This window comes from Agrobacterium sp. V1 (assembly GCF_030518355.1).
GTDB lineage: Bacteria > Pseudomonadota > Alphaproteobacteria > Rhizobiales > Rhizobiaceae > Agrobacterium > Agrobacterium cucumeris.
Genome location: NZ_JAULSF010000001.1, coordinates 1,369,650 through 1,426,993, shown reverse-complemented (window position 1 = coordinate 1,426,993; position 57,344 = coordinate 1,369,650). Strand labels below are relative to the sequence as shown.

Annotated in this window: 52 protein-coding genes and 1 tRNA gene (2 of these 53 cut by a window edge); 31 read left to right on the top strand and 22 right to left on the bottom strand. The window is 59.3% G+C overall.

Translation table 11 applies throughout. The features are described from left to right. The 4 genes from QSV77_RS06900 to QSV77_RS06885 form a co-directional block, all read right to left on the bottom strand. Positions 1–1,691, bottom strand: the 5' portion of a protein-coding gene (locus QSV77_RS06900) for a vitamin B12-dependent ribonucleotide reductase (protein WP_302732925.1). 2,128 nt of this gene lie to the left of the window's left edge; 1,691 of the gene's 3,819 nt are visible here — the first part of the coding sequence; it begins with the start codon at positions 1,689–1,691; the stop codon falls past the left edge of the window. A gap of 840 nt (positions 1,692–2,531) precedes the next feature. Continuing rightward, on the bottom strand, positions 2,532–3,029 hold the full coding sequence (gene gpt, locus QSV77_RS06895; RefSeq protein ID WP_046798460.1) for a xanthine phosphoribosyltransferase: 498 nt from the start codon (positions 3,027–3,029) through the stop codon (positions 2,532–2,534). 305 nt (positions 3,030–3,334) lie between these two features. Further along, positions 3,335–4,180, bottom strand: coding sequence for a universal stress protein (locus QSV77_RS06890; RefSeq protein ID WP_302732924.1), 846 nt, complete (start codon positions 4,178–4,180; stop codon positions 3,335–3,337). Between the two features lie 205 nt (positions 4,181–4,385). After that, a complete protein-coding gene (locus QSV77_RS06885; RefSeq protein ID WP_302733897.1) occupies positions 4,386–5,177 on the bottom strand; it encodes a competence/damage-inducible protein A in 792 nt (263 codons plus the stop codon). A 277-nt stretch (positions 5,178–5,454) separates the two neighbouring features. Between QSV77_RS06885 and wrbA the strand changes: the two genes are divergently transcribed. Beyond that, positions 5,455–6,054: an NAD(P)H:quinone oxidoreductase type IV gene (gene wrbA, locus QSV77_RS06880; RefSeq protein WP_142840026.1), complete on the top strand. Its 600-nt coding sequence runs from the start codon at positions 5,455–5,457 to the stop codon at positions 6,052–6,054. Between the two features lie 515 nt (positions 6,055–6,569). Here the strand turns inward: wrbA and QSV77_RS06875 are convergent. After that, positions 6,570–6,815: a DUF982 domain-containing protein gene (locus tag QSV77_RS06875; protein WP_271361355.1), complete on the bottom strand. Its 246-nt coding sequence runs from the start codon at positions 6,813–6,815 to the stop codon at positions 6,570–6,572. An 83-nt stretch (positions 6,816–6,898) separates the two neighbouring features. After that, positions 6,899–7,204, bottom strand: a complete 306-nt coding sequence (locus QSV77_RS06870) for a hypothetical protein (RefSeq protein ID WP_271361353.1) — start codon at positions 7,202–7,204, stop codon at positions 6,899–6,901. 719 nt (positions 7,205–7,923) lie between these two features. Here QSV77_RS06870 and QSV77_RS06865 point away from each other — a divergent pair. After that, a complete protein-coding gene (locus QSV77_RS06865) occupies positions 7,924–8,076 on the top strand; it encodes a DUF3309 family protein (protein ID WP_003495626.1) in 153 nt (50 codons plus the stop codon). Positions 8,077–8,315: 239 nt separating this feature from the next. Further along, positions 8,316–8,389: transfer RNA gene (locus QSV77_RS06860), tRNA-Cys, on the top strand. A 246-nt stretch (positions 8,390–8,635) separates the two neighbouring features. Here QSV77_RS06860 and QSV77_RS06855 read toward each other — a convergent pair. After that, positions 8,636–9,991, bottom strand: a complete 1,356-nt coding sequence (locus tag QSV77_RS06855) for a hypothetical protein (RefSeq protein ID WP_302732922.1) — start codon at positions 9,989–9,991, stop codon at positions 8,636–8,638. Between the two features lie 694 nt (positions 9,992–10,685). On the opposite strand from QSV77_RS06855, the gene QSV77_RS06850 reads away from it, so the two are divergent. From QSV77_RS06850 to exoR, 6 genes are all read left to right on the top strand, one after another. Then, positions 10,686–11,357, top strand: coding sequence for a protein-L-isoaspartate O-methyltransferase (locus tag QSV77_RS06850; RefSeq protein ID WP_302732921.1), 672 nt, complete (start codon positions 10,686–10,688; stop codon positions 11,355–11,357). A 410-nt stretch (positions 11,358–11,767) separates the two neighbouring features. Further along, positions 11,768–12,727: a cell division protein PopZ gene (gene popZ, locus QSV77_RS06845; protein WP_302732920.1), complete on the top strand. Its 960-nt coding sequence runs from the start codon at positions 11,768–11,770 to the stop codon at positions 12,725–12,727. A 221-nt stretch (positions 12,728–12,948) separates the two neighbouring features. Continuing rightward, complete coding sequence (locus tag QSV77_RS06840; protein ID WP_302732919.1) at positions 12,949–15,792, top strand: valine--tRNA ligase; 2,844 nt, start codon at positions 12,949–12,951, stop codon at positions 15,790–15,792. 454 nt (positions 15,793–16,246) lie between these two features. Beyond that, a complete protein-coding gene (locus QSV77_RS06835) occupies positions 16,247–17,536 on the top strand; it encodes an OmpP1/FadL family transporter (protein ID WP_269699708.1) in 1,290 nt (429 codons plus the stop codon). A 259-nt stretch (positions 17,537–17,795) separates the two neighbouring features. Continuing rightward, entirely contained in the window at positions 17,796–18,107 is a 312-nt protein-coding gene (locus QSV77_RS06830) for a hypothetical protein (protein WP_271361347.1), read from the top strand. Then, the gene (exoR, locus tag QSV77_RS06825; protein WP_046798325.1) at positions 18,101–18,895 is read left to right on the top strand and encodes an exopolysaccharide production regulator ExoR; all 795 of its coding nucleotides are present in this window, start codon (positions 18,101–18,103) and stop codon (positions 18,893–18,895) included. Before QSV77_RS06830 ends, exoR begins: the two co-directional genes overlap by 7 nt. A 44-nt stretch (positions 18,896–18,939) precedes the next feature. Here the strand turns inward: exoR and xth are convergent, their stop codons facing one another. Further along, positions 18,940–19,737: an exodeoxyribonuclease III gene (gene xth / locus QSV77_RS06820; protein WP_142840020.1), complete on the bottom strand. Its 798-nt coding sequence runs from the start codon at positions 19,735–19,737 to the stop codon at positions 18,940–18,942. A 97-nt stretch (positions 19,738–19,834) separates the two neighbouring features. Further along, entirely contained in the window at positions 19,835–20,167 is a 333-nt protein-coding gene (gene erpA, locus QSV77_RS06815; protein WP_046798327.1) for an iron-sulfur cluster insertion protein ErpA, read from the bottom strand. Between the two features lie 226 nt (positions 20,168–20,393). Between erpA and QSV77_RS06810 the strand changes: the two genes are divergently transcribed. From QSV77_RS06810 to QSV77_RS06750, 13 genes are all read left to right on the top strand, one after another. Beyond that, a complete protein-coding gene (locus QSV77_RS06810) occupies positions 20,394–21,611 on the top strand; it encodes a deoxyguanosinetriphosphate triphosphohydrolase (protein WP_302732918.1) in 1,218 nt (405 codons plus the stop codon). A 75-nt stretch (positions 21,612–21,686) separates the two neighbouring features. Further along, on the top strand, positions 21,687–23,444 hold the full coding sequence (gene argS / locus QSV77_RS06805; RefSeq protein ID WP_142840018.1) for an arginine--tRNA ligase: 1,758 nt from the start codon (positions 21,687–21,689) through the stop codon (positions 23,442–23,444). Positions 23,445–23,510: 66 nt separating this feature from the next. Further along, positions 23,511–26,537, top strand: a complete 3,027-nt coding sequence (locus QSV77_RS06800; protein ID WP_302732917.1) for an SPOR domain-containing protein — start codon at positions 23,511–23,513, stop codon at positions 26,535–26,537. Positions 26,538–26,779: 242 nt separating this feature from the next. Further along, entirely contained in the window at positions 26,780–27,796 is a 1,017-nt protein-coding gene (gene nagZ / locus QSV77_RS06795; protein ID WP_302732916.1) for a beta-N-acetylhexosaminidase, read from the top strand. Between the two features lie 58 nt (positions 27,797–27,854). Beyond that, a complete protein-coding gene (locus QSV77_RS06790) occupies positions 27,855–28,703 on the top strand; it encodes a ScpA family protein (RefSeq protein WP_142840015.1) in 849 nt (282 codons plus the stop codon). Then, positions 28,693–29,427: an SMC-Scp complex subunit ScpB gene (gene scpB / locus QSV77_RS06785; RefSeq protein ID WP_302732915.1), complete on the top strand. Its 735-nt coding sequence runs from the start codon at positions 28,693–28,695 to the stop codon at positions 29,425–29,427. Before QSV77_RS06790 ends, scpB begins: the two co-directional genes overlap by 11 nt. 130 nt (positions 29,428–29,557) lie before the next feature. Beyond that, on the top strand, positions 29,558–29,764 hold the full coding sequence (locus QSV77_RS06780) for a twin-arginine translocase TatA/TatE family subunit (protein ID WP_046798332.1): 207 nt from the start codon (positions 29,558–29,560) through the stop codon (positions 29,762–29,764). A gap of 53 nt (positions 29,765–29,817) precedes the next feature. Next, entirely contained in the window at positions 29,818–30,549 is a 732-nt protein-coding gene (gene tatB / locus QSV77_RS06775) for a Sec-independent protein translocase protein TatB (RefSeq protein WP_302732914.1), read from the top strand. Then, positions 30,546–31,349: a twin-arginine translocase subunit TatC gene (gene tatC, locus QSV77_RS06770; protein WP_142840012.1), complete on the top strand. Its 804-nt coding sequence runs from the start codon at positions 30,546–30,548 to the stop codon at positions 31,347–31,349. The genes tatB and tatC overlap by 4 nt, the downstream gene beginning before the upstream one ends. Positions 31,350–31,445: 96 nt before the next feature. Next, the gene (gene serS, locus QSV77_RS06765) at positions 31,446–32,729 is read left to right on the top strand and encodes a serine--tRNA ligase (protein WP_302732913.1); all 1,284 of its coding nucleotides are present in this window, start codon (positions 31,446–31,448) and stop codon (positions 32,727–32,729) included. Between the two features lie 173 nt (positions 32,730–32,902). Continuing rightward, positions 32,903–33,673 carry a 5'/3'-nucleotidase SurE gene (gene surE / locus QSV77_RS06760; protein WP_302732912.1) on the top strand — a complete coding sequence of 257 codons (771 nt, stop codon included), beginning with the start codon at positions 32,903–32,905 and terminating at the stop codon, positions 33,671–33,673. Further along, positions 33,670–34,323, top strand: coding sequence for a protein-L-isoaspartate(D-aspartate) O-methyltransferase (locus QSV77_RS06755; protein WP_162936635.1), 654 nt, complete (start codon positions 33,670–33,672; stop codon positions 34,321–34,323). Before surE ends, QSV77_RS06755 begins: the two co-directional genes overlap by 4 nt. A gap of 345 nt (positions 34,324–34,668) precedes the next feature. Next, entirely contained in the window at positions 34,669–36,237 is a 1,569-nt protein-coding gene (locus QSV77_RS06750) for a peptidoglycan DD-metalloendopeptidase family protein (protein ID WP_161991221.1), read from the top strand. Positions 36,238–36,454: 217 nt separating this feature from the next. On the opposite strand, the gene mobB is transcribed toward QSV77_RS06750, so the two are convergent. The 5 genes from mobB to moaA all read right to left on the bottom strand — a co-directional run bounded on the left by mobB (position 36,455) and on the right by moaA (position 41,034). Continuing rightward, positions 36,455–36,970 carry a molybdopterin-guanine dinucleotide biosynthesis protein B gene (gene mobB / locus QSV77_RS06745; RefSeq protein ID WP_302732911.1) on the bottom strand — a complete coding sequence of 172 codons (516 nt, stop codon included), beginning with the start codon at positions 36,968–36,970 and terminating at the stop codon, positions 36,455–36,457. 36 nt (positions 36,971–37,006) lie between these two features. Further along, positions 37,007–37,645 carry a molybdenum cofactor guanylyltransferase MobA gene (mobA, locus tag QSV77_RS06740; protein ID WP_302732910.1) on the bottom strand — a complete coding sequence of 213 codons (639 nt, stop codon included), beginning with the start codon at positions 37,643–37,645 and terminating at the stop codon, positions 37,007–37,009. Beyond that, the gene (locus QSV77_RS06735; RefSeq protein ID WP_142840007.1) at positions 37,642–38,841 is read right to left on the bottom strand and encodes a multidrug effflux MFS transporter; all 1,200 of its coding nucleotides are present in this window, start codon (positions 38,839–38,841) and stop codon (positions 37,642–37,644) included. The genes mobA and QSV77_RS06735 overlap by 4 nt, the downstream gene beginning before the upstream one ends. A gap of 1 nt (position 38,842) precedes the next feature. After that, the gene (locus QSV77_RS06730; protein ID WP_065115833.1) at positions 38,843–39,811 is read right to left on the bottom strand and encodes a DMT family transporter; all 969 of its coding nucleotides are present in this window, start codon (positions 39,809–39,811) and stop codon (positions 38,843–38,845) included. 173 nt (positions 39,812–39,984) lie between these two features. Next, a complete protein-coding gene (moaA, locus tag QSV77_RS06725) occupies positions 39,985–41,034 on the bottom strand; it encodes a GTP 3',8-cyclase MoaA (RefSeq protein ID WP_142840006.1) in 1,050 nt (349 codons plus the stop codon). A gap of 107 nt (positions 41,035–41,141) precedes the next feature. Here moaA and QSV77_RS06720 point away from each other — a divergent pair, with 107 nt between their 5' ends. From QSV77_RS06720 to QSV77_RS06710, 3 genes are all read left to right on the top strand, one after another. Then, positions 41,142–41,510: a DUF971 domain-containing protein gene (locus tag QSV77_RS06720; protein ID WP_269699695.1), complete on the top strand. Its 369-nt coding sequence runs from the start codon at positions 41,142–41,144 to the stop codon at positions 41,508–41,510. A gap of 279 nt (positions 41,511–41,789) precedes the next feature. After that, positions 41,790–43,601 carry a monovalent cation:proton antiporter-2 (CPA2) family protein gene (locus QSV77_RS06715; protein ID WP_302732909.1) on the top strand — a complete coding sequence of 604 codons (1,812 nt, stop codon included), beginning with the start codon at positions 41,790–41,792 and terminating at the stop codon, positions 43,599–43,601. A gap of 44 nt (positions 43,602–43,645) precedes the next feature. Next, positions 43,646–44,254 carry a pyridoxamine 5'-phosphate oxidase family protein gene (locus tag QSV77_RS06710; protein ID WP_269699693.1) on the top strand — a complete coding sequence of 203 codons (609 nt, stop codon included), beginning with the start codon at positions 43,646–43,648 and terminating at the stop codon, positions 44,252–44,254. Positions 44,255–44,479: 225 nt separating this feature from the next. On the opposite strand, the gene QSV77_RS06705 is transcribed toward QSV77_RS06710, so the two are convergent. The 8 genes from QSV77_RS06705 to QSV77_RS06670 form a co-directional block, all read right to left on the bottom strand. Continuing rightward, positions 44,480–45,550 (bottom strand): GGDEF domain-containing protein, encoded by a 1,071-nt coding sequence (locus QSV77_RS06705; protein ID WP_142840002.1) that lies wholly within the window; start codon positions 45,548–45,550, stop codon positions 44,480–44,482. 491 nt (positions 45,551–46,041) lie between these two features. Then, complete coding sequence (gene glp / locus QSV77_RS06700) at positions 46,042–47,259, bottom strand: gephyrin-like molybdotransferase Glp (protein WP_302732908.1); 1,218 nt, start codon at positions 47,257–47,259, stop codon at positions 46,042–46,044. Beyond that, positions 47,260–47,751: a cyclic pyranopterin monophosphate synthase MoaC gene (gene moaC / locus QSV77_RS06695; protein WP_302732907.1), complete on the bottom strand. Its 492-nt coding sequence runs from the start codon at positions 47,749–47,751 to the stop codon at positions 47,260–47,262. A gap of 7 nt (positions 47,752–47,758) precedes the next feature. Then, a complete protein-coding gene (gene trpC, locus QSV77_RS06690; protein ID WP_302732906.1) occupies positions 47,759–48,574 on the bottom strand; it encodes an indole-3-glycerol phosphate synthase TrpC in 816 nt (271 codons plus the stop codon). Positions 48,575–48,584: 10 nt separating this feature from the next. After that, entirely contained in the window at positions 48,585–49,628 is a 1,044-nt protein-coding gene (gene trpD / locus QSV77_RS06685) for an anthranilate phosphoribosyltransferase (protein ID WP_269699689.1), read from the bottom strand. Positions 49,629–49,644: 16 nt separating this feature from the next. Continuing rightward, on the bottom strand, positions 49,645–51,537 hold the full coding sequence (locus QSV77_RS06680; RefSeq protein ID WP_302732905.1) for a peptidyl-prolyl cis-trans isomerase: 1,893 nt from the start codon (positions 51,535–51,537) through the stop codon (positions 49,645–49,647). 270 nt (positions 51,538–51,807) lie between these two features. Further along, positions 51,808–51,942: a hypothetical protein gene (locus QSV77_RS06675; protein WP_256367998.1), complete on the bottom strand. Its 135-nt coding sequence runs from the start codon at positions 51,940–51,942 to the stop codon at positions 51,808–51,810. A 40-nt stretch (positions 51,943–51,982) separates the two neighbouring features. Beyond that, positions 51,983–52,162: a hypothetical protein gene (locus tag QSV77_RS06670; RefSeq protein WP_046798466.1), complete on the bottom strand. Its 180-nt coding sequence runs from the start codon at positions 52,160–52,162 to the stop codon at positions 51,983–51,985. A gap of 437 nt (positions 52,163–52,599) precedes the next feature. Between QSV77_RS06670 and coaD the strand changes: the two genes are divergently transcribed. The 6 genes from coaD to QSV77_RS06640 form a co-directional block, all read left to right on the top strand. Next, positions 52,600–53,094, top strand: coding sequence for a pantetheine-phosphate adenylyltransferase (coaD, locus tag QSV77_RS06665; RefSeq protein ID WP_302732904.1), 495 nt, complete (start codon positions 52,600–52,602; stop codon positions 53,092–53,094). A gap of 29 nt (positions 53,095–53,123) precedes the next feature. Further along, positions 53,124–53,693: a peptidylprolyl isomerase gene (locus QSV77_RS06660; RefSeq protein ID WP_142839994.1), complete on the top strand. Its 570-nt coding sequence runs from the start codon at positions 53,124–53,126 to the stop codon at positions 53,691–53,693. Positions 53,694–53,729: 36 nt separating this feature from the next. Next, on the top strand, positions 53,730–54,239 hold the full coding sequence (locus QSV77_RS06655) for a peptidylprolyl isomerase (protein ID WP_065115822.1): 510 nt from the start codon (positions 53,730–53,732) through the stop codon (positions 54,237–54,239). Positions 54,240–54,475: 236 nt separating this feature from the next. After that, entirely contained in the window at positions 54,476–55,558 is a 1,083-nt protein-coding gene (queA, locus tag QSV77_RS06650; protein WP_142839993.1) for a tRNA preQ1(34) S-adenosylmethionine ribosyltransferase-isomerase QueA, read from the top strand. Continuing rightward, complete coding sequence (gene tgt, locus QSV77_RS06645) at positions 55,558–56,688, top strand: tRNA guanosine(34) transglycosylase Tgt (RefSeq protein WP_045024749.1); 1,131 nt, start codon at positions 55,558–55,560, stop codon at positions 56,686–56,688. The genes queA and tgt overlap by 1 nt, the downstream gene beginning before the upstream one ends. 37 nt (positions 56,689–56,725) lie before the next feature. Then, positions 56,726–57,344: the 5' portion of an aminodeoxychorismate synthase component I gene (locus tag QSV77_RS06640; RefSeq protein ID WP_302732903.1), read on the top strand. The gene runs 539 nt beyond the window's last position; only the first 619 of its 1,158 coding nucleotides appear in the window; its start codon is at positions 56,726–56,728; the stop codon falls past the right edge of the window.

Sequence of the window (57,344 nt, the reverse complement as noted above, 5' to 3'; positions counted from 1 at the left end):
TCATAGGGAATGCCAGACGACATCAGGAGGCCGCCGATATTGGCGTAACCGAGGCCGAGCGTGCGGTATTCATAGGAGCGCTCGGCGATCTGGCGCGACGGGAACTGCGCCATCATCACGGAGACTTCGAGCACGACGGTCCACAGGCGCACGGCATGTTCGTAATCGGCGATATCGATGCGCTTCGTCTTGGCATCCTTGAACTGAAGCAGGTTCAGCGAGGCAAGGTTGCAGGCCGTGTCGTCAAGGAACATATATTCCGAGCACGGGTTGGAGGCGCGGATCGGGCCTTCGGCCGGCGAGGTGTGCCAGTCGTTCATGGTGGTGTTGAAGTGCAGGCCCGGATCGGCGGACGCCCAGGCGGCATGGGAAATCTTTTCCCAGAGATCGCGGGCCTTCAGCGTCTTCATGACCTTGCCGTCCTTGCGGGCGGTGAGGTTCCAGTCGCCGTCATTTTCGACAGCACGCAGGAAGTCATCCTTCAGCGAGACGGAGTTGTTGGAGTTCTGGCCCGAAACCGTGAGGTAGGCTTCCGAATCCCAATCCGTGTCGTAGGTCTTGAACTGGATGTCCTTGTAACCCTGTTCGGCGAACTGGATGACGCGCTTTACGTAGTTTTCCGGCACCATGTCCTTCTTGGCAGCGCGGATTTCGCGCTTCAGGGCAGGGTTCTTGGCCGGGTCGAAGCAGTCACCATTGTCAGCTTCGCAGTTGACGCAGGCCTTCATGATGGCCTTCAGATGCTTGGCAACGATCTTGGAGCCGGTCACGAGGGCGGCAACCTTCTGCTCCTCGTTCACCTTCCAGTCGATATAGGCTTCGATGTCGGGGTGATCGGCATCAACGACGACCATCTTCGCTGCGCGACGGGTCGTACCGCCGGACTTGATGGCGCCGGCTGCGCGGTCGCCGATCTTGAGGAAACTCATCAGGCCGGAGGACTTGCCGCCGCCGGAAAGCTTTTCGCCTTCGCCACGCAGATAGGAGAAGTTGGAACCGGTGCCGGAGCCATATTTGAACAGGCGCGCTTCACGCACCCACAGGTCCATGATGCCGCCTTCATTGACCAGATCGTCTTCAACGGACTGGATGAAGCAGGCATGCGGCTGCGGATGTTCGTAAGCGGATTTGGACTTGGTCAGCTTGCCGGTGAAGGGGTCGACATAGAAGTGGCCCTGGCCCGGACCATCAATGCCATAGGCCCAGTGCAGGCCGGTGTTGAACCATTGCGGGGAGTTAGGGGCAACGCGCTGGGTGGCGAGCATGTAGGCAAGCTCGTCGCGGAAGGCGAGCGCATCTTCTTCGGACGAGAAATATTTGCCCTTCCAGCCCCAATAGGCCCAGGTGCCGGCCAGACGGTCGAAGACCTGGCGCGCGTCGGTTTCGGAGCCGTAACGTTCGGCTTCGGGCACGTCCTTCAGGGCTTTCTCATCGGCAACCGAGCGCCACAGGAAGGAAGGAACGTCGTTTTCCTCGACCTTTTTCAGCACCTTCGGCACACCGGCCTTGCGGAAATATTTCTGCGCCAGAACGTCGGTCGCCACCTGGCTGAACTGCGCGGGAACGTCGATATCCGCCAGACGGAACACGATGGAACCGTCGGGGTTCTTGATTTCACTGACGGCCTTGCGGAAGTCGATCTCCGCATAAGGCGATTGGCCGGGCTTCGTGAAGCGACGTTCAATGCGCATGGTTTCCTGTCCTCGTCCATTGGGCGCCCGGCAAAGGGCGCAAAAATCCGGTCCAGCCGTGCGATGTCTTCGCGCAGCCGGTTGTTGCCGATCTGAAAGGGATGTTCATCCTTGGATGTGATCCCTGTATCTCGTGGCTTATTCGGCTGCAAGCATAGTGTGGAATACTAAATATAGTATCAACAGCTTCCTGCCGCCAGTCCCCGCGTCATGTTTTTGGCGGTTCCCGAAGGCGCGCAGAAACCCACCGGCAAACCGCCCCCTGATGGCCGGGACGCCGCGTCTGGATTAGCGAGCTGAGATTGAAAGGAACCGGCCTCGTTACTTTCCGGTCCGTTGCCGCCGCAACATAACTGTCACTTTCCTCTTGCGGCATAGATTCGTCAAGCCATAGATTGAAACGCATTTTTAACCACAAGATATTGTGTGAAGTGCCTGTGGAAAACGGGGAAAGCAAAAGCTTTCAAAAGAATCAGTTACTTGGCAGGGAAATCTCAAGCCTGTGCGGGGCTGGTTTCCGCAGCGGAAAGCCAAAAACCAGCATTTCCGGGGTGAGGCATAAAGGCGACACTGCGGTTTTTCCGTGTTTTTCCGCTGTCGGCAAAAAGGCCTTTTCACACAAAAAAGCCGCCCCGGGTGGGACGGCGAAAGAGTGGATATTGCTGGGGGAAGTCTTGCGCGGTTGGTGCATCCGCACTCCGTCACCCCGGACCAGATCCGGGGTCCAGCGCGATCAAGTCCTTGATCGCGAGAGAGTCTTCTCACGGCGCAGACGCGCCGTGGCTGGATTCCGGCTCAAGGCCGGAATGACGGATGAGAAATGGGTTCCCCTGTGGGCAATCAGCCGCGCGATCCCTTGGCGATCGGCTCCTGATAGGTGAAGCCCATGTCCCAGGGAAAATAGATCCAGGTGTCCTGGCTGACTTCGGTGACGAAGGTGTCAATGGTCGGCACGCCCTTCGGCTTGGCGTAAACGCAGGCAAAATGGGCTCTCGGCAGCATTTCGCGCACTTCCAGCGCCGTCTTGCCGGTATCGGTCAGATCGTCAAGCACGAGCACGCCTTCGCCGCCATCCGCCGCCAGTTTCGGGTCGACGCCCTTCAGCAGCACCGTATCGCCCTGATTGACATAGTCATGACGGGTGGCGATGCAGACCGTGTCGATCAGGCGGATGTTCAGTTCGCGCGAAATGATCGCCGCCGGTACAAGGCCGCCGCGGGTGATACAGACGATTGCCCGGAACTCTTTATCGAGGCCGGCAAGACGCCAGGCAAGCGCACGGGCATCGCGGTGGAACTGGTCCCAGGAGACGGGAAAGGCTTTATCGGGAAGGGACATGTCGTCTACCATCTGGTCAAAATTGTCGATGGCTTTGGCTAATAGCCGCAAGACCGGCAAAAAGGCAAGCTTTCCGCGTGAGGCGTGTTGTTTGAGCCGGGAGATTGCCACCTGTTTCTTCTCCCCGCCGGGGAGAAGGTGGCCTGAAGGGTCGGATGAGGGGGCAACGTAGCCGAATATCTCTACCCTTGCCCCTCATCCCGCTGCCGCGGACTTCTCCCCGGCGGGGAGAAGAAATATGCGGCACTCGCTCGATCCATGCGGAATGCTGAGGGGGCGGCGGCGTGTTTGCGCCGCTTCCATATTTAGCGCGAGAGCAGCGTCATCGCCGTCATGGAATCGAGCAGGGTGCGCGTGACGCCGCCAAACAGCAGTTCCCACCAGCGGGAATGGCCATAGGCGCCCATGACCAGAAGGTCGATGCTGTTATCCGACAGACGGTTTTCGATGGCCGCCTGCGGCGAAACGCCGGCGATCTTTTCCTGCGAGGTCACGGTGACGTTGACACCATGGCGAGCAAGCGTTGCGGCCAGTTCCGTGCCGGCAAGACCGGGGGACTGTGTTTCACTCTCTGCCTGGTCGACGGAGAAGATCTCGACGCTTTCGGCGGCTTTCAGAAAGGGCAGGGCGTCGAAGGTGGCGCGTGTGGCCTCTCGCGAGCCATTCCAGGCGATGAGGACGCGCTTGATCGGCTTGGCGACGGTCAGCACATGCGGCACCAGGAGAACGGGACGGCCGCTTTCATAAAGGAAACCGTCAATATCCGAGCGGCTGTCTGACAGTGCCGAGGAGCTGCTCTGGCGGGCGACGATCAAATCGGCGCAACGGGCGCTGTCGATGGCGGATGCGGAGGCGTAACCGACCGACGTGACGAAGCTGCGCCATTCATGCGAGACGCCGTTGGCAGACAGCGTGCGTTTGAAAAGGGTTCCGACATCGGTGGTTTCCTTGTGCGCCACATCCTGCAAAGCCTGCACGGTGGCGGGATCGGGAATTTCCATCGGTGCGACGAGCGGAACGGCGGCCAGCGTTTCCATGTGCAGGCCGATCACATGTGAGGAAAACTGGTCGGCAAGGCTTACCACGAATTCGCCGAGCTTCTGCGTGTTCGAAACATTGTCGACCACTGCCAGTATCGTTTTGTAACCCATTTTTCTCTCCTCGGTGACATGTCGTTTTCAGATCGTTCTGGCTTTTCTTCGAATCGCCAGAGCGATCTCAGTCTCTGTTTTACGTATTGTCCGGACGGAAAAGCTGTTCCGCTTTTCCTGGAAATGCTCAGGGGGGAGAGTGGCCGCCTTTACAGACCGCCACCTTGATTTTGGTCAAACCTTTTCGTTTCAGGCCTTTTCCTTCTCAGGCGGTTGCATCGCCCTTGCTGGCGGCCAGTTGCTTCTCCTGGCCGATGGTTTCGATCATGGCTGCGACCGCCTCGGTTGCCGCCTTCAGCACGCCGGCGTCGCGGGCGCGCACAACGATCTCCGTCGAAAAACGCTGTCCGTCATATTTCGGATAGGAGCCGATGCTGGTTTCGGGATGAGCCTTCTGGATGGCCGTCAGCGGCGTGCCGATATCACCTTCGCCATAGGGGGAGCGCACCGCCTGCGACATGACCTTCGCACCGGTGCACAAGGTCGGCATGACATTGTCGAGCATGGCCTGGAACACCTGCGGTACGCCGGCCATGACATAAACATTGCCGATGACGAAGCCGGGGGCAACGGAAACGGGATTGGCGATGTGTGCGGCACCTTTTGGCATGCGCGCCATGCGCTTGCGCGCCTCGGTGAACTCCATCTCGCGGACGCGGTACATGTCGCCCAGCAGGCGCAGCGCCTCGGCATCGTGCTCACAGGGCAGGCCGAATGCCACTGACACTGCATCCGCGGTGATATCGTCATGGGTCGGGCCGATGCCGCCTGACGTAAAGACATAATCATAACGGCCGCGCAGCGCATTCAGCGCCTCAACGATCTGCTCCTCCTCGTCGGCGACGATGCGCACTTCCTTGAGGTCAATGCCGGACATGGTGAGAACATCTGCAAGATGGCCGATATTCTTGTCCTTGGTGCGGCCCGACAGCAATTCGTCGCCGATGGCGAGCATGGCGGCGGTGACAACGGAGGAGGTGGAGGAGGGATTGGACATGGTTGCACTCGTCATCTGTTTCCCCTGACGTTAGCCCTGCTCCCGATGAATGCAAAGCAGTTTTGAAAAAATGTCCTTTTGTAAATGGTTGACATTCCGGTTTTCCGTTCACTCATGGTGAACAGTGCGTATGCCAATCCCCGGCTGGCGGGAGGAGGGGCCGTGGGCTAGGTTTTCGTCACATACATTTGACGGGTCAACGCCGATGATCATCCAGTTTTTGAAAAAGCTTCTGGCCGGTACGCCGGAAAAAATTCCAGCAAAGGAAACAAAGAGAATGACGAAGGTTTTGGTACTTTATTACTCCGCTTACGGCCATATCGAGACGATGGCCTATGCGGTCGCCGAAGGCGTCAAGTCCACCGGCGCGGAAGCTGTGGTGAAGCGCGTTCCCGAACTGGTTCCGGAAGAGGTCGCCAAGGCCTCCCATTTCAAGATGGATCAGTCGGCCCCGGTGGCGACGGTGGAAGAGCTGGCAGAATACGACGCCATCATCGTCGGCGCCGGCACGCGCTTCGGCACGGTTGCCTCGCAGATGCGCAATTTCTGGGATCAGACCGGCGGTCTGTGGTTCAACGGCAAGCTGGTCGGCAAGGTTGGCTCGGCCTTCACCTCTTCCGCCACCCAGCATGGCGGTCAGGAATCGACCATTCTCGGTTTCATTCCCACCTTCCTGCATCACGGCATGGCCGTTGTCGGGCTGCCCTATGCTTTCCAGGGCCAGATGGGCGTCGATGAAATCAAGGGCGGTTCGCCCTATGGTGCTTCCACCATCACCGATGGCGACGGCTCGCGCCAGCCTTCCGAAATCGAACTCGAAGGCGCACGCTTCCAGGGCGCGCATGTGGCAAAAATCGCTGCCAAGCTCTCTGCCTGATTTTCACGGTTCTTTGAAAAAGAATGCGGCCCAAAAGGCCGCATTTTCTGTTCCGGCATTTTTAATCGCCGGCATCCTCAGGAAAGGATTTTTTAAGGCGGGTCAGATCGGCAGGTTGACCATGAAAAAGCAGCTTGCGACCACGAAGCCGAGCATCGATATTTCTAGAAAACCGTTCAATCCGTCACGCATTTCAATCCTCCTTGTGTCGGGCGAAAAGAGAACGGACAGAGCCTATTGCGGTTCCATAACAGAAGAATGAAATTTAGAGATTTTTAATGCCTTGCCATTCCGCGTGTGGCGAAGGCGATCTGGACGCTTCAGCCCGTGACGACGAAGGCGACGACGAGATGGCCGATGAGGCCGATTGCGAGGCAGGAGAGAAGAAAGATGAACAGGGCTTTTTTCATGTTTCCGGAAGCTTCCATCGGTTTTTATCCATCCAACCTGTTGTCTTGAAAATTCAGCGCCGCAGGGCACATCGCATCGTCCTGCGGCAGGCGAGCCAGTTCCCGTCAGGCCTTGAAATCGAGGCCCGCTTCGATGGCCGCGGCAAGGAAAGCCTTGCGCGCATCTTCCGGCTTTTTCCGCCCGGCATCGACGGCGGCGCAGACGAGCAGCGCCTTGTCCAGCGCATCGCCATCTTCGATCGGCCAATCTTCGATCAGCGCCCAGGAGGCTGCCTGCGTGGTTTCGATGCTCGTATATTCGCCCGGCGTTTCAAACGCGATCAGGACGGGTTTTTGCCAGCGCGTGTTCATCGCCTATCCGTATTGTTTGTCGTGCCCGGCTCTAACCGAAGCGGCCTGAATGCGCAATCCGTTTCGGCCCGGCTGTGGTGCGGTCAGTCGTCGCGTCCGAACAGCCAGTCGCGAATGATGCGCCGGTCGATGAGTTCCAGCGAGCGGTCGGGCGCGATGCGGTAGGTTTCCACCGCCCTTGTGCTGCCATCGATACGGAATTCGTGGCTGAAGGTGCTGCCGATCGGCGATTTCGTCAGCTTGGTGCGCGGCTGGCCTCTATAGGTAATGCTGCCGGGGATCGGTGCGACATAGGGCGCCGGTCCAGTATAGGGTGGCGGTCCGACCGTGGTGCATCCCGCCAGCGCCAATGGGAGCGCGATAATGGCCGATGATAGGAGCGTTTTCATCCTGTCCTCCGAAGTGCGTCTGCGAAAACGATATGGAGGCGCAGCGGTTCCCGGCGGGCAAGAAGATCAAGGATTATTCGTCCTGTCTATTTGCTTTTCGGATTCTGAATGTCGCGCGCGACCCAGCGGAAGAAAGCGTAGACGAGGAGGCCAAAGATGAAAAGCGGGATGAGGTTCGCAAAACCGGACATATGATTCTCGTTTCTCCCTCCCGGCCCGGGGTCTAGCCGGAGTGAAACCGGCAAGGCAAGAGAATCGCCTGTCACCGCCAGTAAAATATCCGTGTGCCTCAAGGGGGAGATTTGTGGCTTGCCGGGGAGGGCGGGAGAGATCTGGCGCACTGCCAGTGATGCCAGATCTCTCTGTCTCCCGCCAGTTTCAGGGTACGGGGGACTTGTTATAGTATAACGAATAACCACCAATGGACATAGGCCGAAAAATTACCACGAATAAATCGCTGCCATCGCCGGTCATCGAAGCCCCTGACGTTTGGCCTTGATACCTGCGCCATTTCAATGCCTGCGGGCGAAGACGTTTATCCGGCAAATTATTTCACCCAACGGAAGCAGACACGGGCTCATCGCAGATAGCGCTTTAACCCGTTGAAACGGCTACGATGCTTTTTGGGAAGCAGGCCGCAGCGCGGGAACTGAAGGGAACCTTTTTCATGCTGCGTCATTGAATCAGGCACAACACATGCCAATAGCGGAGGGTTAAACATGCTCGGCACCATCCTCGTCATCCTGCTTATTCTGTTCCTGATCGGCGCGCTGCCCAGCTGGGGTTACCATAATTACGGTTATGGCCCGTCGGGCGGCCTCGGACTGGTTCTGGTTATTGTCCTGATACTGGTTCTGCTTGGGCGGATTTGATCGACTACCCTTGAGACTGAGCCACCGCCCGCACTGCCGCAATTGCGGCGGATGCGGGCGTTGTTTCTTCTGGAATATGAGGAAGATACGAAAAACCACGCAATCTTAATCCCTTAGACCGTGGGCGACTGCATGGTGCCTATCCAGCCTGAAAAAACACCACATTCGGAACGAACCCTCTTGCGCCCAAAATGGATTCGTTCTAAATGCCCGCCATCGCTCGAATGAAGAGCGTGTGAGGCCTCGTGGCGGAGTGGTGACGCAGAGGACTGCAAATCCTTGTACCCCGGTTCAATTCCGGGCGAGGCCTCCAAATCGCTTTTCACCAAAAGCAAATAATTGATTTTACACGCGAGACAGGTGAGTTCTGCATTTCGTGCATAGATTCGACGTTATGCTGTCTTTGCATCTAAACACCGCCTCAAGGGTGTCTGTCGCCTCGCTATTACCTACTGCGCTGGCGAAGACTGTGTCGACATCGCAGATTCCGTTTTTGCAATGAATTGTGCACGTCATTGATGAACTACAGTTACCCGGGCGATCAGGCGTTGTGCAGGCCTCATGGCCGAGAAGTCATTGTCGGCAAAATCGCGCTCGCGTTTTGCCCGATGTAACTGTTCCTGTCTTGGAACGAAGCACCGATGAACGGATTGCCGTTGACGGTGAGGGCGACAAGCAGCGATATGCCGCATAGCACGGCCAATCCCACATTACTCTCGGACCTATGTCGAGAAAATCTCTCCGCGACGACCGGCAAGATGAATGTATATGGCATTATGTAAAATTCGGTTTGGTTGCCGTGACGTACGACCAAATTTAATGCGATGCCAATCAGGAAAGCTGCAGACAATATCCCCAGTCTCGCCCCACTCGTTCCGAGAAATTCAAAAAGGCCAGGATCCAAGTGTTTTTTATATGGTAAGATTGCGGTGATTGCGCAATAGAAGCAGTACATGACGACGACGCAAGACAGGATCGCCGCCCAAACCGAAATCTCAGCAAAATTATCGGTTCTATAGTATGGCAACCATTGAAATAGATGGCCAAAAAGCCAAGTTATGTTCGCTATAACCAGCCCCTCATCAATCTTTGAAAATTCATCTTGAGAGCCGGGATCAGCATACATGACGAAAAACTTCATCGAGCCGATCATTACGCTTAATATTGAGGCTCCTGTCATAAAATAGAGCAGGCTGTCTATGGACAGCGCCAGCCCTAATATGGCCAAAACAGCTCCAATACGGTCGCGTGAAGCTGTGTGTTTTTCCAGTTCAAGGGAAAGTATAAACAGCATTAAGAATGGGAAAAACATCACCGGTGGTGAGTAGCATATGACCCCAAATATGTTGAGCGCTATTGCTAAACCATACGCCATGTAACGCGTGCCCAAGTCCTTCGATGCTAATGATGCAATCAGAAACGAAACAATCAGGAACGTTTGCGAAAGCACCTGTCTTTCCACAATTGACGAGAGCACGACGTGCTGGGCAGTGATTGCATAAGTCGCAGAAACAATAATACTCGCTGTCCTGTCTGCTCCTAGAGAGACGGAAAAGCAAAAAATCAGCGCAATATTCAGTGCGCCAAGGATCTTGGGCAACAAGCTTGCAACTGAGAGCAGTTGCATGAGCGATGTTGCTGTTACCGGACTTGCGAGCTCTTTGACTGGTAAAAAGGCCCCCAACCACCATTGGTAGAGGTTATCTTGATACCAGTATCTCATGGAGACACCGCCAGCTTGGACACCATGTAAATCTGAGTAAATCACGGCTCTAAGTATGTTGTTGGCGTCGAGATTCCATTCCGCGTAAGGAATAGAAAACCGAACTGCCAGTGCGAAGATAAACAAGATGCCAGCTATACCGGTCACACTGATCCAGCGGTGATTTTTTGCCAACCAACTCTCGTTGACCATAAGCTTGCGTTCCCCAGTCATCAGTGAAAAGCCTTATTAGATTGCTATTTCTCATGGACGCACTCGTCAATCGCAGAATGGTTCAGCCATTAGAGCGCAGCCGGTAGCGTAACTCGGCAGCCAAACCCGCAATCGGGAGAAGCCTCATGCTGAAGGCTGATGCCGGATGCTCGATCGAGCGAGTTGCGAACGTGCACGGTATTGGCTCGGCTGGTTATGGCTTCTAGGGAAGGAGGCTCGGAGCCGCATGGAAGGCTAAGTCAAGTTGGTGGTTCGCTTCATCAAGAAGAACAATTTTCTCTGTGCTCTCAACCGTATGGATTGAGCGGGGTTCGCCCCGCGCGCCGCCGAATTTGAGAAGCCTCGATAATTATTCGACCCAAGGTGCGGCAGGCGATAGCGCGAGCTATTGAAAGCCCTTTTTTGAGGCGCCGCCGGGCGAGGTCTCCAAAATTTCCACAAATAGCAAATGTTGTCTTGAGCATATCTCTCGCTTTGCGGTGATTGATCGCCTTTGCTGTTTTAAAAAATCCCCGTCATTTCGCTTTTTCCCGCACATCCTACTCACCACGCTTGAAAGCGCGCGCCTTGGCAATTATGAGATTATCCAAAGGTGAGGGGAAACCCGCGCCGTTTTGAGCTTTTGGAGCCGAGGCTTCCCGACCGGCATCCGTGAAATTGAGGCGATAAGGACATGATGGATTTCGAAACCGCGCGCGCCAATATGGTCGACAGCCAGCTGCGCACGACTGACGTGACTTCGCATTCGGTGCTGAAGGCGTTTTTGAGCGTGCCGCGCGAGGCTTTCGTGCCGGCGGGCGTGCGGCAGATTGCCTATGCGGATGAGGATATGCAGATCTGTCCGGCCCGCGACGGCCGCCCGGCGCGCTACGTCATGAAGGCTTCGCCGCTGGCGAAACTGCTGCAGCTTGCCGCCGTCTCCAAGGAAGATGTGGTGCTGGAAGTCGGCGGTGGTTCCGGTTACGCGGCCGCCATCCTTTCCCAGCTGGCAGGTTCGGTGGTGTCACTTGAATGTGACGAAGCGCTGGCGGTGCAGGCAACCGAGACGCTGGCGTCGCTCGGATATGACAATGTCGCTGTCGTGACCGGCGATCTTGAAAAGGGTTATGCAAGCGAAGCGCCCTATGATCTGGTTTTCGTCAACGGTTCCGTCGAGGAAGTGCCGGCGGCGCTGACCGACCAGCTGCGCGATGGCGGACGTCTGGTCGTTGTTGTCGGATATGGCAACGCCGCAAAGGCCACCGTCTATCGCCGTGATGGCAACAGCACATCGGCTGCAAGCTCTTTCAACGCCTCCATCAAGCCTCTGCCCGGTTTTGCCAAGGCGGCAGAATTCGTTTTCTGATCCATCGATATATTCGTTGCCGGTTACGCCGGGGTGGACCTTCCGCCCCGGCGTTTGCTTTTGCGGGGCCTGTATGCTGCGCCCCGGTTGTCCGCGGCGGTGCCTTGACAGCCTGTCCTCACAAAGCTGTGCATCACCGTGAAACTTGTCGAATCAGTGATTTAGTTCCTGACCATGCTGCCCTAGACTAAGGGTGATTCGGGGTGTGCGTATTTCTGCCCCGCATGACCCTGCGACAGGGACGGCAAAAACGCCCGGCGGTTTTGTCCGAACATGTTTCAGAACATCGGCGCGGCAGCCAGCTTCGGCTGTCACGGACGCGATGTAAGAATTGAACAGGTGCGAAGCGCCATGTCCGGTATCCAGAGGGATACGGCCTGCGCGCTCAAGAGTGGAAACCGGGGATTGATATGGCTCAGCCAAGCGTAGCGCGTGAACCGTCCATGGAAGAGATTCTGGCGTCGATACGCCGGATCATCGAGAGCAACGAGCCGGGACCTGCCGGTGCGTTTTCCGGACAGTTGCCGCCGGTCTATGACGATGAAGACGATGCCGCCGGTGAAGCGGCCTTCGTGACGGAGCCCGTCAGCCCGCCGGCCCGCGTTCCTCCCGCCGCAAACCAGGCCTACGGTGCGCGGCCTGCGCAGGATTATTCGCCGGCTTCCGAAAGGCCGATGCCGGAACAGCCGGAAATCTCTGCCGAGAAGACCATGTCGCTGGCCGACGTTGCAGCCCGTGTTCGCGCCGCCGCCGACCGTAACGCCGCGATGGGGCCACAGGCATTTGCAGCGCAGGCGCAGCGTGGCGCTACAGAGCCCGCACCGGCTGCGCCCGCCGCATCTTCCCCGAGCGTAATACCGGCTGAACGTCCGGCGCCGCAGCGTCCGACGGATGTGCGGCCGCTGATGGCGGCAACCGCTGCTGCTGCCAGCGAACAGCCCGTGCCTTTCGCTACCGAGGATCGCGCCGCCGCCGCTGCCATCGAAAATGCGCCTTTTGCCGAGAACCCTTTTGAGCAACTTGCGTTGCGTGGCGCGATCGAGACGCCGCTCCCCAAGGAGCATTTTGAAATCGAAGTGCACCAGCCGGCCGTCGAGATGCCGAAATTCGATCTGGCCGAGCCCGAGGTGGAAGCTGAGAGCGCTTTGTCGCTCAATCTCATTTCCGCTGCCGCCGGTGCCCAGATCGCCCGTTCCTTCAGCGAACTTGCTGATGTGTTCGATGGCGTCGAGCGCCGCTCGATCGAGGATCTGGCTGCCGAGATGCTGCGCCCGATGTTGCAGGACTGGCTGGAAGACAATCTGCCGACTTTGGTGGAGCGTCTCGTGCGCGAGGAAATCGAGCGCGTCGCACGCGGTTCGCGCCGTTAAGTTCTCTGCGGTCGCCTGTCGCAAATGCGCCGGGCCATGACGAAACAGGGGCCGCTCCGGCATCGGGGCGGCTTTTTTGTTGAAGATGAAGGCGTTATCGGGGCATAGTCATATGCAGGGTCGCCCAATCGGCGGCTTAAGCGGGTCGGTTTCTGTTGACTCTCGACCATCCATCCTTATTTAAAAAATCCACACAAGAACTCTAAAATTCAGGTCAGGAAATGCTCGAGAAGACCTACGATTCCGCAGCCGTCGAACCGAAGATCGCCAAAGCATGGGACGAGGCGAATGCTTTCCGTGCCGGCGCCAACGCCAAGCCGGGCGCGGAAACCTTCACCATCGTCATCCCGCCGCCGAATGTGACGGGCTCCCTGCATATGGGCCATGCGCTCAACAACACGCTGCAGGACATATTGGTCCGCTTCGAGCGCATGCGCGGCAAGGATGTGCTGTGGCAGCCGGGCATGGACCATGCCGGCATTGCCACCCAGATGGTTGTGGAGCGCAAGCTGATGGAACAGCAGCTTCCGGGCCGCCGCGACATGGGCCGTGAGGCCTTCGTGGAGAAGGTCTGGGAATGGAAGGCCGAATCCGGTGGCTTGATCTTCAACCAGCTGAAACGCCTCGGCGCATCCTGTGACTGGTCGCGCGAGCGCTTCACCATGGACGAGGGTCTCTCCGAGGCTGTCCTCGAAGTCTTCGTCACGCTCTACAAGCAGAACCTGATCTACAAGGACAAGCGTCTCGTCAACTGGGACCCCAAGCTGCAGACCGCGATTTCCGACATGGAAGTCGAGCAGATCGAGATGAAGGGCAATCTCTGGCACTTCCGGTATCCGCTGGAAAAGGGCGTGACCTATCAATATCCGGTCGCTTTCGACGAGGAGGGCAAGCCCACCGAGTTCGAAACCCGCGACTACATCGTCGTCGCCACGACCCGTCCGGAAACGATGCTCGGTGATACCGGTGTTGCGGTTAACCCGGAGGACGAGCGTTACAAGGGCATTGTCGGCAAGCATGTCATCCTGCCGATCGTCGGCCGCAAGATCCCGATCGTTGCCGATGACTATGCCGATCCGACGGCCGGTACCGGCGCAGTCAAGATCACGCCCGCGCATGATTTCAACGACTTCGAAGTCGGCAAGCGCTGCGGCCTGCGCGCCATCAACGTCATGAATATCGATGGCACCATCTCCATCAAGGAGAATGAGGATTTCCTCGAGGGCCTTAGCCATCCGGCCGCCCTGCATGGCGCATGGGATCGTCTGGAAGGACAGGACCGCTTCTTTGCGCGCAAGGTCATCGTCGAAATCTTCGAGGAAGCCGGTCTGCTCGACAAGATCGAGCCGCACAAGCACGTCGTGCCGCATGGCGACCGTGGCGGCGTACCGATTGAGCCGCGTCTGACCGATCAATGGTGGGTGGACAACAAGACGCTGGCCCAGCCGGCGATTGCCTCGGTTCGCGAAGGCCGCACCAATTTCGTGCCGAAGAACTGGGAAAACACCTATTTCCAGTGGATGGAGAACATCCAGCCCTGGTGTATCTCGCGGCAATTGTGGTGGGGACACCAGATTCCCGCATGGTACGGCCCGGATGGGCAGGTCTTCGTCGAAAAGACCGAGGAAGAGGCGCTGCAGGCGGCCATCCAGCATTACATCGCCCATGAAGGCCCATGGAAGGCCTGGGTCGAGGAGAAGCTTGAGAACTTCAAGCCGGGCGAAATCCTGACGCGCGACGAAGATGTGCTCGACACATGGTTCTCGTCGGCGCTCTGGCCGTTTTCGACGCTGGGCTGGCCGGAAGAGACGCCGGAACTGGCGCGTTATTACCCGACCAACGTGCTCGTCACCGGCTTTGACATCATCCCGTTCTGGGTGGTGCGCATGATGCAGATGGGCCTGCATTTCATGAAGGACGATGCCGGCAACCCGGTCGAGCCGTTCAGCACGGTCTATATTCACGCGCTGGTTCGCGACAAGAACGGCCAGAAGATGTCGAAGTCCAAGGGCAACGTCATCGATCCCCTGGAACTGATCGACGAATATGGTGCGGATGCGCTGCGCTTCACGCTCGCCATCATGGCGGCGCAGGGCCGCGACGTTAAGCTCGATCCCGCGCGTATCGCCGGTTATCGCAACTTCGGCACCAAGCTATGGAACGCCACGCGTTTTGCCGAGATGAACGGCGTGAAGCGCGATCCGCACTTCCTGCCAGAAACCGCCTCGCTGACGATCAACCGCTGGATCCTGACCGAGCTTGCCAATACGGCGCGCGACGTGACGGCCTCGCTTGAGAATTTCCGTTTCAACGATGCTTCCGGCATTCTCTACCGTTTCGTCTGGAACCAGTTCTGCGACTGGTATCTGGAACTGCTGAAGCCGGTCTTCGGTGGTGAAGACGAAAATGCGAAGACGGAATCGCAGGCCTGTGCGGCCTATGTTCTGGATGAGATCTACAAGCTGCTGCATCCCTTCATGCCGTTCATGACGGAAGAGCTGTGGGCGCATACGGCCGGCGAGGGCGAGGAGCGCGATGATCTGCTCTGCCTCACCGACTGGCCGGTGCCGGAATTCCGCGACGACGCTTCGGCTGCGGAAATCAACTGGCTGATCGATCTCGTATCGGGCATCCGCTCGACACGCGCCGAGATGAATGTGCCGCCGGGTGCGACTGCCTCGCTGGTGGTCGTCGGCGCCAACACCTCCACCGAAGCGCGGCTTGATCGCCACGCCGCCGCCATCCGGCGCTTAGCGCGGGCCGATGAAATCCGCGGTGGTGATGTTGCGCCGAAGGGCTCGGCCCAGATCATCATCGGTGAAGCCACGGTCTGCCTGCCGCTCGGCAACCTTGTCGATCTCTCAGCTGAGAAGGCCCGTCTTGAAAAGGCGATCGGCAAGGTAGATGCGGAAATGGAACGTATCGACAAGAAGCTCTCGAACGAAAAATTCGTGGCCAATGCCGATCCGGAGGTTGTGGCCACTGAACGCGAACGCAAGGCGGAACTCGAGGTGCAGCTGACAAGCCTGAAGACCGCCATGCAGCGGGTGAACGAGGCGGGATAACCCGCCCTTGCCGTTCCAACAGCAAAACGCCCCGTTAATGCGGGGCGTTTTTTTGCCTTTTGTCAGGTTTCATTTCTTTTCATTGCTGCGTTGCAGCGGCGAATCATTTCCGGGAAACAGTGCGATTATTTCATCGCGAAATTCGTCCGGTTCATCCGGAAAAGCGGAAAAAAACCAATAAAAACGGTCTGATAAGCGGGTTTCTTCGGGAAAATGCGACTGTGGTTATTTGGCGACATTTCCTGTTGGATTTGGCAATTTGTTTCGTTTTTCGTCAGTTTTTCCGAACGGATTAGAAAAATAGCCTAAAATGATTATATAAGAGGGCAGACATAAAATTCTTACGTAAAAAAATCGCCGCATTTGTGCGACAGCCGGAAACTGCGGCAGATTGTCATTTACCCTTTGGCGTTTCACTCTATCCTCGATCACATTGCCTTGATTGGGGAGAGAGATGGCAAAAACTGCAATTTTTCGCGGCGCGGTATGTTTCGTAGCCAGCATCGCGGCGGTCACGCCTTCACTGGCCGGCGGCCTGGAGCGCGGCGGTTACAATATCGACCTGCTGTTCGATCCGTCCGATTACGTTCTCGATAGTTCGGCCACATTCGTTGCGCCGCAGCGCAAGGTCGAGAATGCACGGGACAATCCGCTGAAGAGCGGTCCCTTGCCTGCCTCGTGGTCTACTAGCGCGGACGACTCGGAGAACTTCTGGTCTACCCGTATCGGCGCCAAAGCGGCGATCGGCGATTTCGGCGACTGCATGTTCGATTATTCGCAGCCCTGGGGCGCGCATCTCAATCCCGGCATCTGGCAGGGATCGAGCTACAATATCGAAACCAAGGTCAAGTCGCACAATTATGCCACCACCTGCCGCGTGAAGTTCGATCTTGGCAAGGGTGACTTCTCGATCATCGGCGGTGGATTCTATCAGGAAATCAGCGGTTATAAATACCGTCAAGTGCTTGGACCGGCCGTTCTCGGCTTGAATCCCGCATGGTCCAGCTTCAGCGGTGTCGGCAAACTGGAGATGGAAGGTGATGGCTGGGGCTGGCGTGCTGGCGTGGCCTATGAAATTCCTGAAATCGCTTTCCGCACAAGCCTTGTTTACAACAGCTCTGTTGATCACGACCTGACTGGCTTTGCCGATGTGAGATCGATCCCGCAGACACCGCCGTCCATATCCCCAACGTTGGCGAAGTATGGCGGCAAGCTCGTGCCGGTCTATGGGTCTATTTCTATGCCCGACAGTATCGAGCTCAAATTCCAATCAGGCATTGCACCTGACTGGCTTGCCTTTGGTTCGGTAAAATGGACTGATTGGAGTCAGATTCAGGTCATTCCTTTCTGCGCTGCTGGCACATCGCCGTGTGTTCCGAGCGGGACAGATACGTTGAACACGCTTGACCTGTATTATCGCGATGGCTGGACTATCTCTGGCGGCGTTGGCCATAAGTTTAACGAGCAATGGAGCGGCGCTGTCAGCGTGACTTGGGATCGCGGGACGTCCACGATTATCGGCACGCAGACCGACACCTGGACTCTCGGCACGCAGATCGTTTATTCGCCTAACAAGAATATCGAATTCAAGATTGCCGGTGCTCTTGGCCTTTTGACCTCGGGAAGCTCCTCGATCAACGGCGGACCCTGCGGGGCAGGCTTCACGTGCGGCAACGAGGCTGGCTATGACTTCGGCAACGATCTCGTGGCTGCCATTTCGACGGGCGTGAAGGTCAAGTTCTGACGCCACACTTCCATTGATGCTAAAATAAAGGTCCGGTTTACCAACCGGGCCTTTTTTCATGCCCGACTATGATTCCTTCTCGATAAAATCTTCCAGGCCGAAAGTTTTGTGACGATTTGGCAACACTTTTCTGCAAGCGTGGATCCGCGTTGGAATGTGAGCATATCTGTCCATTTCCCGCCACAAACAGAGTGCTTGGCTTATGTTTATGGACGCGGGAATGAAAGAACATGCGGGCGTTTGATGTGGATCTCTGGAATTGCAGAAAGTGAAAACGGGTTTGGATTCAGGGTTTAAGCAAGTAATACGGGAATTTGGTCCGGCTTTCTTGTTTGGCGCTGACCGGCAGATGGTGAAACGCCGTTATATTGCCGGAAATTATGCCTATATCTGTTTCACTGAAAATTTGGAGCAATTACCGCAAGAGACCACCGGCGGTGCGCTGGGAAGTGCTGCCGGAAAGACGCAGTGTGTTCGAAAAATCGCGACCCGGCGGGGTTCGGCTTTGCAGTATTCCGCAAGTATTGGCTATATGCCGGGAAGAGTTATGAGAAGTTCGCCGAAATGCTGAAATGTGAAGCCAACGTTTTAAAGCCGCTTCTTATGGGCATGTTGCTTGCGTCGCTCGCAATGCCTGCCGCGGCTTTTGACATCAATGCGGGCGTGACCAAGGAATCCGGCCCCTTCGACCTGTTCAAGTTCGGCTTCAAGGCCTACAAGAACGGCAACAAGGGCGAAGCCGTTGAGGCCTATCGCTACGCGGCTGAAAAGGGCCACACCGGTTCGCGCTGGGCGCTTGCCAATATGTATGCCTTTGGCGATGGCGTCGCCAAGAACGACTTCGAAGCTTTCAAGATTTACAGCGAAATCGCCAGCCAGGGCGTTGAGCCGGGTTCCGAAGATACCGGCTTTTTTGTCAACGCGCTTCTTTCCCTTGCTGATTATTACCGGCACGGTATTCCCGGCAGCCCGGTGAAAATGGACCTTTCACAGGCCCGCCAGCTTTATTTCCAGGTGGCTTCCACCTTCGGTGTGGCTGAAGCGCAGTTCCGGCTGGCGGAAATGATCCTGGCCGGCGAGGGCGGCCGGGCGGATGTGCAGCAGGCCAAGAAGTGGCTCAATCAGGCGCGCAAGCACGGCCATGCCGGCGCCATGTCGATCTTCGGCAACCTGATCTTCCAGGAAGGCCAGACGGCGCAGGGGCTGGCTTTCATGACGGCGGCGCTGGATAAATGCACTGCGATAGACTGTACGTGGATCCAGAACCTGCAGGAGCAGGCTTTTTCGCTGGCTGGCGAAAATGATCGACGCGCGGCCATTGCGATGGCGCAGAACATGCAGATCGACGATTCCAATTGAGATGATACCAGTCGAGGCGATTTCGCCCGTCTGACGCGAGCCGGTCAGCCGACCGGCTGGAAATCGAAATAACCGCAGACCGGAACGTGGTCGGACGGTTTTTCCCAAGCCCGCACATGTTTTTCGATGTTGACGGATTGCAGTCTGTCGGCCGCCTCCGCCGAGAGCATCAGGTGATCGATGCGGATGCCGTTATTTTTCGGCCATGCACCGGCCTGATAATCCCAGAAGGAATATAGTCCTGCCTCATCGGTGGTTGCGCGGGCGGCATCGGTAAAGCCCAGATGTTCCAGCTTGCGGAATGCAACGCGTGTTTGCGGCAGGAACAAAGCATCGCCTTCCCACACGCGTGGGTCGTGGCAATCAAAGGGCTCGGGAATGACGTTGTAATCGCCGGCCAGAATGAGCGGTTCCTCAAGCGCAAGGCGATCTTCGGCAAAGCGCCGCAGCCGTTCCATCCAGGCGAGCTTGTAGGGATATTTGACCGGATCGTCAGGCGGATTGCCGTTTGGCAGGTAAAGCGAGCAGACGCGGATCGCACCGCCATCGACAGAAAACACGCCTTCGATGAAACGTGCCTGTTCATCGGCGTCATCGCCCGGCAGGCCGCGATTGATCTCGTCCGGTTTCATCTTCGACAGCAGGGCGACGCCGTTGAAACCCTTCTGGCCGTGGGTCTCGACGTGATAACCGAGCGCTTCCAGCTCAAGACGGGGAAAGCCCTCGTCAACCGACTTTATTTCCTGAAGGCAGACGATATCAGGCGATGAATCCTTCAGCCACTGGCAGAGGTTTTCTATACGCGCCTTGACGCCATTGATGTTCCAGGTGGCAATCTTCATCGGAGTTTCCCTTTTGTGGGGGTACTTTTACCCGATGCAAAAGCGATTGCCACCGTTTTTGGAACGCGGTGGTGAGGATGTGGTGGATAGAATGGTGTCAGATCGAGAAGCTCGTCCCACAGCCGCAGCTTGCGACCGCATTGGGGTTCTTGATCTGGAAGGACTGGCCAAGCAGATTATCGACGAAGTCGATTTCGGAGCCGGCCATGTAGATGACCGACATGCTGTCGATCAGCACCTTGGCGTCGCCGCGGGCAATCACGATGTCGTCATCGGCGGGGTCTTCCGCGAGATCGAACTTGTAGGAGAAGCCCGAGCAGCCGCCGCCTTCCACCGAAACGCGCAATGCGTGCTTGCCCGCATCGGCTGCGACGATCTGGGCGATTCGCTTTGCTGCGGCTTCCGAAAGGGTAATGTCGCTGTTTTCCATGTCGTTCCTCCTGCCGGGGTCAAGAACCGGAGAGCAATAATCTCGTTGTCACTATTATAAACCGGTCAAATTAACGGTCTATAGCCTGTGTGAAGGCGGTCTGCGCGGCGATGATGCTTTGCGCCGACCTCTGCGATAGGTATGAAGGGTGAATGAAAAGGTCAATGGCCGAGGCGAAAAGGACGTCATTGCCTAGGTCATGGCGGCGAAGATAACAGGTGGATGCATGATCATAGACCAGCGCGCATTGGGTTTCGGAAGCGGCGAGAGGGCGGTTTTCGCCTCGGATCCATGGACCACGCGCGGGCGTCTTTTTCCCGAAGAGGGTAGCCTGACGCGTTCCGAATTCCAGCGTGACCGGGACCGCATCGTCCATACCACAGCCTTTCGCCGCCTGAAGCACAAGACGCAGGTGTTCATCAGCCCGGACGGAGACCATTACCGCACCCGCCTTACCCATACGATCGAGGTGGCACAGATCGCCCGGGCGCTCGCCCGCGCGCTGAAACTCGACGAGGATCTGGCGGAAGGCGTGGCGCTGGTGCATGATTTCGGCCACACGCCCTTCGGCCATACCGGCGAGGATGCGCTGGACGCGGTGCTGTTGCCCTATGGTGGTTTCGACCACAATGCCCAGTCGCTGCGCATCGTCACCAAGCTGGAGCGCCGTTACGCCGAATATGACGGCATCAACCTGACATGGGAAACGCTCGAAGGGCTGGTGAAGCACAATGGCCCGCTGGTGAATGCAAGCGGCGAGGGGGTCAAGGGGCCGGTTCCGCTGCCCATCCTCGAATATTGCGAACTGCAGGATCTGGAGATTGGCAGCTATGCCAGCCTTGAGGCGCAGATGGCGGCGATTGCCGACGACATCGCCTATAATACCCATGATATAGATGACGGCCTGCGCGCCGGCTATCTCACTTTCGAGATGCTGGAGGAGGTGCCGTTCCTGAGCGAGCTGATGGCCGAGGTACGTGGCAAATATCCCGTGCTGGACAAGGAGCGTTTTGCCAACGAGATCATGCGCCGGCAGATCACCCACATGGTGGAAGATGTGATCGGCGTGGCGCAGCAGAATCTTGCCCGCCTGAAACCGCAGAGTGCGGCGGATATCCGCGCCGCCGATTTCACTGTCGCGACATTTTCGCCCGAGATGGCCGAGACCGACCGGCAGATCAAGAAGCTGCTGTTCGGTCATATCTACCGTCATCCGGAGATCATGCGCATCCGGGCTGGCGCTACGCAGATCGTCACCGACCTTTTCCACCGTTATATGGAAACGCCGGCGGAGATGCAGAGCCACTACTGGGTGGACAGCATTTCCGGCATGAGCGAGGCGGCGAAAGCCCGGCATGTGGGCGATTATCTGGCCGGCATGACCGACAGTTATGCACTGCGCGCTCACCAGCGGCTGTTTGACCACACCCCCGATTTGCGATAGGGCAGCGGGCGATCGCGAAGCCGACCCGGTTATGACGGCCGGACTAAACAGAAGCCCTTCGCGCAGGTTGGAACGATGAACATTTTTGCCGATTTCGATACCAGGATCAAAAACGCGCTCGAAACTCTCGATCTCGTGAAAGAGAACCGCGAAAAGGTCGATTTCAGTCGAATTACCGTCGAATCCCCGCGTGATCTGAGCCATGGCGACGTTGCAACCAATGCGGCGATGGTGCTGGCGAAGCCGCTCGGCACCAATCCGCGCGCGCTCGCCGAACTCATCGTGCCCGCCCTTCAAGCGGATGGCGATGTCGACAGCGTCAATGTTGCCGGTCCCGGCTTCATCAATCTCAAGGTCTCCGTCGGTTACTGGCAGCGTCTGCTTGCCGACATGATCGGCCAGGGTATCGATTTCGGCCGTTCGACGATGGGTGCCGGCCAGAAGATCAATGTCGAATATGTCTCCGCCAATCCTACCGGCCCGATGCATGTCGGCCATTGCCGTGGTGCTGTTGTCGGCGACACGCTGGCGAACCTGCTCGCATTTGCAGGTTATGGCGTCACCAAGGAATATTACATCAACGATGCCGGCTCGCAGATCGACGTGCTGGCGCGTTCAGTCTTCCTGCGTTACCGCGAAGCGCTGGGTGAGGATATCGGCGCCATTCCGTCGGGCTTCTATCCCGGCGATTACCTAGTTCCCGTTGGCCAGGCGCTGGCGGACGAATATGGCATCAAGCTGCGGGCCATGCCCGAGGAAAAGTGGATGCCGATCGTGAAGGACAAGGCAATCGCTGCGATGATGGCGATGATCCGCGAAGATCTGGAGACGCTGAACGTCAAGCACGACGTGTTCTTCTCGGAGCGCACGCTGCATGAGGGCAATGGCGGACCGATCCTCTCGGCCATCAACGACCTGACGTTCAAGGGCCACGTCTACAAGGGCACGCTGCCGCCGCCGAAGGGCGAATTGCCTGACGACTGGGAAGATCGCGAGCAGACGCTGTTCCGTTCCACCGAAGTGGGCGATGACATGGACCGTGCGCTGATGAAATCGGACGGTTCCTACACCTATTTCGCCGCCGACGTTGCCTATTTCAAGAACAAGTTCGATCGCGGTTTCTCCGAGATGATCTATGTGCTCGGTGCTGACCATGGCGGTTACGTGAAGCGGCTGGAAGCGGTTGCGCGCGCCGTCTCCGAGGGCAAGTCGAAGCTGACGGTGCTTCTGTGCCAGCTCGTCAAACTGTTCCGTGATGGTGAGCCGGTGAAGATGTCGAAACGCTCCGGCGACTTCGTCACGCTGCGCGATGTTGTCGACGAAGTGGGTCGCGATCCCGTGCGATTCATGATGCTCTATCGGAAGAATTCCGAGCCGCTGGACTTCGATTTTGCGAAAGTGACCGAACAATCGAAGGATAATCCGGTCTTTTACGTGCAATATGCGCATGCCCGCTCACAGTCGATCTTCCGGCAGGCGCAGGAAGCGTTTCCGGGGCTTGCTCCCTCTGCGGAAGAGATGGCGGCATCTGTTGCTTTGATCAGCGATATCAATGAGTTGCAGCTGGTTGCAAAGCTTGCCGAATATCCGCGGCTGATTGAATCCGCGGCCCTTTCGCATGAGCCGCACCGGCTTGCTTTTTACCTCTATGATCTCGCCAGTTCCTTCCATGGACACTGGAACAAGGGCAAAGACCAACCGGAATTACGTTTTATTAACGATAAAAACCGAGAATTGAGCATTGCCAGACTTGGGCTGGTGAATGCTGTCGCGAATGTTTTGAAGTCTGGCCTTACGCTTTTGGGAGCGGACGCACCTGACGAAATGCGATAACATATCACCATTATTTGCTCACAATACGCTGGCAAGAGCTGCAATGCGTAGATGGTGGAACACGTAATGGTCGAAAAAAATGTCGCGTATAACCGGGACGCCCGGTCCGAAGGGTTCGCTGACAACGATCCTCTGGCAGAACTGGCGCGTATCGTCGGCTTCGAAGATCGTCCTTCGCATGCGGGTTCCGAGGCTCAGCCATCGGTGACCCGTCGCGAACCCGAATTTAACCTCGAAGATGAGCTTCTGAGGGAATTCGAGGTTTACGATGCGCCGCACGCCGATCCGGTCGTTCTTGATCCGGCGAACGATGTTCGTGCGGGCATCCACCCCAACGACTTTATGCAGCGTGTCGAATCGGTTTTCGCCCGCCGCGAGCCAGAGCTTGCACCCGCACCTGCACCCGAGGTGAGGGAAGAGCCGCTTCCCGAGGTCGATCAGGCCTATATCCATAATTACGTGGAAACATCCGCTCGGCAGGATATCCGCGCGGATTTCCGTGACGATGCCGGCGCTGTCGCTGAAGTTTTCGATGTGCATTCCCGCCAGCCACGCGCCGCCGAGCCGGTGGTTTACCAGCCGCCCGCCCAGCAGGTCGCATGGGAAGAGCCGCAGGTCGTTGAAACGGCAGAGCCCGAATGGCACGCCATGCCGGAGCTTCCGGCCGATGTTTCGAGCAATGTTGCTTTTGCCGGTCAGGCCTATGCGCCGGAACCGCAGGCTTTCGATCTTGCCGATGAGGTAGAGATCGCGGTTGCCGAGGAAGCGCCTGCGCCGGTTTCCGTGCGTCCGCCCTCGCATGGCGGTCGTTCTTCACTCGAATTCTCCAGCCTGCGCCTGCCGCTTGCCAATTTTGGTGCGCGCCGCGATGTTTCCGCTGTCGATCCGAGAAGGGTCGAGCCGCGCTCCGAGCAGCCGCCTGTCGTGGCCCGGATGGAGCCACAGATCGAGCCTACGCCGGCACCTGCCGTCATTCAGGCGGAAGAGACAGCACCTGCCTTTGCGCCTTCGGTTGCGGAAAGCTTCACGCCTGCTGAACAGCCTGTGACGCCTCCGGTTGCTCAGAGGCCGGTCGCGACCAATCTGTCGCCGATGGACGAGCTGATCTACGACGTTGCGAAATATTCCATTCCCGGTCGTGGCGAAGAGCCCGTCGTACAGTCCGCGCCTGTCGTTCAGGCTGCAAAAATCGAGCCGCCGGTGGTTGCCGCAACGCCAGTTGCCGCGGCGCCTGAGCGGGTGACGCCGGTCGCCCCTGCCGTATCGCAGGCTCCGCTTCAGGAGCCGGATTTCACGGATTTTGCCGGTTTCAACGATGATGATTTCGAGCTGGCGCTCGATGATCTCGATCTTGATCTCGACCTGTCGGAAATTGCCGAAGCGGAGGTCGCTCCTGCGCCCGCGCCGCAACCCGTTCGCCAGCAGCCGGTCGCTCCGGTGGTGGCTGCCGCGCCGCAGTCGGTGAGGGAACAGCCTGTTCCGCAACCACGCACCGCAACCATTGCCGCCCCCATCGTGGCAGCAGCTGCACCCGTCCAGCCGCGTCCGGCCGTCGCTGCGCCGCAGCCGACAGCACCGCAGACGCTGGAAAGCCTGCCTTTCGATCCTTCGCAGATCGGTGAAACGGAAGAACACCCGGAAACCATCATCGAGATGGATGTTCCGGAACTGCCGGTCGGGGTTTTCGAACCCAAGCCCGCGCCGCGCCGTCACGAAGAAGATCTCGATATCGACACCGAGCTTGCGACGCTGTTTGCGCCTGCCGTTGCCGGCGGTCTCGACCGCCATAAACATGCGGAAAACCGCGCTGCTGCCCCTCAGGCGCGTGCCGCGCAGGCTCCGGATGACGCCGATGAATTCGAGCGGGCCCTGGAAGAGGACTTCCGCCGCTCCATGCAGGAGGCTGCGGCTTCCCGTGGCAATGCGTCGCGCGATGCCGAGAATACCTATGTCGATCATCAAGCGGCCTATCGCGATGAAGATGAACGCGGCGGTCGCCGCTGGATCATGCCGGTGGCGGCTGCCATCGGTCTGGTGCTTGTCGGTGGCGGCGTCTACGCGCTGATATCTGGCGGTTCCTCCAGCACCGGCTCCAATGGCGCGCCGGTCATCATCTCCGCCGATAACGACCCGATGAAGGTCGTGCCGGAAAATCCGGGTGGCCGTGTCGTGCCCAATCAGGACAAGGCGGTTTATGATCGCGTTGCCGGTGGCAGCGCTGCCGATCCGAAGCAGCCGGCGCTGATTTCCAGCAACGAACAGCCGGTGGATGTGGTTCAGCGTACGCTGATCCCGGAACAATTGCCGCTGGAAGGCGAAAACGACGGGGATATGGAAGCGACCGGCACGCCGGTTGGCGAGACCGAAGATCCGCGCCTGCTTTCGCCGGAAGAAAAGGCCGCTCAGAACGAAGGTTCTGGCGCGACCGGTGTTTCGCCGCGCAAGGTTCGCACCATGATCGTCAAGCCTGACGGTACGCTGGTCGCCCAGGAAGTGGACGCACCGGCAGCCCAGCCGCCGAAGGCGGACAAGGTTGCCGAGCTTGCCGCACCGCAGACCGCCAAGCCGGGTGAGGGTGCTCCTGCCGTCATCGCCGCTTCGCGGGTTCCGGTGGCGCCTGAGCAGGCTGCAAAGCCGCAGGCCAACACGCCTGCTGCCGCTTCCACGCCGGCTGCGCAGTCTGCAGCACCGCTTCCTTCGGCGCGCCCGTCTGCCCAGCCCGCCAATGTGGTGGCAACCGTGACCAATCAGGGTAATGTTCGCCCGACAACGGCCGCTCCGGCTCAGCCGCAGGCCACGCAGCAGCAGACGGCTGCCGCAACACCTGCTGCAACCAGCACGCCTTCTGCCGGTGGTTATTACATCCAGATCGCTTCGCTGCCGAGCCAGGCGGAGGCCCAGAAGTCCTACCAGAACATGTCGGCCAAGTTCGGCTCGGTCATCGGTGGACGCGGCGTCGACATCAAGGCGGCTGAAATTGCCGGCAAGGGCACCTTCTACCGCGTCCGCATCCCGGCTGGTGACAAGAACGAAGCCGTGGCGCTGTGCGAGAAGTTCCGCTCGGCCGGTGGCAGCTGCCTGGTGGCACGGTGATAGCGGCCGATCTGGCTTCGTAACGATTGGGGCTGCCGAGTGGGGCAGCCCTTGGCATATTCGGACCTTCCGACAAACTCTACGTCATCCTCGGGCTTGACCCGAGGATCCACGGCCGCCGAAATGGATCCTCGGGTCAAACCCGAGGATGACGCGGAGAAATTGACCGGACCTCTCCGCAGTCTCGATGGCTAAAGGCCATTCTTCCCTTACCCCTTTTGTTCTCAGACAGGCGTGACACCATGACCGATTGCAAAGCTATGATCCTCGGATGCAGCGGGCTTGCGCTGACCGCCGACGAGATCGCCCTTTACCGCGACCAGCAGCCCTGGGGTTTCATCCTGTTCGGCCGCAATATCGGTGAGCCACAGCAGATCACCGGTCTCGTCGCATCCATGCGTGATGCCGTCGGGAGGCCAGACGCGCCGGTGCTGATCGATCAGGAAGGTGGGCGGGTTCAGCGCATCAAGCCGCCGATCCTGCAAGCCTATCCAAATGCCCGCATTCTTGGCGAAATCTACGAGCGTGACCGCGAGGAAGGCCTGCGCGCCGCCTGGCTGATGTCGCGCCTGCATGCCTTTGACCTGATGAAATTCGGTATCAATGTCGATTGCCTGCCGGTGCTCGATGTGCCGGTGGAAGGAGCCAGCAATGTCATCGGCAACCGCGCCTATGGCTATTCGCCGACCATGGTGGCGCAGATGGGCCAGGCGGCTGCCGATGGCCTGAAGGCGGGCGGCATGTTGCCCGTCATGAAACATATGCCGGGTCACGGTCGCGGCATGGTCGATTCGCACCATGAGCTGCCTGTTGTCGATGTGCCGCTTGATGAGCTGGACGCCCATGATTTCGTGCCGTTCCGCGCGCTTAACCGCGAATTGATGGCGATGAGCGCACATCTGGTGTTCAACGCCGTTGACCGCGAACGACCGGCGACCACCTCGGCAAAGGTGATCGAGGAGATCATTCGCGGCCGCATCGGTTTTGACGGGCTGTTGATGTCAGACGACAGTTCCATGAATGCGCTGAAGGGCACACTTGGCGAGCGGGCTGCGAATATTGTTGCGGGTGGTTGCGATATAGTCTTGCATTGCAACGGCGTGATGGGTGAAATGCTTGAGGTTGTGAAGGAAGTTCCCGTTCTTTCCGGCCGTTCGCTGGAGCGGGTGCGGGCCGTGGAGGCGGGTTTCCCCGCTGCTGACGCCTCCGACGAAGCCGAACTGAGAACTGAATTCAACGCCATGTGGGCCGTTTCCTGACGATCGGGCGGCGGTCGCCCACTCGGGATCACAGGCCGGATGCCCGGCGGATGGAACAATGGCCGCAGACAAGTCTCGCAATTCAACGCCGATGGACAAGCTCTGGCAGGATGTGACGCCGGAGCGGTTGACGGGCGAGGCCGGGCTGGTCATCGATGTCGCGGGTTTCGAAGGCCCGCTCGATCTTCTCCTGCATCTTGCCCGCACGCAGAAGGTCGATCTGTCGCGCATTTCGGTGCTGGCGCTTGCCGAGCAATATCTGCAATTCGTGGAAAGCGCGCGCCGCGTGCGTATTGAGCTGGCCGCCGATTATCTTGTCATGGCGGCTTGGCTTGCCTTCCTGAAATCCAAACTGCTTATCCCGCAGCAATCGAAGGATGACGGCCCTTCGGGTGAGGAAATGGCCGCGACGCTGGCCTTCCGGCTGAAACGCCTGGAAGCGATGCGCGAGGCGGCCGAAAGGCTCGTCAACCGCGCCCAGCTTGGCCGCGATGTTTTTGCCCGGGGTGCACCGGAGCATATTCCGCATATCAACCGTTCGGCTTACGAGGCGAACCTCTACGATCTCCTGAGCGCCTACGCCAATCTGCGGCAGAGGCAGGCCATAACCCAGGTCACCATCGAAAAGCGGCAGGTGTGGTCGCTGGTGGAAGCGCGGGAGCTTCTCAACAGTCTCCTCGGTGATGTCGGTGAATGGACGGTGCTCGATCAATATCTGCTGCAATATGTGCCGGATCCCGCCATGCGGGTGACGGCCATCGCCAGCGCCTTTGCCGCCTCGCTGGAGCTGGTGCGCGAGGGATCGCTGCAAATCCGGCAGGAGGGGGCTTTTCAGCCCATCTATATGCGCCGTGGCACAAGGGACGAGCGTGCAGCCCAAGCCGGGGAGACCGATAATGACAAATGATGATGAGACCGGCGAGGCGATGATCGTGACAGACGGGATGGCCCCCGAATCCACTGTTTTTTCCGAACGTCAGCTGAAGGAGGCCGAGCGGATCACCGAAGCGCTGGTTTTCGCCTCGGCCGAGCCGGTTTCCATCGGTTTCATCGCCGAGCGTCTGCCGCGCGGCATGGATGTCGTCGCCATCCTGCACCAGCTGAAGGCCGCCTATGGCGACCGTGGTGTCAATCTCGTGCAGGTGGGCGGGCAATGGGCGTTCCGCACGGCCGGCGACCTTTCCTTCGTCATCCGCACGGAGGAGAAGGAGCCAAAGAAGCTGTCGCGCGCAGCGCTGGAGGTTTTGGCGATTATCGCGTATCATCAGCCGGTGACACGCGCCGAAATCGAGGAAATCCGCGGCGTGCAGACCTCACGCGGTACGCTCGACGTGCTGATGGAGGCGGGCTGGGTGCGTTTCCGCGGCCGCAGGCGCACGCCGGGCAGGCCTGTGACGATCGGCACGACGGTGGAGTTTCTCGATCATTTCGGCCTTGAGGAATTACGGGATCTGCCGGGTCTTGAGGAACTGAAGGGGGCGGGGCTGCTTTCGGGCCGCATTCCCTCCAATTTCGGCGTGCCTCTGCCGATGATGAGCGACGAGTTGCGCGAGGATGAAGACCCGATCACGCAGCTCGATCTGGAGGAACTGGGCCTGCTTGCGCCGGGTGGGGGCGATGGTGACGATTGATATCGTCATGAGCCTGCGTGATACACGCGAAAAGTTTATGGGCACGGCCCGTCCCAGCGACGATTTGTCGTTTGAAAAAGCCTTTCAAACGTCTTACATCGTCTGAAAGCGAAATTCAGGAGTTGCAGTTATGGGTTCTTTTAGTGTGTGGCATTGGCTCATCGTGCTGGTGATCGTTCTCGTCCTTTTCGGACGTGGCAAGATCCCGGAATTGATGGGTGATGTCGCGAAGGGCATCAAGAGCTTCAAGAAGGGCATGGCTGACGAAGACCAGACGCCGCCGCCGGCAGATGCCAATGCGAAGACTGTCGACCACAAGGCTGACGAGATCAAGTAAGCGGCTCGTGTCGTTTGGTTTGAGACCGGCGCTAGGGTCTCGGGAGCGTATTGATGTTTGATATCGGCTGGAGCGAGCTTCTGGTGATTGCGGTCGTGCTGATCGTGGTCGTCGGACCGAAAGACTTGCCGCCCATGATCCGCGCCTTCGGCAAGACGATGGCCGGCCTTCGCAAGATGGCCGGGGATTTCCGCACGCAGTTCGATGAGGCCCTGAAAGAGGCCGATATGGACGATGTGCGCCAGACGATTTCCGATGTCCGCAATCTCAACCCGACAAATTCGCTGCGTGATGCGATGAACCCGCTGCGCCAGCTCGGCAATGAGATCAAATCCGACCTGCAGAAGGCAACGGCAGCACCCGATGGGCTGTCCTCCACTGCCGCACCCGCGACGAGCGAGCCGGTTGCCCCGCTCGTGAGCACGCCGGAGCCGGAAATGAAGCTGCCGGATACGCCGCCCGTCGTCGCCGCAGCAGCACCGGTTGCTGCCACTGCGGCAGAAAAGCCGAAGCGCGCCCGTGCGAAATCCGTTGCGACCGTCGAAGCCGAAGCGGTTGCCGCCAAGCCGAAGCGCGCCGCCCGCACCAAGGTGGCCGCAACGCCGGACGCTGTCGCTTCCGCGACAACGGGCGAGCCCGCCGTTTCGAAGACACCCGTGAAGGCAGTTGTCAAAAAGGCGGCCGTCAAGAAGACCGCGGCTGACACGACGACGGCCGTGGCTGAGGCCAAACCGGCCAGAGCGGCAAAAACAAAGGCTGTGAAGCCGAAAAAGGATGAAGCATGAGCGGGGATACCGAAGATAAGCCACAGCCGCTTATCGAGCACCTCATGGAGTTGCGCACCCGGCTGATCTGGTCGCTCGGTGCATTCTTCATCGCCTTCATTGCCTGTTTTGCGGTTGCCAAGCACCTCTTCAACCTGCTTGTCATTCCCTATAAATGGGCAGTGCTCTGGGCGGGTCTCGATGTGACGAAATCGTCGCTGATCTATACCGCGCCGCAGGAATTCTTCTTCACACAGATCAAGGTCGCGATGTTCGGCGCGATGGTCATCTCCTTTCCGGTGATCGCCTCGCAGCTCTACAAGTTCGTCGCGCCCGGTCTCTACAAGAACGAGCGCGCCGCCTTCCTGCCGTTCCTTATTGCATCGCCGATCCTTTTCCTCATCGGTGCAGCGCTCGTCTATTTCTTCTTCACGCCCATGGTCATGTGGTTCTTCCTCGCCATGCAGCAATTGCCAGAGGATGGCGAGGTGGCGATTTCGCTGATGCCGAAGGTGTCGGAATATCTCAGCCTCATCATGACGCTGGTGCTGTCCTTCGGTCTGGTGTTCCAGCTGCCGGTCGTCACCACGCTTTTGGCGCGCGTCGGCATTCTGACCAGCGACTGGCTGCGCGAGAAGCGCAAGTTCGCCATCGTCATGGCCTTCGTGGTCGCCGCCGTCCTGACGCCGCCCGATCCCATGTCCCAGATCGGTCTTGCGCTGCCTGCGATCATTCTCTACGAGATTTCCATCTACATGGCTCGACTCGTGGAGAGGAAACGTGCGGCGGAATCCAAAAGCACGGAGCTGGAAGAGACCTGAGCCTTTGCCAAGGTTTCCCCCGCTCACAAATCTCTTCGCGCCGGGCCTTTGCCCGGCGTTTTGCTGAGGGCAATGCAACAACGGTCTGGAACGACGATGTACGACATTAAATGGATACGCGAAAACCCCGAAGCCTTCGATGCGGCTCTTGCCCGCCGAGGTACTGAGCCTGCTGCCAGCGGCCTGATCGCCCTTGATGAAAAGCGCCGTTCCGTCATCCAGTCCCTGCAGGACATGCAGTCCCGCCGCAATGCCGCCTCCAAGGAAATCGGCGCCGCCATGGCGCAGAAGAACATGGAGCTTGCGGAAAAACTTAAAACCGAAGTCGCCGACATCAAGGAAAACATGCCGCGCGCCGAGGAGGAGGACCGTCAGGTCACTGCCGAGCTGAACGACGCTTTGTCGCGCCTGCCGAACATTCCCTTCGACGATGTGCCCGACGGCAAGGACGAGCACGACAATGTGGTCACCCGCGTTGTCGGCCAGAAGCCCGGCTGGAACCATGCAGCCAAGGAACACTTCGAGATCGGCGAAGCGCTCGGCTACATGGATTTCGAGCGTGCCGCCAAGCTGTCGGGTTCGCGTTTTACCGTCCTGACCAGCCAGCTGGCGCGGCTGGAGCGGGCGCTCGGCCAGTTCATGATCGACCTGCACACGACGGAACACGGTTACACGGAAGTTTCCTCGCCGCTGATGGTGCGTGACGAGGCGATGTTCGGCACCGGGCAATTGCCGAAATTTGCCGAGGACCTGTTTAAGACCACCGATGGCCGCTGGCTGATCCCGACGGCGGAAGTGACGCTGACCAACCTCGTGTCCGGCGAAATTCTCGAGCAGGAAAAACTGCCGCTGCGTTTCACCGCGCTCACACCGTCCTTCCGCTCGGAAGCGGGTTCGGCTGGCCGCGATACGCGCGGCATGCTGCGCCAGCACCAGTTCTGGAAATGCGAACTCGTCTCCATCACCGATGCGGAAAGCGCTGTTGCCGAGCATGAGCGCATGACAGCCTGCGCCGAAGAAGTGCTGAAGCGTCTCGGCCTGCATTTCCGCACCATGACGCTCTGCACCGGCGACATGGGTTTTGGCGCACGCAAGACCTACGATCTGGAAGTGTGGCTGCCAGGCCAGGACACCTATCGCGAAATTTCGTCCTGCTCGGTCTGCGGCGATTTCCAGGGCCGGCGCATGAATGCGCGTTATCGCGGCAAGGACGACAAGGCGACGAAGTTCGTGCATACGCTGAACGGTTCCGGCACGGCCGTCGGCCGCTGCCTGATCGCGGTTCTCGAAAATTATCTGAACGAAGACGGTTCCGTCACAATTCCAGACGTGCTGCTGCCCTATATGGGCGGTCTGAAGCGCATCGAGAAGGCGGCTTGAGAATTACACTACCGTCGTGCCGGACTTGATCCGGCATCCAGTCAGCCCAAGTCCTTGGGCTGAAAAGAGTGCTTCCCGCCGCGCAGACGCGCGTCGGCTGGATGCCGGATCAGGTCCGGTATGACGGAGAAGAGGATGCTTCGTCCCCTGCGACATGAAAGCGGAGAGAACACATGCGGATTTTGCTGACGAATGATGACGGTATCCACGCTGAGGGTCTGGCCGTGCTGGAGCGTATCGCCCGCACGCTGTCCGACGATGTCTGGATCGTCGCGCCCGAGACCGATCAGAGCGGCCTTGCTCATTCGCTGACGCTTTCCGAACCGCTGCGCCTGCGAAAAGTTTCCGACAAGCATTATGCGCTGCGCGGCACACCGACCGATTGCGTCATCATGGGCATTCGCGAAGTTCTGCCTGAGAAGCCCGACCTTGTGCTGTCAGGCGTTAATGCCGGCGCCAACATGGCCGATGACGTGACCTATTCCGGCACCATTGCCGGCGCCATCGAGGGCACGCTGCAGGGCGTGCGTTCCTTCGCGCTCAGCCAGGCTTTCAGCCATGCCGACGGCCGTGTCGTGCCGTGGGAAGTCGCCGAAACCTATGCGCCGGATCTTCTGAGCAAGCTGATGAATGTCGATCTGCCTGATGGCACCTTCCTCAATCTCAATTTCCCCAATTGTGCGCCCAAGGATGTGCAGGGCGTTTCCGTGACCGGGCAGGGCAAGCTCGATTTCGGCCTGACGGTGGAAGAACGACAGGACGGCCGCGGTTTCCCCTATTACTGGCTGCGCTTCGGCGAACGCCTCGGTACCTTCCGCGAAGGCACCGATATCCATGCCCTGAAGCACGGCAAGATTTCGGTCACTCCGCTTAAGCTTGACCTGACGGACTACACGGTGAAGGATCGGGTTGCGCAAGCACTTGGATTCGGAGTCGCCGATTGAAATCCGCAATGGTCGAAAAGGAAGGTTTTGCCGCTCTCGTTCTCCGCTTAAGGGGCGAGGGGATTTCCGACCTTGATCTTTTGACGGCGGTCGAGCAGACGCCCCGTTCCAAATTCGTGCCGCCGCAATTTGCGGCCGATGCCTATTCCAGCCGCACGATCCCCATCGACTGCGGCGCCTTCATGGAAGGCGCCGACATGGCGGTGAAGATCCTTGCCCGCCTGCAATTGAAACCCGGCCAGCGCGTGCTGGAAATCGGCACCGGCAGCGGTTTCATGACGGCGATCATTGCCCGCCGGGTCGAGCGGGTGTTTTCGCTGGAGCGTTACAAGACGCTGGTGCAGCAGGCGCAGAACTGTCTCGATGATCTTTCCATCCGCAATGTCGTCATCCGCCAGGCGGATGGCAGCAACGGGCTTGTGGGCGAAGGCACCTTCGACCGGATTGTTTCCACCGCCGCCTTCACCACCATGCCGCGCTTCTTTGCCGAACAGATCGTTTCGGGCGGAATGATGATCGCGCCGATCATCATTGAGGGTGATCGCTGCGTGATGACCCGCTTCTCCAAGACCGGCAGCCGCTTCGAAAAGGAAGAGCTGTTTGAGGCGCCTTATCTGCCACTCAGCACCCATATTGCCCGGCATTTGTGACGAAATGAAAATTTTGAAGGCAATTCATTTTTGTCTTCTAATGTTCTGAATTGTCGCAACTATCTGATTTTCAATATCATTATTGTCCCAACATGACGCATCCGGTTTTCGTCATGGTTATCGAAGTGTCAAAAAAGCGCCAAACGGCTTAACGTTTTAACGGCGTGGTAACACTAACGCGCTTTAATCATAAACATCGACGCATGGTTTTCCCCACCTCGGGAAATGGGCCTTGCAAGAAGTGAAATTTGTGCCGGATCGGTCTCGATGCGGCGGGTTGGCGTCAGTGTAGATCGAGTCATGCGTATGAGACATTCGTCTAAAATCGGAAAATCAGTCGCAAAAATGTTCGCAGCGGCATTGCTGGCAAGCGTCGCAACGGGCTGTAGCTCGGATGCAACGCGGTTCGGCGGCCTCTTTTCCAGTGGACCGGATCAGATGACCACGGCGTCAATTCCAGCCCGGCAGGGCGGCGGTGCTTATGCACAGGCCCCGGTTCCGCAGGGCGACATGAATGGCGGTTACGCCTCTGCCGCGCCGCAGGGCGGTTACGCCAACCAGAACATGGCGGGTAATTCCTATCCGCAGTCCGGTGGTTACGGCGGCGGCATTCAGCCTTCCACGGCCCGCTCGGCTTCGGCCTCTCCGGTGCAGCGCTCCGAACTGTCGGCGCCTTCGGCAGTGGCAAGCCGCGATCCGTCGACCCGCAACGAAGCCATGGCTCAGCCTTTCCCGTCGGCGCAGCGACAGGCCGCTCCGTCTCTAGCCGCACCGGCCCGCCAGGCCGCAGCACCCGTTACCGACAATCTGACGACCGCAACCGTCCGTTCCGACAAGAATGGCTGGCATACGGATGGCGCTTCTTCCGTGACGCTGCGTCCGGGCGAAAGCATCACCACCATTTCCAACCGCTACGGCGTTCCGGAAAAGGAACTGCTGCGCGTCAACGGCCTGAAGTCCGCCTCTTCGGCGCAGGCCGGCCAGTCGATCCTCATTCCGAAATTCGGCCAGGTGCGCAACGCCGCCAAGGATGCGGCCGGCAATATCGCGCTGAACCGCAATGGCGACCAGCCGACGCCGTTGCGCAGCCCCGAGGGCAATGTGGCCGTGCTGCCGTCGCAGGCCGCCGCTCGCGACAAGGTTTCCTCCGAGGCCGGCAAGCTGACACCTCCCGGTGGCAAGCCGCTGCCGCCGACTGGTGGCTACAAGGTTCAGCCAGGCGACAGCCTTGCGAAGATCGCCCGCGAAAACGGCGTCTCGGTTGCCGCGCTGAAGGCCGCCAACGGTCTTTCCAACGAAAGCATCCGTGTCGGCCAGACACTTTCCATGCCGGGTGCCGGCACTGACAACGTCAAGACAGCCTCCGTTCCCGCCAAGGAAGCGGCCAAGGCAGTCGAGACCGCCTCCGCCAAGCCGGAGCCCTACAAGGCCCCTGCCGCTGCTGCCGCGACTATCCCGGCCGCGCCGGCCGCTACGGCAAGCGTCAGCGATATCGAAAAGAAGTCCGACATGGCTTCCCTTGCTCCGGAATCCACGGGCATCGGCAAATATCGCTGGCCGGTTCGCGGCGCGGTCATCAACAATTTCGGTGACAATGTCGAAGGCAGTCGCAATGACGGCATCAACATCTCGGTTCCCGAGGGTACGCCGATCAAGGCCGCTGAAAACGGTGTGGTCATCTATGCCGGCAACGGTCTGAAGCAGCTCGGCAACACGGTGCTGGTGCGCCATGACGACGGCAAGGTCACCGTTTACGGCAACGCCGCCAATCTCGACGTGCAGCGCGGCCAGAAGGTCCAGCGTGGCCAGACCATCGCCACCTCGGGCATGACGGGCAGCGCCAAGCGTCCGCAGGTTCACTTCGAAGTTCGCAAGGATGCGACGCCGGTGAACCCATCAGGTTTCCTTGAATAGGTATTGCGTCTCAAGGAATGATGAAGCCGGGTGAAGAGCCCGGCTTTTTCATTTTTGGGGGTGGTGTGGATGCAAACGTCTCCACATATTCGACGTCCTCCTCGGGCTTGACCCGAGGACCCATGGTGCGCGGAGTTGTGGATCCTCGGGTCAAGCCCGAGGAGGACGGAGGAGAGAGTGCGGCCGAGACAGAAACGGCCCCGTTTCCAATGCCAGTTTACCCTCTCACCAACCCCACCGTCTTCTCGATGAAATCCGCAATCCTTGCGGTATCATCGAGATCGAAAACGGGGAGGGCCTTGTCCGTCACCTCATGATCGGCGGCAATTGCGATGATATGCGGATCGAGCGGCGCAAGCGGCTCGGTTTTCATCGCTTCCAGCCGGCGCGCCTCGATCTTCGGCACCGGCTCATATTTGTAACCTTCGATCAGCACGAGATCGCAGGGGGCGAGGCGGGAGAGGATGTGCTCGAAGGACGGTTCCGGTTCGCCGCGCAATTCATGCATGATGGCGAAACGGGTGCCGGAAACGATGGTGACCTCATGTGCGCCGGCCTGCCGGTGACGCCAGCTGTCGGCACCCACCTTGTCGATATCGAAATCATGATGGGCGTGCTTGATGGTGGAGACGCGGTAGCCGCGCGCCGTCAGCTCGGTCACGACGCGCACCGCAAGGCCGGTCTTGCCCGAATTTTTCCAGCCGGCAATGCCAAAGACCTTTTGTGTCGTCATGGTTGCAGCTCCATCTCTTTGTTTCAACGCATTATCCTACTGGAAATGCTCCAGATAGCTACGCGCCAGCGCCAGCTCGTCCGGGGTGTTGATGTTGAAGAATGGATCGAGGCTGCCCTTTGCTGTTTCCACCGGCGGGAAGGCCACGCCGATGGTGACATGCCGGGCAAGATAAGCCCGGATACGGCGGTTGGCATCGTTCTTCAGCCACGCCTCGAGATCGTCGGCAAGCGCCACCGGCCACAGTGCGAAGACGGGGTGAAGCTGGCCGCTCGAGGCAGCGATGACGATCGTATTATCCGATATGTGTTCGCACAGCCGGGCGACGAGATCGTCTGGAAAGAACGGGCTGTCGGCAGGTGCCGTCAGGAAATGGCTGCCGGTGGCCTCGCGATTGCGGAAATGCCGCATGCCGGCCAGAACACCTGCAAGCGGCCCGGCATGGCCATTCAGCGTATCGGGCAACAGCGGCAGGCCGAAACTGTCCGCCCAGCCGCCCCTGTCATTGGTGGCGGCATTGATGGTGACATCCGAGACCTGTGGCGCGATGCGGCGCACGACGTGGGAAAGCAGCGGTGCATCGCCAAGCGTTACCATCGACTTGTTGGTGCCCATGCGCCGCGACAGGCCGCCGGCGAGCACGAGACCGGGTATCTCAAGGGGGAGGGTGCTCATTGCCGCTGTTCCTGCAGCCTTACGACATAGGTGGTGAGAAGGGCGACAAGGCCGGTCGCCAGCATCACCATTAGGAGCGGCCAGGTTCCGTCCTCCTTCGACAGGACCGAGGAGGCGAGTACCGAAAGGGCGGCACCGCCGCCGATGGTCATCGCGCCGCCAAGACCGGAGGCCGAGCCGGCCAGATGCGGCTGAACGCTGACCATGCCGGCATTGGCGCTGGGCAAGGTCACGCCGTTGCCGACGCCGATCAGGGCAAGCGGCACGAAGAACGCATAGGCGCTTTCCGCCCCGCCGGTGATCAGCACAATGGTCGTGACGATGCCGGCAATGGCGATGACATTGCCCGAGAGCATCATGCGGGTGATGCCGATCTGGCTGGCATACCGGCCGGAGACGAAATTGCCGAGCATGTAACCGCTGGCCATGAAGAAGAATTGCAGGCCGAGCATGGCCGGGGCAAGCCCATAAAGCACGCTGCCGACGAAGGGCGCGCCACCGAGGAAGGAAAAGAACATGCCTGACGAGAAGGTCGAGGTCAGCGCATAACCCCAGAACAGCGGCGAGCGCAGAAGTTCGGGCCAGGCGTGGAACTGCTGTGAAAAACTCGCCGACTTATTGTGGTTGGTTTCGCCGAGATCGAACCAGGCGAGCACCAGAATGCCGACGCCGAGCAGGGCAAGGAGCGCAAAGCTCGACTGCCAGCCGGAAATGTCGTTGAGCAACCCGCCAACCGTCGGGCCAACCATCGGCACCACGGACATGCCCATGGTTACATAGCCGATCATCGAGGCGGCCTGTTCCATCGGTACCATGTCGCGCACGATGGCGCGGGCCAGCACGAAGCCGGAAACGACGGCCGCCTGTGCGACGCGCCCGATCATGAAAACGGTGATATTCGGCGCCAGCATGCAGACCAGCGTGGCGGCAATCATGATGGCGATGCTGGCAAGCATGACCGGGCGGCGGCCGAAGAGATCGGAAAGCGGGCCGATAAGCAGTTGCAGGCAGGCGGTGGCGGCGAGGTAGCCTGAAACGGCAAATTGCATCACCGCGTAATCGGTCTCGAAATAGAGCGCCATGGCCGCAAGCGAGGGCAGGAACACATTCATGCACAGCGCCGCTACGCCGGCGATGACGACCAGCGTGATGATGTGGGGCGGAGTGGTCCGATCGAGAAAACGGCCGCTTTTCATCTCACTCTCCCGCCTCTTCCGTAACGGCAGTTTTCGTTACGGAAGCCGGCCGCACCGTGGTCGCGGCCGTTGGTGTCGCGGCTGCGCGCTTGGCCATCTGCGAACGCTTGCGCAGGCTTTCGCGGTAGAAGGTATAAAGGCCTGAACCGATGACGATCATGGCGCCGATGATGGTGAAACTGTCGATCTTTTCGTTGAAGAAGAACACACCGATCATGAAACCCCAGAGCAGGCCGGTATAACGGAACGGTGCGACGAAGGAGATTTCGCCTGATCTCATTGCGAGAATGATCGCCTGATAACCGACCAGCACCAGAATGGCGGAGGCGGCGAGATGCGAGACGATCGTGACGTTCATCGGCTGCCAGCCGCCGAAAGGCACGATCAGCAGGCCGCCCACCGCCATGTTGACGAAGGCGGTGATGACGGTGATGGCGAGCGAGGGCACATCGGCATACATTTTCCGGGTCAGGAGATCGCGTGCGGCGGTGACGGCGAGTGATGCGACGACCAGCAATGCACCGGGCGTGAAACCTTCCGGGCCGGGCCTGATGATGACGAGCACGCCGATAAAACCGACGATGATGGCCACCCAGCGCCGCCAGCCGACCGGCTCGCGCAGGAACAGCGCCGCACCCAGCGTCACCACCAGCGGCAGGGACTGCAATATGGCCGAAGCATTGGAAAATTCGATGAGGCCCAGCGCCGTCAGATAAAGCACGGCCGCAGTCACTTCGCAGAGACAGCGCAGGATGATGATGGGGCGCAGCAGGGTTTTCAACGGCCGGAGCGCGCCGAAATGCCGGGCGGCGATATAGATCAACACCACGGTCATGATGCCGCGCACGAACATGATCTGGCCGGTGTTGATGTAGGGTGTGACGGATTTCGTCAGGGCGTCGTTGGCCGTGAAGCTTGCCATGGCGAGCGCCATGAAAAGCGCGCCGCGCGTATTGTCCGTCAATGCCATTCCATACGATCCCAGACCATGCGCAGTTTTACCCTGGTCGCCCTTTCAGACGGTTTCGGGCGGCCTCGCGGGCGCGACGGCGCATTCCTCCATGTAAAGAGACGTGACACGGCCAAGCCGGCAATTCAACCGTTTATATGGGTGGGTGGACGAGAAAGAGGTTCAGCCGTCAATCAGCCGCCCGTCACGCTCATATGGCGGGCGACGGCGGGGCGTTTATGGGTGCGGTCGATGATGAAATCATGGCCTTTCGGCTTGCGCAGAAGGGCTTCATCGATGGCGCTGGACAGATAGGCGTCGCTGTCGGAAGCGCGCAGCGCCGTGCGCAGGTCGGCGGCATCGTCCTGGCCCAGGCACATGTAGAGCGTGCCGGTGCAGGTGAGGCGGACACGGTTGCAGCTTTCGCAGAAATTATGGGTCATCGGCGTGATGAAACCGAGCCGGCCGCCGGTTTCCTTCACCGTTACGTAACGGGCGGGGCCGCCGGTCTGGTAATCGCTGTCGATAAGCGTGAAGCGCTTTTCCAGATCGGCGCGCAGCTGCGACAGCGGCAGGTAGCGGTCGGTGCGGTCTTCCTCGATCTCGCCCATCGGCATGGTTTCGATGACCGTCAGGTCCATGCCGCGACCATGGGCAAACCGCATGATTTCAGGCATTTCGGTGTCGTTGAAATCCTTCAGCGCCACGGCGTTGAGCTTGACCTTGATGCCGGCTGCCTGTGCGGCATCCAGCCCTTCCATGACCCGGTCGATATCGCCCCAGCGGGTGATCTGGCGGAATTTATCGCGGTCGAGCGTGTCCAGCGAGACGTTGATGCGTTTGACGCCGCAATCGGCAAGTTCGGCGGCGAATTTGGCCAGCTGCGAGCCATTCGTGGTCAGCGTCAGTTCTTCCAGCGCGCCGGTGCGAATATGGCGGCCGAGGTTCCTCACCAGCGACATGATGTTCTTGCGCACCAGCGGCTCGCCGCCGGTGAGCCTGAGCTTGCGCACGCCGCGCGTTATGAAGACGGAACAGAGCCGGTCGAGTTCTTCCAGCGTCAGAAGGTCTTTCTTCGGCAGGAAGGTCATGTGCTCGGACATGCAATAGGTGCAGCGGAAATCGCAGCGGTCGGTGACTGAAACGCGCAGATAGGTGATGGCGCGGCCGAAGGGGTCAATCATCGGTGCGTTGTTTTCCGTCAGGAATTGCGCTTTTTCAAGCGATCCGGGGAAACTGTTCACATCTCCATCCTCGTTGCGCGATGCGCCTTTCAAATGATGTAGTGGCTTGCCTATCGTGAGGCAAGTCCGTAATTTTGACGCATATTATGAGCGTACGGAAGTGAAAAATGAGTGATGTCTGGCCGACCGAGCTGCTGGTGTCGAAAGACCGGCGGGAATTGACCGTTTCCTTTGACGATGGAAGCGTTTACCGGCTTCCCGCCGAGATGTTGCGGGTGCTTTCGCCCTCGGCGGAAGTACAGGGCCACGGTCCGGGACAAAAGGTCACGGTACCCGGCAAACGCAATGTCGCCATCCGTTCAATGATCGCCACCGGCAATTATGCGGTTCGCATCGTTTTCGACGACGGCCATGACAGCGGTATCTACACCTGGAAATATCTGAGGGAACTGGGCGAAACCGGCGACGCACTGTTTGACGATTATCAACGGCAGCTTGCTGAAAAGGGCTTGAGCAGGGAGCCGCTATCCCGGTAGAGAAAATGTGGAGGGAGATGCCCTCGCGATGATGATGACAAAGACTTGAGAAACCCGTGCGTTTGGCAAAATGGTGGCATCCGCACTTCGTCACCCCGGACTTGGATGCCGGGGTCCAGCGCGATCAAGTCTTTGATCGCAAAAGACTCGTTTTTCACGGCGCAGACGCGCCGTGGCTGGATGCCGGATCAAGTCCGGCGTGACGGAGGAAGGTTCTTACGCTTTGCCGGCAATCTGGCGAGGGGCACTCTCGTTTTATAAACTTCAGCGGGGTGGCGTGTGGCTGTCGAAGCGAACGGAAATGATCTGGCCCAGGTGGTCGTGTTGTTGGCGGCAGGCGTTGTCGCTGCGCCGATTTTCAAGCGCATCGGCCTTGGCTCGGTGCTGGGTTATCTGGCCGCCGGCCTGGTGATCGGGCCTTACGGGCTCGGCTTCTTTTCCGATCCGCAGGCCATCCTGCATATTGCCGAACTGGGCGTGGTGATGTTCCTGTTCATCATCGGCCTTGAAATGCAGCCGTCGCGACTGTGGTCGATGCGGCAGGATATTTTCGGGTTGGGGGCGCTGCAGGTGCTGGTCTGTATGGCCGGCCTGACGTTGATCGGTGTCGGTCTTGGCTTTCCGGTCATCATGTCCTTCGTCGCCGGCACGGGTTTCGTGCTGACCTCGACGGCGATCGTCATGCAGATGCTGCAGGAACGCAACAGCATGTCCAGCCTCAAGGGCCAGCGCATCATCGCCATCCTGCTGTTTGAGGATCTGGCCATCGTGCCGCTTCTGGCGCTTGTCGCCTTTCTCGGCTCGGGCGGCGAACATGTGACGCCCTCGGAGCGCTGGATTTCCGTGGGCATCGCGCTTGCCGCCGTCGGTGCGCTCATTCTTGCCGGGCGTTATCTGCTCAACCCGTTCTTCCGGCTGCTCGCCGCCTCCGGTGCGCGTGAGGTGATGACGGCCGCTGCCCTGCTGGTGGTGCTGGGGTCTGCGCTGCTGATGCAGGTCAGCGGGCTTTCCATGGCCATGGGCGCCTTCCTTGCCGGCGTGCTTTTGTCGGAATCGTCCTTCCGTCATCAGCTGGAAGCGGATATCGAGCCGTTTCGCGGCATTCTGCTCGGCCTGTTTTTCCTTGGCGTCGGCATGGCGATCGATCTTGCCGTCATCGGATCCAACTGGCAGCTGGTGGTCGTCAGCGTCGCGGGCTACATGCTGCTCAAGGGTTTTCTCATCTATGGCGTGGCACGGGCGCTCGGCACCACCAGGCGTGAAAGCCTGGAAAGGGCGGTGCTGATGGCGCAGGGCGGCGAATTCGCCTTCGTGCTTTATTCCGCCGCCGTCAGCGCCGGCATTCTCGACCGGGAAGCCAACGCCATCCTGACGGCGACCATCATCATTTCGATGGTGCTGACGCCGCTGATGGTCATCCTGCATGACCGGCTGGTGCCGGCGGCGGTTCCCAATACCGACGATCTCGATGTGCCCGAGAATGTCGAAGGCAGCATTCTGCTGATCGGCTTCGGGCGTTTCGGCCAGATCGTCAGCCAGCCGCTGCTGGCGCGGGGTTACACGCTGTCGCTCATCGACAAGGATGCCGACTTCGTGCGGGATGCGGCGGAGTTCGGTTTCAAGGTCTATTATGGCGACGGATCGCGGGCGGAAATCCTGCATGCGGCAGGTGCGAGTACGGCGCGCGCCGTTCTCATCTGTGTCGACGACAAGGACGCGGCGGTGCGGATCGCGGAGATCGTCAAGCACGAATTCCCGCTGGTCCCGGTTCTTGCCCGCGCCTATGACCGTGGCCACGCGATCGATCTTCTCAAGGCCGGCGTCGATTACCAGATCCGCGAGACGCTGGAATCGGCGCTGAATTTCAGCGAGGAAGTGCTGGGCGCCATGGGCGAGGAGCGCGAAGACGCTGCCCGTCTGGTGGAGGAATTCCGCGACCGTGACGAGGAACGTTTCGCCATGGAAGTCGTCGGCGGCATCTATGCCGGCCGTTCGCTGATCCGCGGCAATGCCCAGCCGGCCGACCTCGTCGCCGCACGCACCGCACGCGAGCGGGCGGAACGGGAAAAGGCGGAACTGGCGGAAGAATAGGGCCCGCTTAGCAGTGAAGCAGATTTCGAGGGATTGAGGCGAATATGACGATCATTCGTACTGTTGAAGAACTGAAGGCCATCTATGACGGCACGAGCGAAGCCTCGGTCGCGAAGGTGACGGCGAAGCTGACGGCGGAATACCGGCTGATGATCGAGGCATCACCCTTTCTGGCGCTGGCGACGGTGGGGCCGGAGGGAATGGACTGTTCGCCGCGTGGTGACAGGGGCGGTGTAGTGCGGGTGGCGGATGAAAAGACCGTGCTGTTGCCGGACTGGCGCGGCAATAACCGTGTCGATTCGCTTTTGAACATCGTGCGCGATCCGCGGGTGGCGCTGATGTTCCTGATCCCCGGCTCGAATACGACGATGCGCATCAATGGCCGGGCCGTTGTTTCGGTTGATGCGGAACTGCTGCAAAGCTTCGAGATGGATGGCAAACATCCGCGCACCGTCATCGTGGTGACGATCGATGAGGTTTATTTCCAGTGTGCCCGGGCACTGATGCGCTCGGAACTGTGGAACCCGGAACACTTCGTCGAACCGGCGTCGCTACCCACGCCAGGCGTGCTGCTGAAAGCCGCGAAAGCGGAGTTCGATCAGGAAACCTATGACCGCGAATGGGCGGCACGGGCGGCGGCCACGATGTGGTGAGGGGTTTGTCGCCAAGATCGCTCATAGCAATGTAACGACAGGCTGACGTCTTTCCTCTTCCCTCATTGCTGTGCCCGTCACAGCACACCAGTCGACGCGCGTCTGCGCGGCGGAGGGAGTTTTACAGCTCAGGGACCTGGGCTGGCCAGATTTCTCTGACAAGCACAGGAATGAGGGTAGGGGAAATTGGGTGGTTTTAGCGCGCCCAAACCGGCGCAATACGCGTCACGTCCGGTAGATCAGCCAGTTCTTGCCGGTATAGTTCTTCTGCATGCCGTCCTCGTAAAAGACGGAGCGGTTTCTGCCGGTTTCCTTGGCGTGGTAAAGCGCCGTATCGGCATGGCCATAAAGCTCGCCCGGATTGTTGGCCTGCGAGGCGGAGGCAAAGCCGATGGAGATCGTCACCGTGCCATAATCGGCGCCCGATCGTGAATTGCGGAAGGGGGTGCTTTCCAGCGACAGGCGGATGCGCTCGCACATCACCATGACTTCCTCCGGCGTATTGCCGTCGAGAATGATCGCGAATTCCTCACCGCCGCTTCTTGCGACGAAGCCATCCTTGCGGACATTGGCGCGGATGACCGAGGCGACGGTTGCCAAAATCTTGTCACCGACGGGATGGCCGAACGTATCGTTTATCCGCTTGAAATGGTCGATATCGAGCAGCACCAGCGATGTGTATTGCAGGCCGATGGAGCTGTCATAGACAGAAGCCAGCCGGTCATCGAAAGCCCGGCGGTTGGAAAGGCGCGTCAGCGAGTCTGTATTGGCGATGCGCTTATATTCATCCAGTTCCAGACGAACCTGATGCATTTCTTCGGCATGGCGATTGACGTCGTTAAACGCCTTCTCGCCGTCGATGATCTTTGTGCCCGTGGCTTCGGCCAGCAACAGGATCGCATTCTTCAGAATATTGGTGCTGGAGGCGTTCTTGTCATCGATGCGCTGGCGCGTTTCGCCAAGTATCCTGTTGTAGTTCTCGATGGAGGATTGCTCCCGCCGCAACGTACCCAGCAACGCTTCCAGTTCGCGCCTGAGCTTTTCATGCGCGTCGTCGATTGCCCTGACCGGATTGCTTTCGCCGTAGCGCGTGGACAGTTCGTCCAGATCCTCCTGCGTGGCCCGGCTTCCCAGTGCCGCCAGATCCTTGGTCAGCGCAGGGTTCGAGCCGATATAGGCTTCGTAGAAAAGGCTGTAATTACGCGGGATCGGCGAAACACCCATGCTCCGCATGGCGTAGGCAATCTGCCCGGCAATGTCGGGTCCCGTTGTTTTGGGCGTGGATGCCGTGTTCATCAAGAAACTCCAGTGAGTCTGCTTATAGACTATGATTATTATTATGCGGGCTGTTTTGGAAAGCTTAATTTATAGAAAACTAATTTTTGTTCCCGGAAATTCCATTTTCGCTGATTTTTATCTTATTTAATTGATAATTATAAGTAATTTTCATTTTTAGAGATTTCCGGTGTTTTTTCCCTCTACTGTGCGCCTTGGTGACAGCATCGTATTTATTCTGTCAATCCCGATAACGCTTTTCGAGTGATTTATTTTGGCACAGCAATGCAGGGTACAACGAAGGGAAACGCCAGGTCAGTGCATTTTTTCAATTCGGCAAGACATGACCTATAGGCGGCAAACTTCGCCGATTATGTCTATACACAAGAATCTTACAGTTTTTATTTGGTCGTCTCAACGCCAAACGGCGCGGTTTGCGCCGGTATAGACATGATATTTGTCACGCTTTTGAAACGGTGCGCCGTTTCGATCCGGCGGTTCTCAGGACCACGTTAGGTCCTGAGCTTTATAACCGGGCATTCCGTGCCTGCCGATGCTTCCGGCGCATGCGGCGGACGGATGATCAGGACGTCGGAATGGGCAAGGATGTTCATCATCGATGAATCCTGTTTGGCATAGGCTTCCGCCACGCTTTCACCACTGTCATCGAAGCGGAGACGGGCGCGAAGATAATCCTGCCGATGGTCATTGGCCTTCAGCGGCGCTGCGGTTCTGACTGTCGCTGTGCGTTGCACAGGCGCGCGTCGGGCGATCCGGCGGATCAGCGGTTCGAGAAACAACAGGCTGCAGACGAGGCTGGCGACCGGGTTTCCGGGCAGGCCGAGAACCTGCATGGCGCCGATCGCGCCGACCATCAGCGGCTTTCCGGGGCGCATGGTGATGCGCCAGAAATCCAGCTGCATGCCTTCCGCCTTCAATGCCGCCTGTACGAGATCGTGGTCGCCGACGGAGGCGCCGCCCAACGTCACCAGCACATCCACCCTGGCTGCGACAGCCTTGCCGATGGCGGCGCGGATCAGCGTATCGTCATCGGCGATGATGCCGAGGTCGAGAATGTCGGCGCCCGCCTGACGGGCGAGGGCTGCGACGCCAAAAGTGTTGGAGGCGATGATCTGGGCCGGGTTCGGCGTGCTGCCTGGCGGCAGCAATTCGTCGCCGGTGGCGAGAATGGCGATGCGCGGCCTGCGATAGACAGGCAGCGTGGCGTGGTTCATGGCCGCCGCAAGTGTCAGGTCGGTGAAGCCAAGTTCACGCCCGGCTTGCAGAACCGTTTCGCCCTGCGCAAAATCCTGCCCGCGCGGGCGAATGTGTCTCCCGGAGGTGACTTCGAAGGTAGTGCGGATCTTGCCGCCTTCCAGCACCTCCGCATCTTCCTGAATGAGGATGGTATCGGCTCCCTCAGGCACGGGCGCGCCGGTGAAGATGCGCACTGCTTCGCCTTCACCCAGAGTGCCGGTAAAGGCATGGCCGGCAGCCGCCTGGCCGATGACGGTCAGGACTGAGCCGATCTCAGATGCATCGACGCTGCGCAGCGCGTAGCCATCCATGGCGGAGGCATCGAAAGGCGGCTGGGTGAGGCGCGCCGCCAGATCGGCCAAAAGGACACGGCCATCACATTCGGCAAGCGGCAGGGTTTCGCTGTCGGTTACCGGAACCGCCGCTTCCAGAAGGCGCCGTGTGGCATCATCTACGGGCAGCAGCGGTTTCATTCAGCTCTCCTGCCGGCGAAAATCACCGGATTTGCCACCGCTTTTTTCGAGCAGGCGGATATTGACGATTTCCATCGCCTTGTCGGCAGCCTTGGCCATGTCATAGATCGTCAGGCAGGCGATGGAGACGGCGGTCAGCGCTTCCATTTCCACACCGGTCTTGCCAGACAGTTTCACCATGGCCTCGACGCGCAGGCCGGGCAGGGTGGTGTCTTCGGCAATGTCCACCGCTACCTTGGTCAGCATCAGCGGATGGCATAGCGGGATGAGATTGGCCGTCTGCTTGGCGGCCATGATGCCGGCAAGGCGCGCGGTGCCGATGACATCGCCCTTCTTGGCATTGCCGTCGCGGATGAGCGCCAGCGTTTCCGGTTTCATCTTCACGAAGCCTTCGGCGACGGCGACACGGACGGTTTCCACCTTGTCGCCGACATCGACCATATGCGCCTCGCCGCTGGCATCGATATGGGTGAGCTTTGAGGCCTCGCTCATCGGGGATTTACTCCGCTGCCAGAATGCCGGATTGCCCCGTCAGCAGCGCTTTGGTGGCCGCCGTCACATCATCCTTGCGCATCAGGCTTTCGCCGACGAGGAAGGTGCTGATGCCGCTTTTTTCGAGGCGCTGGCAATCCTCGAAGGTGAAGATACCGCTTTCGCCGACCAGCAGCTTGTCGGCCGGTACGAGGCCCGCCAGCTTCTCGCTGGTTTCGAGGCCGACTTCAAAGGTGCGCAGGTTGCGGTTGTTGATGCCGAGAAGCGGCGAGGCGAGCTTCAGGGCCCGTTCGGTTTCCTGTGCATCATGCACCTCGACCAGCACATCCATGCCGAGTGCGAAAGCCTCGTCTTCGAGGCGCTTGGCCTCGTCGTCAGAGAGCGATGCCATGATGAGGAGAATGCAGTCCGCGCCCCAGGCACGGGCCTCATGCACCTGATAGGTCTCGAACATGAAATCCTTGCGCAGAGCTGGCAGAGCGCAGGCATTGCGGGCGGCGGTCAGGAATTCCGGTGCGCCTTGAAAGCTCGGGCTGTCCGTCAGCACCGAAAGACAGGCGGCACCGCCCGCCTCATAGGCAGCAGCCAGCGCCGGCGGATCGAAATCCGGGCGGATGAGGCCTTTCGACGGGCTGGCCTTCTTGATCTCGGCGATCAGGCCGAACTTGCCTTCGGCCTGCTTTGCCCGGAGCGCCTTGTAGAAACCACGCGGCGCACTCTGGTCAGCGGCCATGGCCTTGAGATCGGCCAGCGAGGTCTTCGCCTTGGCAGCGGCGATTTCCTCGCGCTTGTAGATCTCGATCTTTTTCAGAATGTCGCTCATGGTCTCGCTTTCATTCCTGCTTGTGGTCGGCCTGCGCGGCATCGGCTTCATTGGAAACGGCGACCAGACGGTCGAGTGCTGCTGCCGCCGCACCGCTGTCGAGCGCTTCGCTGACGATCGTCATAGCCTGACCCAATGTTTCGGCCTTGCCGGCGATGACAAGGGCAGCAGCCGCGTTGCAGAGCGACACGTCACGATAGGCATTACGCTTGCCCGACAGGACGTCGCGCAGGGCTGCCGCATTGGCAATGCCGTCGCCGCCTTTCAGATCAGCCATCGCCGCAACGTCGACGCCGAAATCTTTCGGGGTCAGATCGAAAGTGCGGATCTTGCCATCTTCCAGCGCGGCCACATGGGTGACGCCTGTCGTGGTGACTTCATCCATGCCATCGCCATGGACGACCCAGATGCTTTCCGAACCAAGATCGCGCAGCACTTCGGCAAGCGGCACCAGCCAGCGCGGCGAAAACACGCCGAGCAATTGGCGCTTTGCACCCGCGGGGTTGGAGAGCGGGCCGAGCAGGTTGAAAATCGTCCTTGTGCCGAGTTCGACCCGGCTCGGGCCGACATGGCGCATGGCGGAGTGGTGCATCTGCGCGAACATGAAGCCAAGTCCCGCCTCTGCGATGCAGCGGGCGATGAGATCGGGACCGATATCGAGCTTGACGCCAAGAGCGGACAAGGCATCCGCCGTGCCGGATTTGGAGCTCAGCGCCCGGTTGCCATGCTTGGCGACCGGCAGGCCCGTGCCGGCAACGATGATCGAAGCCAGTGTCGAGATATTATAGGTGCCGATGCCATCACCGCCGGTTCCGACGATATCGATGGCATTGGCGGGGGCCGAGACCGGCAGCATGCGGGCGCGCATGGAGGAAACGGCGCCGACGATTTCGTCGACCGTTTCGCCGCGCACGCGCAGCGCCATCAGGAAACCGCCGATCTGCGACGGGGTGGCTTCGCCCGACATCAGAATGTCGAAGGCCGTCCGCGCATCCTCGCGGTTCAGGCTTTCTCCGTTCGCGACCCTGGCGATCAGCGGCTTCAGTTCGGCCATGGTTTCCGCCCCCCGGTCAGAAGCCGACCATCGCCTGATCGGCGAGGGCCTGATTGATGGTCACACCATAGTCGTTCTGCAGACGGTTGACCATCTGGTCCAGCATATCGTCGCCGGCTGCACGGGCAATGGCGGTAAACTGCTGGTCGTCATTGGCAAGCGCGTCGGCAGGGGCGTTGGTGTCAACCGAGGTGACCTTGAAGAGGATGCGGCTGGAACCATCGGCATCTGCCGCCGTGCCAACCACGCCTTCAGCACCGGAGAAAACGGCGGCAATCGTCTGGCGGCCGAAAATCGCATCCTCGCTGGTGCGGCGCAGGCCGGATTTCTGCTCGACGGCAAGGCTGAGCTCGCCGGCAACAGCCTCGAGCGTTTCGCCCTTTTCAACGCGGGCCTTCAGTTCGTCAGCCTTGGCAGCAAGCGCTGTGCGCTGCTGCTCGGACGTCCAGTCGGCCACGACATCGTCGCGGACTTCGGCAAGTGTGCGGTCACGGGCGGGGATGATCTGCTCGACATCGAACCAGATGTAACCTTCGCGGCCGAGATTGATCGGCAGGGCTTCGGTGCCTGGTTCGGTCTTGAAGACTTCCTGTGCCAGCTGCGGCGAGGGTAGGCCTTCGACCGTGTCACCCTTTTCATCGAGGCCGGCGGCATCGATGGCGGCAATGGTGACGGGCTTGAGGTTCAGCTGCTTTGCGGCATCGGCAAGCGACGAACCACCGGCGCGCAGATCCTCGTAACGGTCGTGCACATTGGTGACTTCTTCCGCTGCAGCGGCGGTGGCGAGATCCCTGCGGATATCTTCCCTGGCTTCATCCAGCGTGCGGGTGGTTTCCTGCTTGATGCCGGTGACGCGCAGGATGACCGGCCCGAAGGAACCTTCAACGACGGCAGATACGCCGCCATCCTTCTGGATGCCGAAGGCTGCGTCGGCAATCGACGGATCGGGGATGGTATCCTTGGTGAATTCGCCAAGGGTCACGTCGGAAGCGGTCTTGCCCTGATCCTTCACCACCTGATCATAGGTGGTGTTGCCGAGGCGGATCTGTTCGGCGGCAGCGGCAGCCATTTCCTTGTCCGTAAAGGTCAGCTGTTCAACCGTGCGGCGGCCGGCGGTGCGGAAGCTGTCCTTGTGGCTGTTGTAATAGTCAGCGATCTGCGCCTCGGTCACCGAGGACTGATCGGCAATGTCTGACGGTTCCAGCTTCACATAGGTGAACTTGCGGAATTCCGGGGCGCGATATTTCGTCTTGTTGGTTTCAAACCACGGGGTGAGCACGTCGTCGCCCGGTGCCTTGACCGGCGGGATGACGGCGTTGGAAAGAATGACGTAATCGACGGCGCGCTGCTCGTTGCGATACTGCTTCAGCGCATCCACCAGCACCTGCGGTGCGGTAAAGCCATCCGAGACGGCTTCGACAATCTGGCTTCTGACGGCAACCTTGCTGCGTTCCTTGATGTAGTCGTCCTCGCGGAAGCCGGAATTGCGCAGGCGTTCGCTGAACAGGTTGCGGTCGAACTGGCCGTTGACCGACTTGAAGGCCGGGTCTTCGGCAATGAGCTTGGCAAGGCGATCTTCCGAAAGGCCGAGATTCATCTTGGATGCAAGCTCGTCAAGTGATGCCCCTGCCGCAAGCTGGCTGAAGACCTGCCGGTCGATGCCGAAGGCCTTGGCCTGTTCGGTCGTCAGCCTTGTGCCGAACTGGCGGCTGAGATCGGAAATCTGGCGCTGATAGGCGAGGCGGAATTCCTCCGGGCTGACCGTCTGGTCACCCACCGTCATGACGGCGTGGGAATTGGCGGTGACAAGCGATGCGGAGACGCCCCAGACGCCAAACGAAACAACAAGCAGGAGAAGCAGCAGCTTGGCTGCCAGGGTTCGAGAAGCATTTCTCAGGGAATCGAGCATCGTTATGCAAACCTCACAGGAACGTCATCGCGGTCGCCAGCCTTCCGGCCCGCAACGTATCGGCGTTCCTTAAATCAATCCAAACGGAAATTGAAGGGAATTTCCCTTGGAAAAACGGGGTTTTGAAAACGCTTATGTGATTGGAGCGGCGTTTTTCCGCCTTCATCTCCGCCGCATCGCCTTAATGAGGCGCAAAATAAAACCGCCCGGAGCGCCCAGGCGGTTGCGAAGAATCGTTTTTGAACCGGCGGTTAAGGCCGTTCGCCGCACTCAGAAAGCGCGGTCGCGCCGGATCGTCGCCTTGAATTCCTCGTCTTCACGCCGCATCTCGGCGATGACGGAGATCATCGATGTCACGAACATTACGCTGATCAGGGCCAAAAGCATCGTCAGAAATGTGAACATGATATCGTCTCCGGTCGTTTCGAGGAAATTGTCCCCGTTATCAGTAATAATTCATATACTGGTAACGGGCGGTCAGCTGCGGATAGTCCGGTCCCTGGGCTTCAGGCTTCTGCTCATAAAGGCTAAACGTCGTTGCTACCATTGCGATAACCAGTACTGTCCAGGCGGTGCTGATGACGCTGATTTTCGCCGAAGTAGACTGTTTTTCTCTTACAAACATCTGTCCGTTCCTTTGGTTCTTTCTTAACGCGCCATGCCTCAACATGTTCCGCGTCAATCGTAAAAATCGATTAGCATCGCGCCTGTGAAACTTCCTTGAATGGCTCGTTCATCTGGCGTTCAGGAAACTGGCTAAGGGCGTCATTCGAGAAAAAGATACTCGGCAGCGAATGATGCGATGACCGAAAGGACGATCATGAAGGCCAGCATTTTCAATTCTCCGGATGCTTAACGGGTGAGGGGCGTTTCGGTTTCCCGATGTTGTGCATTTAAACAAAATAGCTCTGAAACCGCACTGAACGGCCCATTCATCGCGGGTTCACGGCACAGCTCCGGTTGTGCTGCCCGGTTATAATGTCTTGCGCCGCGTGGCTCTCCATGACAAAAGGCGGGCACATGATACCCAGCATCGAAGCGCGCCCACCATCTGAGAGCGATATGACGATTGCCTTTTATCCAGGATCATTCGATCCGATGACCAACGGACATCTGGATGTGCTTATCCAGGCGCTGAACGTGGCGTCGAAAGTCATCGTTGCCGTCGGCATTCATCCCGGAAAAGCGCCGCTGTTCAGCTTTGATGAGCGGGCGGCGCTGATAAAGCAGGCGCTTGCCGAACAGCTGCCCACCGAGGCGGCGCGCATGGAGGTCGTTTCCTTCGACAATCTGGTGGTGGATGCCGCCCGCCAGCACGGCGCGCGCCTTTTGCTGCGCGGCCTGCGCGATGGCACCGATCTCGACTATGAAATGCAGATGGCCGGCATGAACCGCCAGATGGCGACTGATATCCAGACCGTGTTCCTGCCCGCTGGAACATCGTCGCGACCCATTACAGCCACATTGGTCCGGCAGATCGCCGCCATGGGCGGCAATGTCGATGCCTTCGTGCCGAAAGCCGTGCTTGAAGCCCTCAACGCCAAGCTGAAGCGCTGACTTCAGCCCCACATTCTGGAGCCAATCCGATGAAACTCGTTCGATTTGCCTTTGCTGGCGCCATGTTTGCAGGCGCGCTTGCCGCCAGCACCATTGCTTCCGCCGCCGAACTCTTGACCGTCCAGCTGAAGGACGGTCCCGTCGTCATCGAGCTGATGCCGGAAGTCGCGCCCAAGCACGTGGCGCAGATCGAGGCGCTGGCCAAGAAGGGCGCTTATGACAATGTCGCCTTCCACCGCGTCATCGACGGTTTCATGGCGCAGACCGGCGACGTGCAGTATGGCAACATGGAAAAGAGCTTCAACGCCCAGCGCGCCGGCACCGGCGGTTCCGACCTGCCGGATATTCCGGCTGAGTTCTCCAAGACGCCGTTCACGCGCGGTGTGGTCGGCATGGCCCGCTCGCAGGATCCGAATTCCGCCAATTCGCAGTTCTTCATCATGTTTGCCGATGGCCCGTTCCTGAACGGCCAGTATACCGTGGTCGGCAAGGTCGTATCCGGCATGGAAGCCGTGGACAAGATCAAGCGCGGCGCCGGCAGCAACGGCGAAGTTTCCAACCCCGACCGGATGATCAAGGTCACCGTCGGCAAGAAGTAAGGTAGGGCAATAGAGCCCGAACAGAGGAGAATAATCATGGCCGAGATCAAGGATCCGGAAAACACCATCATCATGGAAACGACGACCGGCAAGGTCGTCATCCAGCTGCTTCCGGAAGTTGCTCCGGGTCACGTCGCCCGTATCAAGGAACTGGTATCGGAAGGCGCTTATGATGGCGTCGTGTTCCACCGCGTCATCGAAGACTTCATGGCCCAGACGGGCGACGTGAAGTTCGGCAAGAAGGGTTCGGAAAGCTTCAACCCGGCACGCGCCGGCATGGGCGGCTCTGAAAAGGAAGACCTGAAGGCTGAGTTTTCCGCCATTCCGCACGTTCGCGGCACCTGCTCGATGGCCCGTTCGCAGAGCCCGAACTCCGCCAACTCGCAGTTCTTCATCTGCTTCACCGATTCGCCCTGGCTGAACAAGCAGTACACCGTCTGGGGCCAGGTCATCGAAGGTATGGAAGCCATCGACAAGGTCAAGCGCGGCGAGCCGGTGAAGGATCCCGATTCGATCGTTTCCATGAAGCTTGCTTCGGCGGCTTGAGGTTAAAGAGTTTCTCCCGCCTTGCTGAACTGCAGGGCGGGAGGATGTTTTGCTGATGGAGTGTTCCTCGCACTCGACGTCATCCTCGGGCTTGACCCGAGGATCCATTCCACCAGCGTCATGGGTCCTCGGGTCAAGCCCGAGGATGACGTGGAGGGGAGGAAGCTCCTTCACCAACAACGACCCGCCGGCAGTTTGCTGCGAGGCGGGTTTTGATATTTTCGAGAGCCCTTGCAATGCGTGTAGACCTGTTCGATTTCGATCTGCCCGAGGAGAATATCGCCCTTCGCCCGGCGAACCCGCGCGACAGCGCGCGCCTGCTGGTGGTCGATCCGAATGAAAACCGCATGGAGGACCACCACGTCTTTAACCTGCCGTCTTTCCTGCGGCCCGGCGATGCGCTTGTCTTCAACGATACCCGCGTCATTCCCGCCCAGCTGGAAGGTGTCAGGCTGCGTGAAGGTGCGCCGGAGACGGCGGTTTCGGCCACGCTGCATATGCGTACCGATCAATCCCGCTGGAAGGCTTTTGCCCGTCCCGGCAAGCGCATCAAGGAAGGCGACCGCATCCGGTTCGGTTATGAGCGCGACAATGCCTGCGGCCTTGCCCATCTGGAAGCCACCGTCGAGGAAAAGGGCGAGGATGGCGAAATCACGCTGCTGTTCGACGTGTCCGGCCCTGTTCTGGACGAGGCGATTGCCTCGGTCGGCCATATTCCTTTGCCGCCTTATATCGCCGCCAAACGGCCGGAGGACCAGCAGGACCAGACCGACTACCAGACCATTTATGCCCGTGAAAAGGGCGCTGTCGCTGCCCCCACCGCCGGGCTGCATTTCACCCCCGATCTGTTCGAAGCACTGGACAAGGCCGGCATCGAGCGGCACTTCGTGACGCTTCACGTTGGGGCAGGCACTTTCCTTCCGGTAAAGTCCGACGATACCGACGATCACAAGATGCATTTCGAGATCGGCCATGTGTCGCAGGAAACCGCTGACCGGCTGAATGCGGTGAAGGCGCGCGGCGGGCGTATTATCTGCGTCGGCACCACTTCGCTGCGGCTGATCGAAAGTGCGGCCGACGAGAATGGCGTTATTCACCCATGGTCCGATGCCACCGGCATCTTCATCACGCCTGGTTACCGTTTCCGGGCGGTCGATATGCTCATGACCAATTTCCACCTGCCGAAATCGACGCTGTTCATGCTGGTTTCGGCTTTCTGCGGTCTCGAAACGATGCGTGACGCTTACAGGCGCGCCATCGAAACCGGATACCGTTTCTATTCCTATGGCGATTCCAGCCTGTTGTTCCGGAAAAACTGATGCACGACAAATTCACCTTCACCCTGAAAGCCACGAGCGGCGGCGCGCGCCTTGGCGAAGTCGCCATGCCGCGCGGCGTCATCCGCACGCCCGCCTTCATGCCGGTCGGCACTGTTGGCACCGTCAAGGCCATGTATCTCGATCAGGTGCGCGAGCTGGGGGCCGATATCATTCTCGGCAATACCTATCACCTGATGCTGCGGCCCGGCCCGGAGCGTGTTGCGCGTCTTGGCGGTCTGCATGAGTTGATCCGCTGGCCGCATCCGATCCTCACCGACAGCGGCGGCTTCCAGGTCATGTCGCTTTCCGGTCTGCGCAAGCTCGACGAGAAGGGCGTGACCTTCAAGAGCCATGTGGACGGTTCGCTGCACCACATGTCGCCGGAGCGCTCGATCGAAATCCAGGGCATGCTCGATTCGGACATCCAGATGCAGCTCGATGAATGCATTGCGCTGCCGGCCGAGCGCAAGGAAATCGAGCGCGCCATGGAAATGTCGCTGCGCTGGGCCGAACGCTGCCGCGTCGCCTTTGGCGAGCAGCCCGGCAAGGCCATGTTCGGCATCGTGCAGGGCGGCGACCAGCCGGATCTGCGCATCCGCTCGGCCGAAGGGCTGAAACAGCTTGATCTCAAGGGTTATGCCGTCGGCGGTCTTGCCGTCGGCGAACCGCAGGATGTGATGCTGGGCATGCTCGATATCACCCTGCCGGTGCTGCCGACCGAAAAGCCGCGTTACCTGATGGGCGTTGGTACGCCTGACGATATCCTGAAATCGGTGGCGCGTGGTATCGACATGTTCGACTGCGTGATGCCGACCCGCTCCGGCCGTCACGGGCTTGCCTTTACCCGTCGTGGCAGGGTCAATATCCGCAACGCCCGCCATGCCGAAGATATGCGCCCGCTCGACGAGCAGTCCAACTGCCCGGCCTCGCGCGATTATTCCCGCGCCTATCTGCATCATCTCACCCGCTCCAACGAGGCGTTGGGCGGCATGCTGCTCTCCTGGCACAATCTTGCCTATTATCAGGAGCTGATGCAGGGTATCCGCAAGTCGATCGAGGAAGGCCGTTTCGCCGATTTTTATGCGGAAACCATAGAGATGTGGGCGCGGGGCGATATAGACCCGGTCTGATCCTTCCCGACCCTTTCTCCTGTTTCGGACGCTTTCCTTGGCACATGCGCCTTATGTTCTTTTCCGGGATGACACGACCGGCACGGTGACAGCCTTCACCGAGCCGGAAGAGATCATCGTCGCGGATGAACCGGAGGCGTTTTTTGTGGCGCTGAAGCGCATGGAACAGCTGCGCCGGGCCGGAAAATATCTTGCCGGCTATATGTCCTACGAGGCCGGTTTCCTGTTCGAACCAAAGCTTGCGCCTTTTGCCGCCGAGCCTCGCAACGTGCCGTTTCTGACCTTCGGCGTGTTTTCCGGCCCGCAGCCGGATGCGGGGCGGTTTGCGCGTCCGGATGAACTGCCGGATGCGGATGCGTTTCTTTCCGATCCCGTGCCGGCCTGGACGCTCCAAGAATACCAGCAGCGCTTTGCGCGACTGCACGACCATCTGCGTCGCGGCGACTGTTACCAGGGCAATCTGACCATGCCCGTCACCGCCCGCTGGAGCGGCGATCCGCTCACCGCCTTCTGGTCGCTGATCGAGCGCCAGCCGGTGAAATACGGCGCGCTGGTCGATCTCGGCGGCCCGGTCATCCTGTCGCGCTCGCCGGAACTGTTTTTTTCGGTCGATGGCGAAGGTTTCATCGAAACCCATCCGATGAAGGGAACGACAC

Excerpts from the sequence above, each read along its gene's own strand:
- gpt (WP_046798460.1), bottom strand. The coding sequence starts at position 3,029 with ATGTCCCTTCCCGATAAAGCCTTTCCCGTCTCCTGGGACCAGTTCCAC.
- QSV77_RS06890 (WP_302732924.1), bottom strand. The coding sequence starts at position 4,180 with ATGGGTTACAAAACGATACTGGCAGTGGTCGACAATGTTTCGAACACG.
- QSV77_RS06885 (WP_302733897.1), bottom strand. The coding sequence starts at position 5,177 with ATGTCCAATCCCTCCTCCACCTCCTCCGTTGTCACCGCCGCCATGCTC.
- wrbA (WP_142840026.1), top strand. The coding sequence starts at position 5,455 with ATGACGAAGGTTTTGGTACTTTATTACTCCGCTTACGGCCATATCGAG.
- QSV77_RS06875 (WP_271361355.1), bottom strand. The coding sequence starts at position 6,815 with ATGAACACGCGCTGGCAAAAACCCGTCCTGATCGCGTTTGAAACGCCG.
- QSV77_RS06870 (WP_271361353.1), bottom strand. The coding sequence starts at position 7,204 with ATGAAAACGCTCCTATCATCGGCCATTATCGCGCTCCCATTGGCGCTG.
- QSV77_RS06865 (WP_003495626.1), top strand. The coding sequence starts at position 7,924 with ATGCTCGGCACCATCCTCGTCATCCTGCTTATTCTGTTCCTGATCGGC.
- QSV77_RS06855 (WP_302732922.1), bottom strand. The coding sequence starts at position 9,991 with ATGGTCAACGAGAGTTGGTTGGCAAAAAATCACCGCTGGATCAGTGTG.
- QSV77_RS06850 (WP_302732921.1), top strand. The coding sequence starts at position 10,686 with ATGATGGATTTCGAAACCGCGCGCGCCAATATGGTCGACAGCCAGCTG.
- popZ (WP_302732920.1), top strand. The coding sequence starts at position 11,768 with ATGGCTCAGCCAAGCGTAGCGCGTGAACCGTCCATGGAAGAGATTCTG.
- QSV77_RS06840 (WP_302732919.1), top strand. The coding sequence starts at position 12,949 with ATGCTCGAGAAGACCTACGATTCCGCAGCCGTCGAACCGAAGATCGCC.
- QSV77_RS06835 (WP_269699708.1), top strand. The coding sequence starts at position 16,247 with ATGGCAAAAACTGCAATTTTTCGCGGCGCGGTATGTTTCGTAGCCAGC.
- exoR (WP_046798325.1), top strand. The coding sequence starts at position 18,101 with ATGCTGAAATGTGAAGCCAACGTTTTAAAGCCGCTTCTTATGGGCATG.
- xth (WP_142840020.1), bottom strand. The coding sequence starts at position 19,737 with ATGAAGATTGCCACCTGGAACATCAATGGCGTCAAGGCGCGTATAGAA.
- erpA (WP_046798327.1), bottom strand. The coding sequence starts at position 20,167 with ATGGAAAACAGCGACATTACCCTTTCGGAAGCCGCAGCAAAGCGAATC.
- QSV77_RS06810 (WP_302732918.1), top strand. The coding sequence starts at position 20,394 with ATGATCATAGACCAGCGCGCATTGGGTTTCGGAAGCGGCGAGAGGGCG.
- argS (WP_142840018.1), top strand. The coding sequence starts at position 21,687 with ATGAACATTTTTGCCGATTTCGATACCAGGATCAAAAACGCGCTCGAA.
- QSV77_RS06800 (WP_302732917.1), top strand. The coding sequence starts at position 23,511 with ATGGTCGAAAAAAATGTCGCGTATAACCGGGACGCCCGGTCCGAAGGG.
- nagZ (WP_302732916.1), top strand. The coding sequence starts at position 26,780 with ATGACCGATTGCAAAGCTATGATCCTCGGATGCAGCGGGCTTGCGCTG.
- QSV77_RS06790 (WP_142840015.1), top strand. The coding sequence starts at position 27,855 with ATGGCCGCAGACAAGTCTCGCAATTCAACGCCGATGGACAAGCTCTGG.
- scpB (WP_302732915.1), top strand. The coding sequence starts at position 28,693 with ATGACAAATGATGATGAGACCGGCGAGGCGATGATCGTGACAGACGGG.
- QSV77_RS06780 (WP_046798332.1), top strand. The coding sequence starts at position 29,558 with ATGGGTTCTTTTAGTGTGTGGCATTGGCTCATCGTGCTGGTGATCGTT.
- tatB (WP_302732914.1), top strand. The coding sequence starts at position 29,818 with ATGTTTGATATCGGCTGGAGCGAGCTTCTGGTGATTGCGGTCGTGCTG.
- tatC (WP_142840012.1), top strand. The coding sequence starts at position 30,546 with ATGAGCGGGGATACCGAAGATAAGCCACAGCCGCTTATCGAGCACCTC.
- serS (WP_302732913.1), top strand. The coding sequence starts at position 31,446 with ATGTACGACATTAAATGGATACGCGAAAACCCCGAAGCCTTCGATGCG.
- surE (WP_302732912.1), top strand. The coding sequence starts at position 32,903 with ATGCGGATTTTGCTGACGAATGATGACGGTATCCACGCTGAGGGTCTG.
- QSV77_RS06750 (WP_161991221.1), top strand. The coding sequence starts at position 34,669 with ATGTTCGCAGCGGCATTGCTGGCAAGCGTCGCAACGGGCTGTAGCTCG.
- mobB (WP_302732911.1), bottom strand. The coding sequence starts at position 36,970 with ATGACGACACAAAAGGTCTTTGGCATTGCCGGCTGGAAAAATTCGGGC.
- mobA (WP_302732910.1), bottom strand. The coding sequence starts at position 37,645 with ATGAGCACCCTCCCCCTTGAGATACCCGGTCTCGTGCTCGCCGGCGGC.
- QSV77_RS06735 (WP_142840007.1), bottom strand. The coding sequence starts at position 38,841 with ATGAAAAGCGGCCGTTTTCTCGATCGGACCACTCCGCCCCACATCATC.
- QSV77_RS06730 (WP_065115833.1), bottom strand. The coding sequence starts at position 39,811 with ATGGCATTGACGGACAATACGCGCGGCGCGCTTTTCATGGCGCTCGCC.
- QSV77_RS06720 (WP_269699695.1), top strand. The coding sequence starts at position 41,142 with ATGAGTGATGTCTGGCCGACCGAGCTGCTGGTGTCGAAAGACCGGCGG.
- QSV77_RS06710 (WP_269699693.1), top strand. The coding sequence starts at position 43,646 with ATGACGATCATTCGTACTGTTGAAGAACTGAAGGCCATCTATGACGGC.
- QSV77_RS06705 (WP_142840002.1), bottom strand. The coding sequence starts at position 45,550 with ATGAACACGGCATCCACGCCCAAAACAACGGGACCCGACATTGCCGGG.
- glp (WP_302732908.1), bottom strand. The coding sequence starts at position 47,259 with ATGAAACCGCTGCTGCCCGTAGATGATGCCACACGGCGCCTTCTGGAA.
- moaC (WP_302732907.1), bottom strand. The coding sequence starts at position 47,751 with ATGAGCGAGGCCTCAAAGCTCACCCATATCGATGCCAGCGGCGAGGCG.
- trpC (WP_302732906.1), bottom strand. The coding sequence starts at position 48,574 with ATGAGCGACATTCTGAAAAAGATCGAGATCTACAAGCGCGAGGAAATC.
- trpD (WP_269699689.1), bottom strand. The coding sequence starts at position 49,628 with ATGGCCGAACTGAAGCCGCTGATCGCCAGGGTCGCGAACGGAGAAAGC.
- QSV77_RS06680 (WP_302732905.1), bottom strand. The coding sequence starts at position 51,537 with ATGCTCGATTCCCTGAGAAATGCTTCTCGAACCCTGGCAGCCAAGCTG.
- QSV77_RS06675 (WP_256367998.1), bottom strand. The coding sequence starts at position 51,942 with ATGTTCACATTTCTGACGATGCTTTTGGCCCTGATCAGCGTAATGTTC.
- QSV77_RS06670 (WP_046798466.1), bottom strand. The coding sequence starts at position 52,162 with ATGTTTGTAAGAGAAAAACAGTCTACTTCGGCGAAAATCAGCGTCATC.
- coaD (WP_302732904.1), top strand. The coding sequence starts at position 52,600 with ATGACGATTGCCTTTTATCCAGGATCATTCGATCCGATGACCAACGGA.
- QSV77_RS06660 (WP_142839994.1), top strand. The coding sequence starts at position 53,124 with ATGAAACTCGTTCGATTTGCCTTTGCTGGCGCCATGTTTGCAGGCGCG.
- QSV77_RS06655 (WP_065115822.1), top strand. The coding sequence starts at position 53,730 with ATGGCCGAGATCAAGGATCCGGAAAACACCATCATCATGGAAACGACG.
- queA (WP_142839993.1), top strand. The coding sequence starts at position 54,476 with ATGCGTGTAGACCTGTTCGATTTCGATCTGCCCGAGGAGAATATCGCC.
- tgt (WP_045024749.1), top strand. The coding sequence starts at position 55,558 with ATGCACGACAAATTCACCTTCACCCTGAAAGCCACGAGCGGCGGCGCG.